The organism is Jongsikchunia kroppenstedtii DSM 45133 (assembly GCF_000380485.1).
GTDB classification, from domain to species: domain Bacteria; phylum Actinomycetota; class Actinomycetes; order Mycobacteriales; family Mycobacteriaceae; genus Jongsikchunia; species Jongsikchunia kroppenstedtii.
The window spans coordinates 113,989-171,659 of sequence record NZ_AQYG01000048.1; the positions used below are offsets into that span (position 1 = coordinate 113,989).

The 57,671-nt window shown below is 68.0% G+C and carries 57 protein-coding genes (2 of these 57 only partly in view); 46 read left to right on the plus strand and 11 right to left on the minus strand.

Translation table 11 applies throughout. From position 1 onward, the window contains the following. The 7 genes from ndk to G341_RS0113140 form a co-directional block, all read left to right on the plus strand. Positions 1–156, plus strand: partial view of a nucleoside-diphosphate kinase gene (ndk, locus tag G341_RS0113110; RefSeq protein ID WP_018179602.1) — the 3' end only. Its footprint begins 261 nt before the window's first position; the window shows 156 of its 417 coding nt (coding positions 262–417); the start codon falls outside the window, past its left edge; the stop codon is at positions 154–156. Positions 157–626: 470 nt separating this feature from the next. Further along, a complete protein-coding gene (locus G341_RS0113115; RefSeq protein WP_018179603.1) occupies positions 627–3,785 on the plus strand; it encodes a translation initiation factor IF-2 N-terminal domain-containing protein in 3,159 nt (1,052 codons plus the stop codon). 194 nt (positions 3,786–3,979) lie between these two features. Further along, complete coding sequence (gene rplU, locus G341_RS0113120; RefSeq protein ID WP_018179604.1) at positions 3,980–4,291, plus strand: 50S ribosomal protein L21; 312 nt, start codon at positions 3,980–3,982, stop codon at positions 4,289–4,291. A gap of 15 nt (positions 4,292–4,306) precedes the next feature. Beyond that, positions 4,307–4,570, plus strand: coding sequence for a 50S ribosomal protein L27 (gene rpmA / locus G341_RS0113125; RefSeq protein WP_018179605.1), 264 nt, complete (start codon positions 4,307–4,309; stop codon positions 4,568–4,570). Between the two features lie 89 nt (positions 4,571–4,659). After that, positions 4,660–6,135, plus strand: a complete 1,476-nt coding sequence (gene obgE, locus G341_RS0113130) for a GTPase ObgE (protein ID WP_026303627.1) — start codon at positions 4,660–4,662, stop codon at positions 6,133–6,135. Beyond that, on the plus strand, positions 6,128–7,306 hold the full coding sequence (gene proB, locus G341_RS0113135; RefSeq protein WP_081622531.1) for a glutamate 5-kinase: 1,179 nt from the start codon (positions 6,128–6,130) through the stop codon (positions 7,304–7,306). The genes obgE and proB overlap by 8 nt, the downstream gene beginning before the upstream one ends. Positions 7,307–7,410: 104 nt before the next feature. After that, positions 7,411–8,385 (plus strand): acyl-ACP desaturase, encoded by a 975-nt coding sequence (locus G341_RS0113140; protein ID WP_018179608.1) that lies wholly within the window; start codon positions 7,411–7,413, stop codon positions 8,383–8,385. Positions 8,386–8,457: 72 nt separating this feature from the next. Here the strand turns inward: G341_RS0113140 and G341_RS0113145 are convergent, their stop codons facing one another. From G341_RS0113145 to rsmD, 4 genes are all read right to left on the minus strand, one after another. After that, the gene (locus tag G341_RS0113145) at positions 8,458–9,381 is read right to left on the minus strand and encodes a D-isomer specific 2-hydroxyacid dehydrogenase family protein (protein WP_018179609.1); all 924 of its coding nucleotides are present in this window, start codon (positions 9,379–9,381) and stop codon (positions 8,458–8,460) included. 8 nt (positions 9,382–9,389) lie between these two features. After that, positions 9,390–10,253 carry a ribokinase gene (locus tag G341_RS0113150; protein WP_018179610.1) on the minus strand — a complete coding sequence of 288 codons (864 nt, stop codon included), beginning with the start codon at positions 10,251–10,253 and terminating at the stop codon, positions 9,390–9,392. A gap of 4 nt (positions 10,254–10,257) precedes the next feature. Beyond that, positions 10,258–10,731 (minus strand): pantetheine-phosphate adenylyltransferase, encoded by a 474-nt coding sequence (gene coaD / locus G341_RS0113155; protein ID WP_018179611.1) that lies wholly within the window; start codon positions 10,729–10,731, stop codon positions 10,258–10,260. 113 nt (positions 10,732–10,844) lie between these two features. Next, complete coding sequence (rsmD, locus tag G341_RS0113160) at positions 10,845–11,399, minus strand: 16S rRNA (guanine(966)-N(2))-methyltransferase RsmD (protein WP_018179612.1); 555 nt, start codon at positions 11,397–11,399, stop codon at positions 10,845–10,847. Positions 11,400–11,551: 152 nt separating this feature from the next. Between rsmD and G341_RS22015 the strand changes: the two genes are divergently transcribed. The 14 genes from G341_RS22015 (at position 11,552) to G341_RS0113235 (ending at position 27,718) form a co-directional block, all read left to right on the plus strand. After that, a complete protein-coding gene (locus tag G341_RS22015; protein ID WP_018179613.1) occupies positions 11,552–12,343 on the plus strand; it encodes a DivIVA domain-containing protein in 792 nt (263 codons plus the stop codon). 168 nt (positions 12,344–12,511) lie between these two features. Beyond that, positions 12,512–13,003 (plus strand): YceD family protein, encoded by a 492-nt coding sequence (locus tag G341_RS0113170; protein WP_155826968.1) that lies wholly within the window; start codon positions 12,512–12,514, stop codon positions 13,001–13,003. Between the two features lie 56 nt (positions 13,004–13,059). Continuing rightward, the gene (rnc, locus tag G341_RS0113175; RefSeq protein ID WP_051092808.1) at positions 13,060–13,737 is read left to right on the plus strand and encodes a ribonuclease III; all 678 of its coding nucleotides are present in this window, start codon (positions 13,060–13,062) and stop codon (positions 13,735–13,737) included. 18 nt (positions 13,738–13,755) lie between these two features. After that, positions 13,756–14,649 (plus strand): bifunctional DNA-formamidopyrimidine glycosylase/DNA-(apurinic or apyrimidinic site) lyase, encoded by an 894-nt coding sequence (gene mutM / locus G341_RS0113180; RefSeq protein ID WP_018179616.1) that lies wholly within the window; start codon positions 13,756–13,758, stop codon positions 14,647–14,649. 226 nt (positions 14,650–14,875) lie between these two features. Continuing rightward, entirely contained in the window at positions 14,876–14,974 is a 99-nt protein-coding gene (locus G341_RS23530) for a potassium-transporting ATPase subunit F (RefSeq protein ID WP_018179618.1), read from the plus strand. 3 nt (positions 14,975–14,977) lie between these two features. Beyond that, positions 14,978–16,711 (plus strand): potassium-transporting ATPase subunit KdpA, encoded by a 1,734-nt coding sequence (gene kdpA / locus G341_RS0113195; protein WP_018179619.1) that lies wholly within the window; start codon positions 14,978–14,980, stop codon positions 16,709–16,711. Then, positions 16,708–18,831 carry a potassium-transporting ATPase subunit KdpB gene (gene kdpB / locus G341_RS0113200; RefSeq protein ID WP_026303629.1) on the plus strand — a complete coding sequence of 708 codons (2,124 nt, stop codon included), beginning with the start codon at positions 16,708–16,710 and terminating at the stop codon, positions 18,829–18,831. The genes kdpA and kdpB overlap by 4 nt, the downstream gene beginning before the upstream one ends. Before the next feature lie 5 nt (positions 18,832–18,836). Next, complete coding sequence (locus G341_RS0113205) at positions 18,837–19,475, plus strand: potassium-transporting ATPase subunit C (protein ID WP_026303630.1); 639 nt, start codon at positions 18,837–18,839, stop codon at positions 19,473–19,475. A gap of 43 nt (positions 19,476–19,518) precedes the next feature. Next, positions 19,519–22,089: a sensor histidine kinase gene (locus G341_RS0113210; RefSeq protein ID WP_051092811.1), complete on the plus strand. Its 2,571-nt coding sequence runs from the start codon at positions 19,519–19,521 to the stop codon at positions 22,087–22,089. After that, complete coding sequence (locus tag G341_RS0113215) at positions 22,082–22,822, plus strand: response regulator (RefSeq protein ID WP_018179623.1); 741 nt, start codon at positions 22,082–22,084, stop codon at positions 22,820–22,822. The genes G341_RS0113210 and G341_RS0113215 overlap by 8 nt, the downstream gene beginning before the upstream one ends. 55 nt (positions 22,823–22,877) lie before the next feature. Continuing rightward, the gene (locus tag G341_RS0113220) at positions 22,878–23,321 is read left to right on the plus strand and encodes an OsmC family protein (protein WP_018179624.1); all 444 of its coding nucleotides are present in this window, start codon (positions 22,878–22,880) and stop codon (positions 23,319–23,321) included. 28 nt (positions 23,322–23,349) lie between these two features. Continuing rightward, positions 23,350–23,637, plus strand: a complete 288-nt coding sequence (locus G341_RS0113225; protein ID WP_018179625.1) for an acylphosphatase — start codon at positions 23,350–23,352, stop codon at positions 23,635–23,637. An 81-nt stretch (positions 23,638–23,718) separates the two neighbouring features. Beyond that, entirely contained in the window at positions 23,719–27,342 is a 3,624-nt protein-coding gene (gene smc / locus G341_RS0113230) for a chromosome segregation protein SMC (RefSeq protein WP_018179626.1), read from the plus strand. Positions 27,343–27,346: 4 nt separating this feature from the next. After that, the gene (locus G341_RS0113235; RefSeq protein WP_018179627.1) at positions 27,347–27,718 is read left to right on the plus strand and encodes a bleomycin resistance protein; all 372 of its coding nucleotides are present in this window, start codon (positions 27,347–27,349) and stop codon (positions 27,716–27,718) included. Positions 27,719–27,799: 81 nt separating this feature from the next. Here the strand turns inward: G341_RS0113235 and G341_RS0113240 are convergent, their stop codons facing one another. Then, positions 27,800–28,705: a hypothetical protein gene (locus G341_RS0113240; RefSeq protein WP_026303634.1), complete on the minus strand. Its 906-nt coding sequence runs from the start codon at positions 28,703–28,705 to the stop codon at positions 27,800–27,802. Between the two features lie 229 nt (positions 28,706–28,934). On the opposite strand from G341_RS0113240, the gene ftsY reads away from it, so the two are divergent. The 6 genes from ftsY (at position 28,935) to G341_RS0113275 (ending at position 37,485) form a co-directional block, all read left to right on the plus strand. Further along, entirely contained in the window at positions 28,935–30,311 is a 1,377-nt protein-coding gene (ftsY, locus tag G341_RS0113250; protein ID WP_026303636.1) for a signal recognition particle-docking protein FtsY, read from the plus strand. A 203-nt stretch (positions 30,312–30,514) separates the two neighbouring features. Then, complete coding sequence (locus G341_RS0113255; protein WP_026303637.1) at positions 30,515–31,909, plus strand: ammonium transporter; 1,395 nt, start codon at positions 30,515–30,517, stop codon at positions 31,907–31,909. Between the two features lie 5 nt (positions 31,910–31,914). Continuing rightward, positions 31,915–32,253 (plus strand): P-II family nitrogen regulator, encoded by a 339-nt coding sequence (locus G341_RS0113260; protein WP_026303638.1) that lies wholly within the window; start codon positions 31,915–31,917, stop codon positions 32,251–32,253. A 9-nt stretch (positions 32,254–32,262) separates the two neighbouring features. Then, the gene (locus G341_RS0113265) at positions 32,263–34,839 is read left to right on the plus strand and encodes a [protein-PII] uridylyltransferase (RefSeq protein WP_018179633.1); all 2,577 of its coding nucleotides are present in this window, start codon (positions 32,263–32,265) and stop codon (positions 34,837–34,839) included. 5 nt (positions 34,840–34,844) lie between these two features. Continuing rightward, a complete protein-coding gene (gene ffh / locus G341_RS0113270) occupies positions 34,845–36,392 on the plus strand; it encodes a signal recognition particle protein (RefSeq protein WP_018179634.1) in 1,548 nt (515 codons plus the stop codon). A gap of 10 nt (positions 36,393–36,402) precedes the next feature. After that, positions 36,403–37,485, plus strand: coding sequence for an amidohydrolase family protein (locus tag G341_RS0113275; protein ID WP_018179635.1), 1,083 nt, complete (start codon positions 36,403–36,405; stop codon positions 37,483–37,485). A 6-nt stretch (positions 37,486–37,491) separates the two neighbouring features. Here the strand turns inward: G341_RS0113275 and G341_RS0113280 are convergent, their stop codons facing one another. Then, positions 37,492–38,079 carry a hypothetical protein gene (locus G341_RS0113280; protein ID WP_018179636.1) on the minus strand — a complete coding sequence of 196 codons (588 nt, stop codon included), beginning with the start codon at positions 38,077–38,079 and terminating at the stop codon, positions 37,492–37,494. A gap of 124 nt (positions 38,080–38,203) precedes the next feature. Continuing rightward, positions 38,204–38,827, minus strand: coding sequence for a hypothetical protein (locus G341_RS0113285; RefSeq protein ID WP_018179637.1), 624 nt, complete (start codon positions 38,825–38,827; stop codon positions 38,204–38,206). Positions 38,828–39,045: 218 nt separating this feature from the next. Here G341_RS0113285 and rpsP point away from each other — a divergent pair, with 218 nt between their 5' ends. The 14 genes from rpsP (at position 39,046) to G341_RS0113355 (ending at position 49,360) form a co-directional block, all read left to right on the plus strand. After that, on the plus strand, positions 39,046–39,573 hold the full coding sequence (gene rpsP, locus G341_RS22020) for a 30S ribosomal protein S16 (protein WP_018179638.1): 528 nt from the start codon (positions 39,046–39,048) through the stop codon (positions 39,571–39,573). After that, a complete protein-coding gene (locus G341_RS0113295) occupies positions 39,570–39,812 on the plus strand; it encodes an RNA-binding protein (protein WP_018179639.1) in 243 nt (80 codons plus the stop codon). The genes rpsP and G341_RS0113295 overlap by 4 nt, the downstream gene beginning before the upstream one ends. Positions 39,813–39,828: 16 nt before the next feature. Next, positions 39,829–40,383: a ribosome maturation factor RimM gene (rimM, locus tag G341_RS0113300; protein WP_018179640.1), complete on the plus strand. Its 555-nt coding sequence runs from the start codon at positions 39,829–39,831 to the stop codon at positions 40,381–40,383. Then, complete coding sequence (gene trmD, locus G341_RS22025) at positions 40,383–41,114, plus strand: tRNA (guanosine(37)-N1)-methyltransferase TrmD (protein ID WP_018179641.1); 732 nt, start codon at positions 40,383–40,385, stop codon at positions 41,112–41,114. Before rimM ends, trmD begins: the two co-directional genes overlap by 1 nt. A gap of 190 nt (positions 41,115–41,304) precedes the next feature. Further along, positions 41,305–41,646 carry a 50S ribosomal protein L19 gene (rplS, locus tag G341_RS0113310; RefSeq protein WP_005204995.1) on the plus strand — a complete coding sequence of 114 codons (342 nt, stop codon included), beginning with the start codon at positions 41,305–41,307 and terminating at the stop codon, positions 41,644–41,646. A gap of 53 nt (positions 41,647–41,699) precedes the next feature. Continuing rightward, complete coding sequence (gene lepB, locus G341_RS0113315) at positions 41,700–42,662, plus strand: signal peptidase I (RefSeq protein WP_018179642.1); 963 nt, start codon at positions 41,700–41,702, stop codon at positions 42,660–42,662. 9 nt (positions 42,663–42,671) lie between these two features. Then, positions 42,672–43,403: a ribonuclease HII gene (locus tag G341_RS22030; protein WP_155826963.1), complete on the plus strand. Its 732-nt coding sequence runs from the start codon at positions 42,672–42,674 to the stop codon at positions 43,401–43,403. Positions 43,404–43,479: 76 nt separating this feature from the next. Continuing rightward, the gene (locus G341_RS0113325) at positions 43,480–43,797 is read left to right on the plus strand and encodes a DUF2469 domain-containing protein (RefSeq protein WP_018179644.1); all 318 of its coding nucleotides are present in this window, start codon (positions 43,480–43,482) and stop codon (positions 43,795–43,797) included. 268 nt (positions 43,798–44,065) lie between these two features. Continuing rightward, positions 44,066–44,437, plus strand: a complete 372-nt coding sequence (locus G341_RS0113330) for a YraN family protein (RefSeq protein ID WP_018179645.1) — start codon at positions 44,066–44,068, stop codon at positions 44,435–44,437. Further along, positions 44,437–45,948, plus strand: coding sequence for a YifB family Mg chelatase-like AAA ATPase (locus G341_RS0113335; protein ID WP_018179646.1), 1,512 nt, complete (start codon positions 44,437–44,439; stop codon positions 45,946–45,948). The genes G341_RS0113330 and G341_RS0113335 overlap by 1 nt, the downstream gene beginning before the upstream one ends. Then, the gene (gene dprA / locus G341_RS0113340; protein ID WP_018179647.1) at positions 45,948–47,063 is read left to right on the plus strand and encodes a DNA-processing protein DprA; all 1,116 of its coding nucleotides are present in this window, start codon (positions 45,948–45,950) and stop codon (positions 47,061–47,063) included. Before G341_RS0113335 ends, dprA begins: the two co-directional genes overlap by 1 nt. A 7-nt stretch (positions 47,064–47,070) precedes the next feature. Further along, the gene (locus G341_RS22035; protein ID WP_018179648.1) at positions 47,071–47,475 is read left to right on the plus strand and encodes a potassium channel family protein; all 405 of its coding nucleotides are present in this window, start codon (positions 47,071–47,073) and stop codon (positions 47,473–47,475) included. A gap of 70 nt (positions 47,476–47,545) precedes the next feature. Further along, positions 47,546–48,346 carry a siderophore-interacting protein gene (locus tag G341_RS0113350; protein ID WP_026303640.1) on the plus strand — a complete coding sequence of 267 codons (801 nt, stop codon included), beginning with the start codon at positions 47,546–47,548 and terminating at the stop codon, positions 48,344–48,346. 72 nt (positions 48,347–48,418) lie between these two features. Next, a complete protein-coding gene (locus G341_RS0113355; protein WP_018179650.1) occupies positions 48,419–49,360 on the plus strand; it encodes a tyrosine recombinase XerC in 942 nt (313 codons plus the stop codon). On the opposite strand, the gene dapA is transcribed toward G341_RS0113355, so the two are convergent. Then, on the minus strand, positions 49,308–50,243 hold the full coding sequence (gene dapA, locus G341_RS22040; RefSeq protein ID WP_018179651.1) for a 4-hydroxy-tetrahydrodipicolinate synthase: 936 nt from the start codon (positions 50,241–50,243) through the stop codon (positions 49,308–49,310). The genes G341_RS0113355 and dapA overlap by 53 nt on opposite strands. Before the next feature lie 70 nt (positions 50,244–50,313). On the opposite strand from dapA, the gene G341_RS0113365 reads away from it, so the two are divergent. Then, on the plus strand, positions 50,314–51,225 hold the full coding sequence (locus G341_RS0113365) for a LysR family transcriptional regulator (RefSeq protein WP_018179652.1): 912 nt from the start codon (positions 50,314–50,316) through the stop codon (positions 51,223–51,225). On the opposite strand, the gene G341_RS0113370 is transcribed toward G341_RS0113365, so the two are convergent. Then, complete coding sequence (locus G341_RS0113370; RefSeq protein ID WP_018179653.1) at positions 51,222–51,776, minus strand: M23 family metallopeptidase; 555 nt, start codon at positions 51,774–51,776, stop codon at positions 51,222–51,224. The genes G341_RS0113365 and G341_RS0113370 overlap by 4 nt on opposite strands. Before the next feature lie 272 nt (positions 51,777–52,048). Between G341_RS0113370 and rpsB the strand changes: the two genes are divergently transcribed. Next, on the plus strand, positions 52,049–52,870 hold the full coding sequence (gene rpsB, locus G341_RS0113375; protein WP_018179654.1) for a 30S ribosomal protein S2: 822 nt from the start codon (positions 52,049–52,051) through the stop codon (positions 52,868–52,870). A 170-nt stretch (positions 52,871–53,040) separates the two neighbouring features. Further along, positions 53,041–53,865: a translation elongation factor Ts gene (gene tsf / locus G341_RS0113380; RefSeq protein ID WP_018179655.1), complete on the plus strand. Its 825-nt coding sequence runs from the start codon at positions 53,041–53,043 to the stop codon at positions 53,863–53,865. 101 nt (positions 53,866–53,966) lie between these two features. On the opposite strand, the gene G341_RS0113385 is transcribed toward tsf, so the two are convergent. Continuing rightward, a complete protein-coding gene (locus tag G341_RS0113385) occupies positions 53,967–54,920 on the minus strand; it encodes an SMP-30/gluconolactonase/LRE family protein (RefSeq protein ID WP_018179656.1) in 954 nt (317 codons plus the stop codon). An 80-nt stretch (positions 54,921–55,000) separates the two neighbouring features. Here G341_RS0113385 and G341_RS22045 point away from each other — a divergent pair, with 80 nt between their 5' ends. Continuing rightward, positions 55,001–55,561, plus strand: a complete 561-nt coding sequence (locus G341_RS22045) for a TetR/AcrR family transcriptional regulator (protein WP_018179657.1) — start codon at positions 55,001–55,003, stop codon at positions 55,559–55,561. A 9-nt stretch (positions 55,562–55,570) separates the two neighbouring features. Here G341_RS22045 and G341_RS0113395 read toward each other — a convergent pair whose 3' ends face one another. Continuing rightward, a complete protein-coding gene (locus G341_RS0113395) occupies positions 55,571–56,884 on the minus strand; it encodes a serine hydrolase domain-containing protein (RefSeq protein ID WP_051092796.1) in 1,314 nt (437 codons plus the stop codon). 216 nt (positions 56,885–57,100) lie between these two features. Here G341_RS0113395 and pyrH point away from each other — a divergent pair, with 216 nt between their 5' ends. Further along, positions 57,101–57,671: the 5' portion of a UMP kinase gene (gene pyrH / locus G341_RS0113400; protein ID WP_425402074.1), read on the plus strand. It continues 116 nt past the right edge of the window; the window shows 571 of its 687 coding nt (coding positions 1–571); the start codon lies at positions 57,101–57,103; its stop codon lies off the right edge, out of view.

Sequence of the window (57,671 nt, forward strand, 5' to 3'; positions counted from 1 at the left end):
ATCGCCGGTGGCACCGACCCGGTCGAGAAGGCCACCCCCGGCACCATCCGCGGCGACTTCGGCCTGGAGACCCAGTCGAACCTCGTCCACGGGTCGGATTCGCCCGAATCGGCGGACCGTGAGATCGCCCTGTGGTTCCCGGCGCTCGCCGGCTGAATCAGTCCACCTCGAAGGCGGCGTCGACCGACGCCGCCTTCGCCATATGAACCCGGCGACACCCCGGATTCGGCAGGACCTACGCACCGGTAGCCGACCGTGTGGGATACTTAGCACTGGCCACCGACACCCCGGTGTCGGCGGCCGATGACCGGTACCTGCGGCGTTGCCGTAACAGGTGTCCGCCACGTGGATGAACCTAATCTCGTCCGCCGGCGAACCCGCAGGTCGCGGTCCCCATCAAGCCGCACGGAGGTGCGGCGATGGCGAGGACCCGACCCGGTATTTGATGTCATCAGCCCAGGCGTCACCTCGGGCGACGGCAACACCGTCGCAGTGGCAGACGCGAAGACGTACAAACGCGGTCGTCGCCCTTGGCGATACCGGGTACATAGAGAGCAGGCCCTCGCGTGGCCGCGTCAGCGATCTGATCGCAGTTAATGGCGCGCCCGGGGGTCAAAGGAGAATACGTGGCAGACCAGACGCTGCCGGATGATCAGTCGAAAGCTGAATCGACCCCGGCACACGAATTTCCACACAAGCTTCGGGTGCATGCTTTGGCCCGAATTCTGGGCCTGAGCAGCCGGGAAGTGCTGGCGCACTTGTCCGAGCTCGGCACCGCGGTGCGGAGCCCGCAGTCCAGCATCGATCGATCCGCGGCGGTGGCCGTGCGCGATCGCATCACCGCGTTGGCCGAGGGTGGCGATACCGCCGCCGAGAGCGATGCGGCTCAGCCCGCGGCAGAGGCGCCGCCCGAGATTCCGGCGGTCGAGACGCAGGCAGCCGACACTCCGGTCGCGAGCTCGGTCGCCGAGGCGCCGACGACACATGCGCAGGCATCGCTGTTCTCGGCGATCGAGAACAACGAACCGACAGCTGCGGCCGCAGCCGCCGACCACAACGCGCCGCTGTTCCTCCCTCCGGCCGAGGCGACCGCGGCGCCGAAGACCGCCAAGCCTCCGAAGGCGACGGACAAGCCGCAGGTGGAGAGCGACGAGGCCGCCGGCGACGCGGTCTCGAAGCCGAACACCGCCGACGAGGCCGCGGCTAGCGAGGACAGCGACAGCGACACGGACGGCGAGGGTGGTCAGGGCGCTAATCGCCGTCGGCGCCGCGGCCGTCGTGGCCGTGGGCGCGGCCGGGGCGATGCGGGCGAGGATTCGACCGACAGCACCGACGAGAATGACGTCGATCAGGGCGACGCCGGCGAATCGTCCGATGACGATGCGAAGACCGCGGACCAGGACGGATCCGACTCCGCCGACGCGGACGCCGACGGCGACTCCGCCGACGACGGTGACACCCCCACCCGACGCCGTCGGCGTCGGCGGCGGCGCAAGGGCGGTGGTGACGGTGACGACGCCGGTTCGCCGGACGATCCGCCGAACACCGTCGTGCACGAGCGCGAGCCCCGTAACAAGCCCCGCGCGCGCGATCAGGTGCAGGGCATCTCGGGGTCGACCCGACTGGAGGCCAAGCGGCAGCGCCGTCGCGACGGCCGCGACACCGGCCGACGACGTCCGCCGATCCTGACCGAGTCGGAGTTCCTGGCTCGTCGTGAGTCGGTGGACCGCGTCATGGTGATCCGCGAGCGCACCGGCGTTCCCGTCGACCTGCCGCAGCACGGCGAGACCGACGAGACCCCGGCGAGCACCAAGACCCGCGACTACACCCAGGTCGCCGTGCTCGAGGACGGCGTGCTGGTGGAGCATTTCGTCACCACGTCCGGCGCGCAGTCGATGGTCGGCAACATCTACCTCGGCAAGGTGCAGAACGTGCTGCCCGGCATGGAGGCGGCATTCGTCGACATCGGCCGCGGGCGCAATGGTGTGCTCTATGCGGGCGAAGTCAACTGGGATGCCGCGGGGCTCGACGGCGGCTCGCGCAAGATCGAGCAGGCGCTCAAGCCCGGCGACCAGGTGGTCGTCCAGGTATCCAAGGATCCGGTGGGGCACAAGGGCGCTCGCCTGACCACGCAGGTGTCGCTGGCCGGTCGCTTCCTGGTCTACGTGCCGGGCGGATCGTCGACGGGCATCAGCCGGAAGCTGCCGGACACCGAGCGTAAGCGTCTCAAGCAGATCCTCTCCGGGATCGTGCCGGACGATGCCGGCGTCATCATCCGTACCGCATCCGAGGGTGTCAGCGCCGAGGAGCTCGCGCGCGACGTCGAGCGACTGCAGCAGCAGTGGGAGCAGATCAGCAAGGTCACCGCGACGGCGGGCAAGGCCGGTGACACCTCGAAATCGCCTGCGCCGCAGACGCTGTACGAGGAGCCCGACCTGCTGGTCAAGGTCGTCCGCGACCTGTTCAACGAGGACTTCGGCAAGCTCATCATCGAGGGCGACGGCGCCTGGGACATGGTGCACGGCTACGTCGAGAGTGTTGCCCCGGATCTTCTGGAGCGGGTCGAGCGGTTCGAGAAGCCGCACGCCGATTCGCCGGATTCCTTTGTGGTGCACCGCATCGACGAGCAGCTGACCAAGGCGCTCGACCGTAAGGTCTGGCTGCCATCGGGTGGCACGCTGATCATCGAGCACACCGAAGCGATGACCGTGATCGACGTGAACACCGGCAAGTTCACGGGTTCGGGCGGCAACCTCGAAGAGACCGTCACCCGCAACAACCTGGAGGCCGCCGAGGAGATCGTGCGGCAGATGCGGCTGCGCGATATCGGCGGCATGATCATCGTCGACTTCATCGACATGGTCCTCGAGTCGAACCGGGATCTGGTGCTGCGCAGGCTCACCGAAGCCCTGGGACGTGACCGCACCCGGCATCAGGTGTCCGAGGTGACATCGCTGGGCCTGGTCCAGATGACCCGTAAGCGTCTGGGAACCGGTCTGCTGGAAGCGTTCTCGACCACCTGCACCTGCTGTCAGGGCCGCGGCATCCTGGTGCACGCGAATCCGGTCGAGGCCGGTTCGGGCGACGATTCCGCGCGCGGCGAGGGCTCCCGGCGCTCGCGGCGGGGTCGTCGCGGCAAAGCCGAGACCGCCGACACCGCGCCGTCGACCGCCAAGCCGTCGCACAATCCGGCCGAGCATCCGATGTTCCGGGCGATGGCCGCCCATCATGACGAGGACGGAGTCGCCGTCGAGGGTGATGGCGCTGCCGTTCCGGTCGACGGGTCCGCGCCGCAGGTCGAATCCGATGCGGCCGATCAGTCCGAGGACAAGCCGAAGAAGAAGTCGGGCAAGGCCAAGAAGGGCCGCGCCAAGTCGAAGGACAAGGCAGGCGACGAGGACCGGGCCGACAAGGCCGCCGATGACAGGGCCGCCGTCGACAAGGCTCGCGACGACAAGACTGCTGGCGACGATAAGCAGGAGAGCGGCGCGAAGACCGAGACGAGCGACAAACGCACCAAGGCCGACGCCTCGATCGACGCGTCGGCGGCCGAGGCTCCCGAAGCGCCGGTGGCCACCAAGCCGCCGCGTCGTCGGGCCGTTCGTCGACCGGCGGCGGCACCCAGCGTGACCGCGCCGGCCGAGCCGATCGTCGATGCCGAGCCGGTGACCACCGGTGGCAGCGCGGCCGCGGTCGCGGCTCAGCCGGCCGCCACCGTGCGGCGCCGGGCGCGTCGCTCGGTCGGTCGGGCAGCGGGACCGCCGGCCGCGGAGGGCGGCGAGTAGCCGTTCTACACGGGTACGCGGTGGCCGCTCTCACGTTGGTTTGACCTGCTAGTGGCCGTTCCCGTACTCTGGGCAAGTCGCCATTTTTGGCGTGCGGATAGTGCTGTGCCTGAAACGGGTTCGCCCGAGAAGGCCGGCCACCAGCCGCGACAAGACAGATATACGAATCTACGAGGACTAAGAGGCAACGTTCGATGGCAACGTACGCGATCGTCAAGACCGGCGGTAAGCAATACAAGGTCGCTGAGGGTGACCTGGTGCGGGTCGAGAAGCTCGAGGTCGAGCCGGGCAGCAGCGTGTCGCTGCCGGTCGCGCTGGTCGTCGATGGGGCGACGCTGACCACCGACGCAGATGCTCTGGCCAAGGTGAAGGTCTCGGCCGAGGTCGTCGAGCACGTCAAGGGCCCGAAGATCCGTATCCACAAGTTCAAGAACAAGACCGGCTACCACAAGCGGCAGGGCCACCGGCAGCCGCTGACCGTGGTCAAGGTCACGGGCATCAAGTAAAGGGAGTCTGCAGACATGGCACATAAGAAGGGCGCATCCAGCTCGCGCAACGGTCGCGACTCCAACGCCAAGCGACTCGGGGTCAAGCGGTTCGGCGGCCAGCAGGTCAATGCCGGCGAGATCCTGGTCCGCCAGCGCGGCACCCACTTCCACCCCGGCGTGAATGTCGGCCGTGGCGGCGACGACACCCTGTTCGCCCTCGAGGCGGGCGCGGTGAAGTTCGGCACCAAGCGCGGCCGCAAGACCGTGAACATTGAGCCAGTGGAAGTTTCGGCCTGACCGACAACTTCCGACACAGGCGGGCCATGGGTGAATCCCAGGCCCGCCTTTGTCTTTCCAGTAGCTTCTATCGCAGGAGGTGACGTTCCTTGTCTCGCTTTGTTGATCGGGTGACCATTCACGCGCATGCCGGCAACGGTGGGCATGGCTGTTCCTCCGTGCATCGAGAGAAGTTCAAGCCGCTTGGCGGTCCGGACGGCGGCAATGGCGGGCATGGCGGCAGCGTGAGGCTCGTCGTCGATCCGCAGGTGCATACGCTGCTCGATTTCCACTTCCGCCCGCACGCCAAGGCCTCCAACGGCAAGCCCGGGATGGGCGCCAATCGCAACGGCGCCAACGGCGAGGACCTGGTCCTGAAGGTGCCTGACGGCACCGTCGTGCTCGACACCGACGGGCGCATGCTGGCCGACCTGGTCGGCGAGGGCACCGAGTTCGTCGCCGCCGAGGGCGGCCGCGGCGGCCTGGGCAACGCGGCGCTGGTGTCGCGGGCGCGCAAGGCCCCCGGTTTCGCACTGCTCGGCGAGGGCGGTGCCGAACGAGACCTGCTGCTGGAGCTCAAATCCGTCGCCGATGTGGGCCTGCTGGGTTTCCCATCCGCCGGCAAATCGTCGCTCGTGTCGGTGCTCTCGGCGGCCAAGCCGAAGATCGCCGACTACCCGTTCACCACGTTGGCCCCGAATCTCGGTGTCGTAAACACCGGTGGCACAGACGTTTTCACCATCGCCGACGTCCCGGGCCTCATTCCCGGCGCGGCCGACGGCAAGGGCCTGGGGCTGGAGTTCCTGCGGCACATCGAGCGATGCGCGGTGCTCGCGCATGTCGTGGACTGCGCGACGCTCGAACCCGGCCGGGATCCTTTGTCGGACATCGATGCTCTCGAGGCGGAACTAGCCGCGTACCAGCCGGCGTTGGCGAATGACGTCGGGCTGGGGGATCTCTCCGAGCGGCCCCGGGTGGTCATCCTCAACAAGATCGACGTCCCCGACGCGCAAGAGCTGGCCGATCTGGTGAAACCGGAGCTGGCACAGCGCGGTTGGCCGGTATTCGAGGTGTCGGCGGTGGCGCACAAGGGGCTGGAGCAGCTCACCTATGCGCTGGCCAAGCAGGTGCGCGAGTACCGGGACGCGCAGCCGAAGGCGGCCCCGCGCCGCCCGGTGATCCGTCCGGTGGCGATCGACGAGTCCGGCTTCGAGGTGATCGCGGATCCCACGAACCCAGGCGGGTTCATCGTGCGGGGTGTGCGCCCCGAGCGTTGGGTCCGGCAGACGCAGTTCGACAACGACGAGGCTGTGGGCTATCTGGCCGACCGGCTCAACCGTCTGGGCGTCGAGGATGAGCTGACCAAGCTGGGCGCCGAGCCTGGTGCGCCCGTGACCATCGGCGATATGACGTTCGAGTGGGAGCCCACCGTCGGGATGGGCGACGACGTGCCGATCACCGGTCGCGGGACCGACATCCGTCTCGAGTCCAACGACCGGATCGGTGCGGCCGAGCGCAAGCTCGCGCGCAAGGCGCGGAGGCAGCCGCACGATCTCGGCGGGCCGCAGGAGCACGGCGATGACTGACCTCTCCGCCGGGAGAGAAGCACGAACGGGTGATGACGCCGAGTTGGGCGTCGTCACGAGTCCGTTCGACAGCCCCACCCGGCTGGCCATCGCCAACGCGAAAAGCATTGTGGTCAAGATCGGTTCGTCGGCCCTGACGGATCTGGCCGAGGGCCTCGACACCGAGCGGCTCGATCGGCTGGCGGCGGCACTGGAACGCCGCATGCGGGCCGGCACCGACGTGATCGTGGTGTCGTCGGGCGCCGTCGGCAGTGGTGTGGCACCGCTCGGGCTGAAGAAGCGGCCGACCGATCTGGCGACCAAGCAGGCGGCGGCCAGCGTGGGGCAGTTGCAGCTCGCGCACGCCTGGTCGACGTCGTTCGGCCGGTTCGACCGCGTGGTCGGGCTGGTGCTGCTGACGGCCCATGACATCGCGCTGCGCGCGCATCACGCGAACGCGCAGCGGACCCTGGACCGGCTGCGGTCGCTCGGCGCGGTGGCGATCGTCAACGAGAACGACACGGTCGCCACCAACGAGCTGCGGTTCGGCGACAACGACCGACTCGCGGCGATGGTCGCGCACCTGGCCGGCGTCGATGCGCTGGTCCTGCTGTCGGACGTGCCGGGACTGTATGACTCGGATCCCCGCAAATCCGATGCGACATTCATCAGGGAGGTCGCGGCGAGCGATCGGCTGGACGGGGTGTCGGCCACCGAGGGCAGTCACATCGGTACCGGAGGCATGGCGTCGAAGCTGTCGGCGGCCAGGCTCGCGGCCGATTCCGGCGTGCCGGTCCTGATGGCCGCCGCCGCAGAGGTCGACGCTGCGCTCGGCGACGCCTCGGTGGGCACGGTGTTCGAACCACGCCCCAAGCGGCTCTCCGCGCGCAAGTTCTGGCTGCGGCACGCCGCCGAGAGCTCGGGACGGATTGCCGTCGACGACGGCGCACGCGCGGCGATCGCGCGGAGTCGCCGGTCGCTGCTGCCCGCGGGCATCCTGTCGGTGGAGGGCGACTTCGCCAGCGGCGACGTCGTGGACGTGGTCGACAGTCATGGCGGCGTCGTGGCCCGGGGAATGGTCGCGTATGACGCCGTCGAGCTGCTGCCACTGCGCGGCAAGTCGACCGACGAGTTGCCGCAGGAGTATCGGCGGCCCGTCATTCATGCCGATGACCTGGTGCCGCTGCACTGACATGGGCCAGATCACGCGGCGGCCGGTGCAAGTCGCCCGCGTCACAGGCTCGTGCCGTAGAATGGCCGCGCATATGTCCTGATAACGGTGCCTTGGAGGTTTCGATGGCGCGCGACCTGAACGAGCTGGAACTGCTGACCGAGCTGGAGCCGGTGGTTGCAGACCTGACCAACCGGCATCTCACGGTGACCAAGAACTGGAGCCCCCACGATTACATCCCGTGGGAAGAGGGCCGCAACTTCGCCAACATGGGCGGTGAGGACTGGGATCCGTCGCAGTCGAAGCTGTCCGAGGTGGCCAAGACGGCGATGATCGTCAACCTGCTGACCGAGGACAACCTGCCCTCGTACCACCGCACCATCCAGGACAACTTCGGCCTGGACGGCGCCTGGGGCACCTGGGTCGGCCGCTGGACCGCCGAGGAGAACCGCCACGGCATCGCGATGCGCGACTACCTGATGGTCACCCGCGCGGTCGACCCCGTGGAGCTCGAGCGGCTGCGGATGATCGTCATGGAGCGCGGCGTCAACGCGCCGGAGGGTTTCCAGGGCGTGCTCGACCAGGTCGTCTACGTGACGATCCAAGAGGTCGCGACCCGCGTCAGCCACCGCCAGACGGGCAAGGTCTGCAATGACCCGATCGCCGACCAGCTGCTCAAGCGGATCGCCGCCGACGAGAACCTGCACGCGGTGTTCTACCGCAACATCACCGAGGCCGGCTTCGAGATCACGCCGGACCAGGCGATGGAGTCGGTGCTGGAGATCATCACCAGCTTCGACATGCCGGGCTCGGGCATGCCGAACTGGCGCCGCCACGGCGTGCTGATGGTCAAGCACGGGATCTACGATCTGCGCCAGCACCTGGACGAGGTGCTGACCCCGGTCCTGACGAAGTGGCGCGTGTTCGAGCGCGACGACTTCGGCCCGCGCGGTGAGAAGGCTCGCGATCAGCTCGCCGAGTACATGGTGAAGCTGGAGAAGGACGTCCTCAAGTTCGAGGAGCGCCGCGCGCACCTGCTCGAGCGCGAGGCGAAGAAGCGGGAGAAGGCCGGGCTGGCGCCCGAGGTCGTCCCGGTCTGACCGAAACCCCATAGCAACCGACGAACCCGCACTGATCGCAGTGCGGGTTCGTCGTGTCAGATGGGGTTTGGTTCAGTAGTCGAGATGCGGATCGCGTTGGGCGAGTAGCGTTTCGCCCGCGACGAAGCGCCGGATGTTCTCGGCGACGAACGGGGCCATGGTGGCCAGCAGGGTACTGGCCGGGTTCGCCACATGCGGCGTGATGAGCACGTTGTCGAACTGCCACAGCGGATGGTCGTCGGGCAGCGGCTCGGGATCGGTGACATCGAGTGCGGCACCGGCGATCTCGCCGGCCTGCAGCGCGTCCACCAGCGCGTCCTGATCGACCAGCGGACCGCGCGCCACATTGACGATCCATGCATGGCGCGGCAGAGCTCGGAACACGGACTCGCCGATCAGATGCCGGGTGCCCGCATTCGACGGCGCCGCGATCACCACGTGGTCGGTGCGCGCCCACACCGAGTCGAGTTCGGTCACCGGCACTGTCTCGGCCGCGCCCGTGACCGGACTGCCGGACCGATTGACGGCGAGAACGCGGGCGCCGCAGGCGGCCAGACGCGGAATCAGCTCGCGCCCAATGCCTCCGGCCCCGACGATCGTCACGGTCGATCCATGCAGCTGCCGCACGGCCGGGTCGATGGCCGCCTTCGCCCACCCGTGCCTGGCGCTCGGGACGAACTGATGCAGCCCGGCGATCAGCATGCCGAGCGCATGCTCGGCGACGTTGGCGGCGTAGAAGCCTGAGGCGTTGGACCACACGCGGCGATCGTCGATGAGGCCGGCGTCGAGGAACGACTCGATGCCGGCCAGCTTGAGCTGCACCCACTCGATGTTGTCGGGCAACGGATTCGGAAATCCGTCCAGCATTCCGGTCCAGACCAGCGCCCGGGCCTGCTCCAGCGGGACGAGTCGAGCGCCGGTCCCGGTGATGGCGTCGGCGAGTACCGGTACTTCGTCGGGGGTGTCGGGTGCCAGGCATACCGCTAGTTCGACCACGTCATCGCCTAACTCTCGTTCCAGAAGCCGGTGCCCCGCATGGTGACCGAGCGGGTCGCCGCGTCGACCGCGGACTGGGTGGGGGTGCGGAGGTCGTCGATTTCATCTACCGAACCCCAGTGGGCGGCAAGGGTTCCGGCGAACACGTCGCCCGCCCCGGTGGTGTCGACCGGATTGACCGCCGACGTGCGTACCCGGAGCGCGCCGTGGCCCACTTCGTGCACGCTGGCGCCATGGCCTCCGCGGGTGACGATCACGAACCTCGGCAGCGGATGATCAGAGGCAGCGGCCGTGCTGAACCCGGGCAGCGCGGCGGCCTCGGACTCATTCACCACGAGCACCGTCGTGCTGGCGGCGAGATCGTCCGGAAGCGGCTGCAGGGGTGACGGATTGAGGACGACCGCGGTGCCATTGGCATCTGCCAGCCGCGCCGACGCGGTCGTGGTCGCGAGGGGGATCTCCAGCTGGAGAAGGAGCACCTGGGCGTCGCCGATCGCGCCGCGCTCGGCATCCGTGAGCTCGGTGAGTGCCGAATTGGCGCCCGGCGCAACGACGATGGTGTTCTCACCGTCGTCGGAGACGGTGATCTGCGCGACGCCGGTGGGTTCGGAGGTGGTTCGAACGCGACCGACGTCGACACCGCGGCGCGTCAGTTCGGCGAGCGCGAAGCGGCCGAACTCGTCGTCGCCGACGGCGCCGATCAGCTGTACCTCGGCTCCCGCGTACCGCGCCGCGACGGCCTGATTGGCGCCCTTGCCGCCCAACCCGATCCGCAGATCCGAGCCGAGCAGCGTCTCGCCGGGCCGCGGCAGCGTCGCCGATCGCACGGAGACGTCGACATTGATGCTGCCTACGACCACGACGCGGGCCATGGTGTCAGGCGAATTTGGCAAGCAGGCGCTTGTGGACCGCGGCCGGGACGAACCGTTCGACGTCGCCGCCGAGCTTGGCCACTTCCTTCATCAGCGAGCTGGAGACATGCGCCAGCGCCGGATCGGTGAGCATGAAAATGGTTTCGCAGCCGGTCATCTCGCGATTCATCTGGGCCATCGGCTGCTCGTACTCGAAGTCGACGCCGTTGCGCAGGCCCTTGACGATGGTGGACATGCCCTGTGCGCGCACGTAGTCGACGATCAGTCCGGTGGTCGAGTCCACGCGGACGTTGGGCAGGTGTGCGGTGACTTCCTGGATCAGCTCGATGCGTTCCTCGGTGCTGAACAACCCCTGCTTGTATGGGTTGACCGTGACCGCGACGACCAGCTCGTCGAAACGCTGGGCGGCGCGCTCGATGACGTACAGGTGCCCTGAGGTGATCGGATCGAATGACCCGGGACAAACAGCTGAGCTCATCCGCGTACTCGCTTCGCTCCGTGCGCGAATGAGGCACATCCGCGCTGTGTCTGATGATTCGCTCGCTGCCGCTCACTCATGCAGATCAATGTAGCCAGGTAACAGTCCGACTGTTACCTGGCCACGGCGAATATCACCACGGTGTCGCCGTACTTCTTGGTCTGCTCGGGCTCCAGACCGTCGGGCCACTGCAGTTCACCGGCCCGGCGGCCGCGCTCGACGACTACGTATGCGTCGTCGGCGAGCCAGCCGTTCCGGACGAGATCTGCGAGCACGCCGGCGAGTTCGTCGCCCGACTTCGCGTAGGGCGGATCGAGCAGCACGATGTCGTAGCGCCGGGTCGCGTGCCGCGACACCAGTTTCTCAACGGGCTGCCGGATCACCTCCGCGCCGGTCAGCGCCGTGGACGCGATGTTGCCGGTGATGGTGCGGGCCGCGGCGGCATCGCTTTCGACCAGCGCCGCGTGCGCCGCGCCGCGGGAGAGCGCCTCCAGCCCCAGCGCTCCGGAGCCGGCATATAGATCGAGGACGGCGGTGTCGTCGAGGTCGATGCGGGCGTTCAACATGTTGAACACGGACTCGCGCACCCGGTCGGAGGTGGGGCGGGTGCCGTCGGCGGGTACCGACAGCCGTCGGCCGCGGGCCGTACCGGCGATGATCCGAGTCACGGCCCAATTTTGGCCTATCGGTGCAGATCCGCCGACCACGGCCAGCCATTTCGCTGATTCAGGCGCGACACACCGGCGGAGCTCCCGAGCCTCAACCGTCACTTTAGGCACAATGGCATCAATAAATAACACCAACCACAAGGTAGGTAGCTGTGTATCGGGTATTCGAAGCACTGGATGAGCTGGGCGCGATCGTCGAAGAGGCGCGCGGCATGCCGATGACCGCCGGCTGTGTGGTCCCACGTGGCGACGTTCTGGAACTGCTCGATGACATCAAGGACGCCATCCCGGGCGACCTGGACGACGCGCAGGATGTGCTCGACCAGAAGGACGAACTCATCGGTTCGGCCCGGGAGCACGCCGAGTCGACGGTAGCGAAGGCGAACTCGGAGGCCGAGTCGACCGTGTCGCATGCCCTGGCCGACGCCGACCGGATCCTGGCCGACGCCAAGGCGCAGGCCGATCGCATGGTCGCCGAGGCCAACGCGCACGCCGGGCAGTTGGTCACCGAGGCGAAGGCCGAAGCCGACCGCACTCTGGCCGCGGCGCAGCGCGAGTACGAGTCCGTGACCGGCCGGGCTCGCGCCGAGTCGGACCGGATGATCGAGGCCGGCAACGCCAACTACGAGAAGTCGGTCGCCGACGGTATCGCCGAGCAGCAGCGACTGGTGTCCGACACCGAGGTCGTCGCCGCGGCACGGGCCGAGTCGGAGCGGGTCATCGATCAGGGCCACGCCGAAGCGGACCGGTTGCGCGGCGAGTGCGACGTGTACGTGGACAACAAGCTGGCCGACTTCGAGGAGATCCTCACCGCCACGATGCGGTCGGTCAGCCGCGGACGTCAGCAGCTGCGGACGGGCGCCGGTGTGCACGATTACGCCGAACATCCGCGGATGGCCGACCGGCGCGAGGCGCATGAGATGGGTGCCGGCGTCGCCGTCTGATCAGATCGTCTTTCTCAGGAAGCTGCGGCCCGTGTGGGTCGCAGCTTCCTGTCGTTGTCGGCGGTAAACTCGGCGCTTGTGTCGCGAGAGCATCGAGAGCATGAGGTAGTAGACCGGTCGGGTCCATTCGTCGTGGACATCCGGTCGCTGGGCCGACGGGCCGGCTCGATGGAGCAGGTGCATCGCACGGTCGAGGCAGGTCACAAGATCGGCGCCGAGATGCTGTCCATCGCGCCCGGCACCCCGATCGACCTGGATCTGAGCCTGCAGTCGGTAAGCGAGGGCGTGCTGGTCACCGGCACCGTCAGCGGCGACACCACCGGCCAGTGCGCGCGCTGCCTGGACCCGATCACCGGCACCGTCAACGTGTATCTCACCGAGCTGTTCGCCTACCCGGGCAGTGAGACCGAGGCGACCACCGACGAAGAGGAGATCTACCGGATCGCCGGTGACCTGATCGACCTCGAACAGGCCATCAACGATGTGGTCGGGCTGGAGCTGCCGCTGGTACCGCTGTGTCGCGAGGACTGCCCGGGGTTGTGCCCGGACTGCGGCATCCGGCTCGCGGTCGCCGAGGCCGGCCACCATCACGACAAGATCGATCCGCGCTGGGCCAAGCTCGCCGACAAGCTCGGCCCCGGCGACGAGGACTCGAAATAACTGTGAGCTCCAAGAAATTCGCGCCCAAGGCGCTCCCGGAACGCGCGCACGCCGAGATGACGAAGGCGCTCGGGATCGATCTGACGCCGGACATGCTGATGCTGGCGATGACGCATCGGTCGTTCGCGTACGAGCAGGGCGGACTCCCGCCCAACGAGCGTCTGGAATTCCTCGGCGATTCGGTGCTCGGCATCGTCATCACCGAGAAGCTCTACCGGGACAATCCCGAGAAGCCCGAGGGCGAACTGGCGAAGATCCGGGCGAGCGTGGTCAACATGCATGCGCTCGCGGAGGTCGCGCAGACGCTCGGCGTCGGCGAGCACGTGCTTCTCGGCAAGGGGGAGCTGCTCACCGGCGGCCGCGAGAAGGTCAGCATCCTGGCCGACTGCGTGGAGGCGCTGCTCGGCGCGATCTATCTGGAGCACGGGCTGGAGCCATCGCGCGAGGTGATCCTGCGGCTGTTCGCGCCGCAGCTGGCCCGATCGGCGAAACTCGGTGCGGCACTGGACTGGAAGACCTCGCTGCAGGAGCTGACCGCGCAGCAGGGGCGGGGAGTGCCGAGCTACCGCATCAGCTCCACCGGCCCCGACCACAGCAAGGAATTCACGGCGACCGTGGTGGTCGGCGGCGCCGATCACGGCGTCGGCGTCGGGCGGACGAAGAAGGAAGCCGAGCAGAAGGCGGCCGCCGCGGCCTGGCGGCAGCTGTCCGAGACCGCGCCCGCCGACGACTGATCAGACGGACACCCAGCGATGCCTGAACTTCCCGAGGTCGAGGTGGTCCGGCGCGGCCTGGCCAAGCATGTGGTCGGTCGCACCCTGTCGGCGGTCGACGTCCTGCATCCGCGGGCGATCCGGCGGCACATTGCGGGCCCGGCCGACTTCCGCGGTCAATTGTCCGGTGCCCGAGTCGATTCGGTGAACCGGCGGGGCAAATACATGTGGCTCCAGGTGCAGGGTCCGGGTTCCGTCGACCCGCTGGCCGTCGTCGTACACCTGGGCATGAGCGGTCAGATGCTGATCAACGACGCCGCCGACGCACGGCAAACGCACGCCCGCGTCGTCGCGGACCTCGATGACGGGCGGCAGCTGCGATTCGTCGATCAACGCACCTTCGGCGGCTGGATGATCGACGAGCTCGTCGATGACGCCTGGCCGGCCGCGGTCACGGGCGAGGCGGTGCGGGTGCCGTCGACCATCGCCCATATCGCGCCGGACCCGTTCGATCCGAACTACGACCTCGCCGATGCCGTCGCGCGAGTTCGCGGCCGCGACACCGAGATCAAACGCGCGCTGCTGGATCAGACGATGGTGTCCGGCATCGGCAACATCTATGCCGACGAGGCCCTGTGGCGGGCGCGGCTGCACGGCCGGCGGGAGACCGCTCGCCTGAGCCGCGCGCAGGTGGGCGAGGTGCTCGGGCATGCGGCCGAGGTGATGACCGACGCGCTGTCGCAGGGCGGCACTTCCTTCGACGAGCTCTACGTGAACGTCAATGGCGAGTCCGGCTACTTCGTGCGGTCGCTGAACGCTTATGGGCGCGAAGGCGAGCCGTGTCGCCGCTGCGGCGCGGTGATGCGCCGCGAGCAGTTCATGAACCGGAGTTCGTTCTACTGCCCGCGCTGCCAGCGCGCGCCGCGATTTTGACGTCGTCGGGATAGCCGGGCCGCCCGTCAAGATTCCGTAAATCCCTCAGGTCAGCGCGTCAGGAGCTCGTTAACGGCGGGTCCCTGGCGCATTTTGCGTCCCATCATCGTCTGCGAGCACAGACGAGAGGAACTCCAATGGCTGACCTGTCCTACACCCTGGCAATGCTGGGCGGCTTCGGCGCGTGCGCGCTGGTGCTGCGGGCCGTAGCGGCCCGGATGTCCCGATGACCACCGACGGTGCGACGAATGTCGTGCTGCTGGTGTTGTCCGTTGTCATCGCCCTCTATCTATTGGTGGCGCTGATCTTCCCCGAGAGGTTCTAGCGAGTGAATCCGGCATTGGCCAGCACCCTCCAACTGGTAGCGGTGCTGTTCGTCCTCGCCGTCGTGTACGTCCCACTGGGCGACTACATGGCGCGCGTCTTCACCGGTCTGCGTGACCTGAGGCCCGAGCGGTGGTTCTACCGCGCGGTCCGGGTCGACCCGAAGCGTCAGCAGACCTGGAGCGGCTACGCAGCCGCAACTCTGTCCTTCGCCTTCGTCAGCGTGGTGGTGCTGTACCTGTTGCAGCGGTTGCAGGGCCACCTGCCGATGTCCGGCGGAAAACCGGGCGTGACGCCGGCGGTGGCGTTCAACACCGCGGTCTCGTTCGTCACGAATACCAACTGGCAGTCGTATTCGCCCGAAGCGGTGATGAGCAATTTCAGCAACATGGCCGGCCTGGCGGTGCAGAACTTCGTGTCGGCGGCCGTCGGTATCGCGGTCGCGGTCGCGCTGATCCGTGGGTTGATCGCCCGCAAGGGGGACGGCCAGATCGGCAACTTCTGGGTCGACCTGACCCGCAGCGTCTTTCGCATCCTGCTGCCGCTCGCGGTGCTGGTCGCCGTGATCCTGCTGACACAAGGAGTGGTGCAGTCGTTCAAGAGCGGCTGGGGATTCACCAATCTCGACGGGTCGTCGGGGCACGCCGTCGTGGGTCCGTTCGCGTCGCAGGAGGCGATCAAGGAGCTCGGCACCAACGGTGGCGGCACCTACGCGGCCAACTCGGCGCATCCGTTCGAGAACCCGACGCCGCTGTCGAATGTCGTGGAAATTCTTGCGCTGCTGATCATTCCGGTCTGCCTGACCCGCACCTACGGCACGATGGTCGGCGACCGCCGCCAGGGCAACACGATCCTGGGCGTGATGGCCTCGCTGTTCGCCGCGATTCTCGCGATCACCTGGTGGTTCGAGGAGCACACGCACGGCGCCGCGGCCAAGGCCGCGGGCGCGATGATGGAGGGCAAGGAGCAGCGCTTCGGCATCCCCGCATCAGCGCTGTTCGCGGTCGCGACCAGCGGAACATCCACCGGCGCAGTCAATGCGCAGCACGACAGCTTCTCGGCTGCCGGCGGTGGTGCGGTGATCTGGAACATGCTGCTCGGCGAGGTTGCGCCCGGCGGTACCGGCACCGGGCTCTACGGCATGTTGATCCTGGCGATCATCGCCGTCTTCGTGGGCGGGCTCCTGGTCGGGCGAACACCGCATTTCCTCGGTAAGAAGATCGGTCAGCACGAGGTCACGATGGCCGCGCTGTCGATCCTGGTGATGCCCGCGCTGGTGCTCACCGGCACCGCGATCACGATGGTGCTGAATTCGACCACCGGATTCATGGCCAACAGCGGCGATCATGGCTCGCCGAGTGCGATGCACGGGTATTCAGAAGTGCTGTACGCCTTTACTTCTGCGTCCAACAACAACGGCAGCGCGTTCGGCGGTCTCACAGTGACCAGTGACTGGTTCCAGACGTCACTCGGGTTCTGCATGCTGCTGGGTCGATATCTGCCCATCGTCTTCACCCTGGCCCTGGCCGGACGATTGGCGATGCAGCACCCGAAGGCGGATGTCGTCGCGGACGCGAAGGTGTCGCGTTCCAGTCGCCGGCACGCTGAGTCGGTGGCGACGCTGCCGACGCACGGAGTGCTCTACGGCGCGCTGCTGTTCGGCACCGTCGTGCTGGTCGCCGGCCTGACCTTCTTCCCGGCGCTTGCGCTGGGCCCGATCGCGGAGGCGCTTTCATGACCATTACGACCCCTGCTCCGGGAGTGGAACCGGTGGCGGACAACGCCATCGAGGCCGAGTCGACGCTGGTGCACAGCGGCGCGTTCGAGCCGATGCAGCTGATCAAGGCCACCCCGGACGCGATCAGGAAGCTCACGCCGCGTGCGCAGGCGCGCAACCCGGTGATGTTCGTCGTCTACATCGGCGCGATCGTCACCACCGTCCTGGCCTGCTGGCACCCGTCGATCTTCGCGTGGGCGGTGACGTTCTGGCTGTGGTTCACCGTGATCTTCGCGAATCTCGCCGAGGCTGTCGCCGAGGGCCGCGGCAAAGCGCAGGCCGCCAGCCTGCGAAAGGTGAAGCGCGACACCATGGCCCGACGGCTCGGCCCGGGTGGTGAGATCACCGAGGTGCCGGGCAGCGAGCTCACCATCGGCGACCGGATCGTCGTCGAGGCGGGGGAGACCATCGCCGGCGACGGGGACGTCGTGGAAGGCATTGCCACCGTGGACGAATCGGCGATCACGGGTGAGTCGGCACCGGTGATCCGCGAATCCGGCGGTGATCGCAGCGCCGTCACGGGCGGCACCACGGTGCTCTCGGACCGGATCGTCGTGCAGATCACCACGCAGCCCGGCGAGTCGTTCGTCGACCGGATGATCGCGCTCGTCGAGGGCGCCGCACGCAAGAAGACGCCGAACGAGATCGCGCTGGATATCCTGCTCGCCAGCCTCACGATCATCTTCCTGCTCGCCGTCGTGGCGATCGGGCCGATGCAGCAGTACACGGGCCAGACCCCTGACGGCGTGAAACTCATTGCGCTGCTGGTATGTCTGATCCCGACGACGATCGGCGCGCTGCTGTCCTCGATCGGTATCGCGGGCATGGACCGGCTGGTGCAGCGCAACGTGCTGGCGATGTCGGGCCGGGCGGTCGAGGCCGCCGGGGACATCGACACGCTGTTGATGGACAAGACCGGCACCATCACCTTCGGCAATCGTCGCGCGACCGCGCTGCATCCGGCCGACGGCGTGACCATCGACGAGTTGGCGCGCGCGGCCTACCAGTCGAGTCTCGCGGACGACACCCCGGAGGGACGGTCGATCCTGGAGCTGTGCACCGCCGAGTTCGGTGTCGACGCAGGCGAGTTCGAGAACGTGTCGACCACGGCGACGATCGTGCCGTTCACGGCGCAGACCCGGATGAGCGGCCTGGATATTCCGGCCGCCGCCGAACGGCCGGCGGTGAGCGTGCGCAAGGGCGCCACCGACTCGCTGATCAACTGGGCGACCGCTACCGGCACCACGGTCGGGCCGGAGGTGACCGAGGCCGTGACCGCCATTTCCACCGGCGGCGGCACGCCGCTCGTGGTCGGCGTGCAGACGGGTACCGGCCCGGCGCGGGTGCTCGGCGTGATCGCGCTGTCGGATGTGGTGAAACCCGGTATGACGCAGCGGTTCGCGCAGATGCGGGAGATGGGCATCCGGACCGTGATGGTGACCGGCGACAACCCGCTCACCGCGACCGCGATCGCCCGCGAGGCAGGAGTCGACGATTTCGTCGCCGAGGCCACGCCGGAGGACAAGCTCGCGCTGATCCGGAGGGAGCAGGAGGGCGGTCGCCTGGTCGCGATGACCGGCGACGGCACGAATGATGCTCCGGCGCTGGCGCAGGCGGATGTCGGCTTGGCGATGAACACGGGAACGTCGGCCGCGAAAGAGGCCGGCAACATGGTCGACCTCGACTCCGATCCAACCAAGCTGATCGAGGTCGTGGCGATCGGCAAGCAGTTGCTGATCACCCGCGGTGCGCTGACGACGTTCTCGCTGGCGAACGATCTGGCCAAGTACTTCGCGATCCTGCCGGCGCTGTTCAGCGGCATCTATCCGAAGCTCGACCGGCTCAACATCATGCACCTGCATTCGGCGCAGTCGGCGATCACATCGGCGGTGATCTTCAATGCGTTGATCATCATCGCGCTGATCCCGTTGTCGCTCAAGGGTGTTCGATACCGGCCATCTTCGGCGTCGCAGCTGCTCGGGCGAAACCTGTTGATCTACGGCATCGGCGGGGTCGTCTCGCCGTTCATCGGCATCTGGTTGATCGATCTGGTCGTGCGCTTCCTACCGGGAATGGGTTGATAGCAATGCGTTTTTCGATGGTTCTGGTTCGTCAGGCCTGGGTCGGGCTGTTGGTCCTGATCGGGATGACGATCGTGCTCGGGTTCATCTACCCGGCGGTGGTATGGGGTGTGTCTCGGATCGGCCCCGGAATGGCGGAGGGATCGAAGGCCCATGACCGGGCCGGCTGTGTGGTCGGCTCGCAGTTGCTCGGTATCGATCCGCAGGCGCCGGCGGGGCAGCCCGACGGGTATCTGCATGCGCGGGTGATCGGCTCGTCGTCGCCGACGGACGACCCGATGGCTCCCGGTTCGGCCGACAGCTCCGGCGGCAGCCAGCAGGGGCCGTCGAGCGAGAAGCTGGCGGGCTGGATCGAGCAGCGACGCGAGATCATCGCCAAGCGGGAGAACGTCTCGCCTGCGGCGGTACCGGTCGATGCGGTCACTGGGTCCGGCTCCGGACTCGATCCGGCGATCAGTCCCGCCTACGCGAGGATTCAGGTGCCGCGGATCGCCGCCGCCACCCACAAAAGCGCCCAGCAGGTGCAATCGATCATCGACGCCAATACCGATGACCGGCAGTGGGGCTTTCTCGGACAGCAGCAGGTGAATGTGCTCAAGGTCAATATCGCCCTGGGGCACATCGCCCCCGGCTGCGCCGGGTAGGGGGCTGGTGGAAATCACGATCGATGAGGGCCAAGATCGTGAGGTGAGCACCTCAAGTGATGGTCCGCAGCGAGTCGCCAAGCGCGGCTCGCTGCGGATCTATCTCGGCTGCGCACCGGGCGTCGGCAAGACGTACGAGATGCTGGCGCAGGCGCATGTACTGCTGGCCGAGGGCCGCGACGTCGTCGCCGCAGTCGTTGAGACGCACGGGCGTTCGGCCACCGCTGACATGCTGGACGGGATCGAGCAGGTGCCGCCGCGCGTCGTGGAATATCGCGGAACGATCCTGCACGACATGGATCTCGGGGCGGTTCTGGCCCGCGCCCCGCAGGTGGTGCTGGTCGACGAGCTGGCACACACCAATCCGCCCGGCAGCCGAAACGCCAAGCGCTGGGAAGACATCGCCGATCTGCTCGACGCCGGAATCGACGTCCTGTCGACGGTCAACATCCAGCATCTGGAGAGCCTCAACGACGTCGTCTATCAGATCACCGGGGTGCCGCAGCGCGAGACCGTTCCCGATGACATCGTGCGCGCCGCCGACGAGATCGAGCTCGTCGACATCGCGCCGGAGGCGCTGCGCCAACGACTTTCGGTCGGCAAGGTGTACCCAGGCGACCGGATCGGTGGAGCACTGTCGAACTATTTCCGGCAGGGCAATCTCACCGCGCTGCGGGAGCTGGCGCTGCTGTGGCTGGCCGATCGCGTCGACGACTCGCTCGCCGATTACCGAGCATCCCATGCGATCACCGAGACATGGGAGGCGCGCGAGCGGGTGGTGGTGGCGATCACCGGCGGCGCGGAGTCGGCGACGTTGTTGCGCCGGGCGACCCGGATCGCGTCCCGGTCGAGTGCGGAACTGGTCGTCGTCCATGTCGTGCGGGGTGATGGCCTGCTCGACCGCGGCGCCGTCGACATGGCCGAACTCGCCGAGCTGGCAAAGGGTTTCGGAGCGAAGATCCATACGGTCGTCGGCGACGACATTCCGGAGACGTTGCTCGAGTTCGCCCGCGGGGTCAATGCCACCCAACTGGTGATCGGCACGTCGCGCCGATCACGCTGGCAGCGGTTCTTCGACGAGGGCGTCGGCTCCTCGGTGGTTCGCCTGTCCGGCAAGATCGATGTGCACATCGTGACGCACGATCAGGTGAAGCAGCGCAACCCCTTGGATATCCGCGACACCCGGTTCCATCGCCCGCTCAGTTGGGTGTTCGCAGTGGTGATTCCGGCGTTGCTGACCGGCGCGATGATGATCGTCGACCGATGGCTCGGCTTCGCCAGTGAATCGGCGCTGTATTTCGTGGGCGTGCTTGCGGTGTCGCTGCTCGGCGGTATCGGTCCGGCGGCGCTGTCGGCCATCGTTTCCAGTCTGCTGCTGAACTACTTCTTCACGTCGCCGCGCTACAGCCTGACCATCGGCAACCTCAACAACGTCATCTCGATCGTGGTGATGCTGGTGATGGCGATAGCCGTTGCGATACTTGTCGACTCGGCCAGCAAACGACGTCGCGAAGCCCTGCACGCGAGCCGGGAGGCGGAGCTGCTGACGATGTTCTCGGGTGCGGTGTTGCGTGGTGCGGATGTCGCCGCGTTGCTCGAACGGGTGCGTGAGACCTACGACCAGCGCGCCGTGTCGCTGGTGCGGGTCGAACCGGGGCGCCGCCACGAGGCGAGCGAGGAAGCCGCGGTGGGGGCCGACCCGGCGTCGAGCGCGAAGGATGCCGACACGGTCTGCGCGTCGGCCGATGGCGGATACGAACTGTGGTTGGTCGGCAACCGACTGGGCGCGGGTGACCGCCGGGTGCTGGCTGCGGTCGCCACCCAGGCCGAGGGGCTGGTGCAGCAGAAACGTCTCGCCGAGGAAGCCGCGACCGGCCGGGCGATCGCCGAGACCGACCGGTTGCGCCGTGCGCTGCTGTCGGCGGTCAGCCATGATCTGCGGACGCCGTTGGCTGCGGTCAAGGCCTCGGTCTCGAGCCTGCGGTCCGAGCAGGTGGAGTTCTCCCCGGAGGACACCGAGGAGCTGCTCGCCACCATCGAGGAATCCACCGACCAGCTCGGCGATCTGGTGGGCAATCTGCTCGATTCGTCACGGCTCGCGGCCGGTGTGGTGCGGCCCGACCTACGGGTGGTGTATCTCACCGAGGTGCTCGGCCGGGCGATGATGACCATCCGTCGACAGGGTGCGCGGGAACGCGTCTCGTTCGACCTGGATACCGCTGTGGCACTTGCGGACCCGGGGCTACTGGAGCGGGTGTTCGCGAATCTGGTGGACAATGCGTTGCATCACGGCAATGGCGAGATCGAGGTCCGCGCGGCGCTCCGGTCCGTAGCGGCGCCGACCGACGAGGTGCAGTGCCGGATCGAGGTGGTCGACCACGGTTTCGGCGTCGCCCCGGAGGATCGGGAGAGGATGTTCTCGGCCTTCCAGCGTCTCGGCGATCGCGATTCGACAACCGGTGTGGGCCTGGGACTCTCGGTCGCGCAGGGATTCGTCGAAGCGATGGGCGGTACGATCAGCGCGGCCGATACGCCCGGTGGCGGACTGACGATGATCGTCGACCTGCCCGCACCCGGCGGACCGATGAGCGCGCAGGAGGCAGACCATGAGTGACTCCCCGGCGGCGGCGCCTCGGGGTGATTCCGCGGAGGCCGACGCGAACCGCGTGCGGGTGCTGGTCGTCGACGACGAGCCGCAGATCCTTCGGGCGTTGCGAATCAATCTGAAGGCGAGGGGATTCGACGTCACCACCGCCTCCAGCGGCGCGGGCGCGCTGCGGGCGGCGGCGGAAACCAACCCGCAGGTCGTGATACTTGATCTGGGGCTTCCCGATATCGACGGATTCGAGGTGTTGGCCGGCCTGCGCGGGTGGACGCGGGTGCCGGTGATCGTGCTGTCGGCGCGCACCGACGCATCCGACAAGGTGGCCGCCCTCGACGCGGGTGCCGACGACTATGTCACCAAACCCTTTGGGATGGATGAATTCCTGGCGCGGCTGCGGGCCGCGGTTCGCCGCGGGGCGACGGTGCCGCTGTCGACGGAGCAGCCCGTCGTCGAGACCGCATCGTTCACCGTCGACCTGTCCGCCAAGCGGGTCACCCGGGACGGTGCGGAGGTGCACCTGACGCCGACGGAGTGGGGCATCGTCGAGATGCTGGTGCGCAACGAGGGAAAACTGGTGGGGCAGAAGGAGTTGCTGCAGGAGGTGTGGGGCCCGTCGTACGGCACCCAGACGCACTATCTGCGGGTGTATCTCGCGGGCCTGCGACGCAAGCTCGAACCCGACCCGGCGCACCCGCGCCACCTGATCACCGAGACCGGGATGGGTTACCGCTTCGTGCGTTGAACCGCCCGGTGGCCGGAGGCGGAATCAATCCGCGAGCGCCGTGTTTAATTCAGGTATGAGTGCTGAAGCGATCCTGGAACCCAGTCAGCCCGAGACCACCCTGTGGGTGCAGCGCACCGGCACCCGTCGATACACGGGCCATAGTTCGCGCGGGGCGCAGGTGCTGATCGGGTCGGAGGACGTCGAGGGCGTCTTCACGCCCGGCGAGCTGCTGAAGATCGCGCTCGCCGCCTGTACGGGAATGTCGTCGGATCGGCCGCTGTCGCGCCGGCTCGGCGACGACTACGACGCGACGGTCCGGGTGAGCGGCCCGGCCGACCGCGAGAACGAGTGGTACCCGCGATTGGACGAGGTCCTCGAAGTGGACCTGTCCGAGCTGGACGCCGAGGCGGCCGAGCGCCTGCTCGTCGTCGTGGAACGCGCGATCGACAAAGTGTGCACCGTCGGTCGCACCGTCAAGCGCGGCGCCGAGGTGCGGCTCGCCATCGAGTCCGACTGACCTGCTCAGACTCGACGGGATCGCACAGATGACTGAGCACGCGGATCCGGTCCGGCTGACCGCCTGGGTGCACGGGTACGTCCAGGGTGTCGGTTTTCGCTGGTGGACGCGGGCGCGCGCGCTGGAACTAGGCCTCGTCGGCTCGGCGACCAATCAGGCCGATGGGCGGGTGCTGGTGGTCGCCGAGGGCTCGCGCGGGGCCACCGACCAATTGCTGGCGCTGCTGCGATCGAGGCAGACCCCGGGCCGGGTCGATCTGGTGGTCGACGACTATTCCGAGGCCCGCGGCGATTTGATCGGCTTCATCGAGCGTTAGCCGCCCTGCTTCGCCGGTTCCGCGGGTGTCACACGGTAAGGTCAGCTGGCATATTTCCAACCGCTGAGCCCTAGGACGTCGATGCATCTGAAGAGCCTGACCCTAAAAGGGTTCAAGTCCTTCGCGTCGTCGACCACGCTGCGGTTCGAACCCGGTATCACCTGCGTCGTCGGGCCGAACGGATCGGGCAAATCCAACGTCGTCGACGCTCTGACCTGGGTGATGGGCGAGCAGGGTGCCAAGGCGCTGCGCGGCGGCAAGATGGAGGACGTCATCTTCGCCGGTACCTCCGGGCGAGCACCGCTCGGGCGCGCCGAGGTGACGCTGACCATCGACAACTCGGACGGCGCGCTGCCGATCGACTACTCCGAGGTGTCGGTGACCCGCCGGATGTTCCGCGACGGCGCGGGCGAATACGAGATCAACGGCAGCTCCTGCCGACTGATGGACGTGCAGGAACTGCTCAGCGACTCCGGTATCGGTCGCGAGATGCATGTGATCGTCGGCCAGGGACGTCTTGCGGCGATCCTCGAGTCGCGGCCCGAGGAGCGCCGCGCGTTCATCGAGGAGGCGGCCGGCGTCCTCAAGCACCGCAAGCGCAAAGAGAAGGCGGTCCGCAAGCTCGACTCGATGCAGGCGAACCTCGCCCGACTGACCGACCTGACCGCCGAATTGCGCCGTCAGCTCAAGCCGCTGGGCCGTCAGGCGGAGGTCGCGCGCCGGGCCGCAACCGTGCAGGCCGATCTGCGTGATGCCCGATTGCGTTTGGCCGCAGACGATCTCGTCTCCCTGCGCGCCGAGTACGCCGACCAGTCCGGCAGCGAGCAGGCGATCCGCGAGCACCAGGATCGCGTCGCGGCCGAGCTGGATCAGTGCACCGAGAAGGTGGCGCGTGCCGAATCGTCGCTCGCGCAGATCACCCCGGCGGCGGGGGCGGCCGGCGAGGCCTGGTTCCGGCTGTCAGCATTGCAGGAACGGGTGGGCGCGACCCGGCGGATCGCCGTCGAGCGCAGCCGCTACCTGGCCGAACCGACGGCCGTCGAGACCGGCCGCGATCCCGACGAACTCGAGGCGCAGGCCGAGGTGGCCGCGCAGACCGAGATGGAGCGCACCGAAGAGGTCGAGATGGCGAGCGTGGCGCTCTCGACCGCGCAGCAGATGCTGGCCGAATGCGAAAGCGCCGCAACGGCTGCCGAGCAGGCGCATATGGCCGCGGTGCGGGCGATCGCCGATCGGCGTGAAGGGCTGGCGCGGCTGGAGGGCCAGGTCGCCAACCTGCGCACCAAGGCCGACTCGGTGGACTCCGAGCTGGAACGACTGCGCGGTGCGATCGAGAACGCCGGCGGTCGCGCGGACGAGGCGCTGTCGGAGCAGGAAGCGGTCCAGGCGCGCGTCGCCGAGCTCGAAGGATCCGAGGTCGGGCTCGACGAGCATCACGAGCGATCCGTCGCTGCGCTCACCGCAGCCGATGAGCGGGTCGCCGAGATCCAGGCGGCGGAACGCGAGACGAGCCAGCAGATCGCCTCGTTGCGTGCGCGGATCGACGCGTTGGCGATCGGCCTGGAGCGCAAGGACGGCGGCGCCTGGCTGCTGGAAAATCATGAGGGGCACGGTCTTTCGGGAAAATTGGCCGCGATGCTGACGGTGCAGGCCGGCTATGAAGGCGCGATCGCGGCGGCGCTGGGCCCGGCCGCGGAGGCGATCGCCGTGGCGGATCACGGATCGGCACGATCCGCGCTGGCGTCGCTGAAGCAGGCCGACGGTGGTCGCGTGGCTCTGGTGGTCGGCGGCGTCGCGGCGCCGGCCGCGCCCCCGTCGATCAGCCTTCCGGCCGGCGTGCGCTGGGCGACCAGCGTCGTCACCGCGGCCGAACCGGTGCGCGGCGCGATCGGGTTGCTACTTGCCGATACCTTGGTCGCCGATTCGCTGGAAGCGGCCGCCGACGCGATCGAACAAGTCGGCAGCGGTGTCGCGGTGCGCGCGGTCACCGTCGACGGCGATCTGGTCGGGCGTGGCTGGATGGTCGGCGGATCCGAGCAGAAGCAGTCGACGATCGAGGTGCAGTCATCGATCGATCGGGCCAAGTCTGATCTCGTTGTCGCCGAACGGCGTTCGGAGGAACTGCAGGCGGCGCTCGCCGGCGCGGTCGCCGAGCAGCAGTCGCGCCGCGAGATCGCCAGCGAAGCGCTTGCGGCACTGCATGAATCGGATGCCCAGCTCGGCGCCGTCTACGAGCAGCTGGGTCGCCTCGGCCAAGCAGTGCGCACCGCGCGCGAGGAACAGGCCCGGCTCGTTGCACAGCGGGCGAAGATCGAAGCGGGTCGAGATGAGACGCTGACGGCGCTTGCGGCACTGCAGGATCGGCTGCGGATCGCACAGGACGAGTCGTCCGGGGTCGACTCGAATGAGGCGGTGCCCACCACCGATCGTGACATGGCGGCTCAGGCGCTGACCGAGGCGCGCGCCGCGGAGGTCGAGGCGCGGCTGGCCCAGCGCACCGCCGAGGAGCAGCTCGCCGCGGTGCGCGGCCGTGCGGAGTCGTTGCTGCGGGCCGCACGGGCCGAGCGGGACGCCCGCGTCCGGGCCGAGCGTCGCGACGCCGCCCGCCGGCATGCCGCGGCCGTTGCCGAAGTCGTCGCCGGGTGCAGCGACGAGGTGCTGAGGCGCCTGGAGGTCGCCGTGCAGCGTGCCCAGCGTCAGCGTGATGATCTCGAACAGCAGCGCGCCGAACGCAACGAGGAGCTGACCGAGGCGAAAAAGGCTGCGGCTGAACTGACTTCGACGCTCGATTCACTGCGCGAGGCGGCACACCGGGACGAGATGGCCCGGGCGCAGGCACAGCTGCGGATCGAGCAGGCCGAGGAGAATGTCGTCGCGACTTTCGCGGTGGCGCCCGACGATCTGATCGCCGAGTACGGCCCCGACGTGCCGTTGCCGCCGAGCGAGCTGGAGCAAGCCGAGTACGAGCAGGCCAAGGAGCGCGGCGAGATCGTCATGGCGCCGCAGCCGATGCCGTACGACCGGGCCACGCAGGAGGCGCGGGCCAAGAAGGCGCAGAAGGATCTCAACACCCTCGGCAAGGTGAATCCGCTGGCGCTGGAGGAGTTCGCGGCGCTGGAGGAGCGCTACAACTTCCTGTCGACACAACTGGAGGACGTCAAGAGCGCCCGCAAGGATCTGCTCGACGTGGTCGAGGAGGTCGATGCGCGGATCCTGCAGGTCTTCACCGAGGCGTATGCCGATGTCGAGCGCGAGTTCGTCGAGGTGTTCAAGACGCTGTTCCCCGGCGGCGAGGGTCGGCTGGTGCTCACCGATCCGTCGGACATGCTGACCACCGGTATCGAGGTGGAGGCACGGCCGCCGGGCAAGAAGGTCAAGCGGTTGTCGCTGCTGTCCGGCGGTGAGAAGTCGCTGACCGCGGTCGCGATGCTGGTCGCGATCTTCCGGGCGCGGCCGTCGCCGTTCTACGTCATGGACGAGGTCGAGGCCGCGCTGGACGACACCAACCTGCGACGCCTGATCTCCCTGTTCGAGCAGCTGCGCGAGAAGTCGCAGCTGATCGTGATCACGCACCAGAAGCCGACCATGGAGGTCGCCGACGCGCTCTACGGCGTCAGCATGCGCGGTGACGGCATCACCACCGTGATCAGCCAGCGGATGCGGGGCCAGGAACTCGGCGCGCAGCCGGTCACGGTCGAGGATTGATCTGGTGACCGAGCGAGCCGAATTCCACAGCGTCGCACCGGTGATCCCGGTACTCGATCTGAAGGCCGCGCTGGACCGGTATCGGCTGTTGGGTTTCGCGGTGAACGAGTACGCCGGGGATGATGATTATGGGTTCGCCGAGAGGGACGGCGTCAGTCTGCATCTGACCGATTGGGCGGAGCACGACCCGAAACGCACAGCGTCGGTCGTCTACCTCTACGTGTCCGACGCCGATGCCGTCTACGACGAGTGGGCCGCCGCGGGTGTGCCCGGGCGACTCGTCAGGCCCGTCGACGCGGAGTACGGACTGCGGGAGTTCGCCTATATCGACCCCGACGGCACTCTGCATCGCGTGGGTTCGTTCTTGCGCGACTGAGGATTTCGGGCCGTGCAGTGATTCGGTGATCGTGCAGGTGATCGATCATCTGCACGATGGCCGATCTGCTGCATGACGCGATCACGCCGCGCGTGGCCGGAGCATCCGACGCGTCCGGTCGAGCACGCGATCGGGAAAGTCCAGGTCGTGCCATCCCCAGCGCACCACTCGCCAGCCGGCCTCATGGAGCCGATCGGTGCGGGCTTTCTCCCGCAGCAGTGCGCGGCGTGGATCGTCGCCGTACTTGCCGACACCATCGCATTCGCCGATCACGCGCTCGTCCTCCCAGCCGAAATCGCCACGCGCCAGGAACGTTCCGTCGGCGTCGGTGACGGTCAGCTGCAGCGTCGGTTCGGGGATGTCGGGCGTATCGACGAACAGCATGCGGCTGCGGGTTTCCAGCACGCTCTCGCTGAGGCCGGTCATCTGAGTGATCGCGCGGCGAGCCGCGTGATAGCCCGGAAAGCCTGCCGCCGTGTGCAATTCAGTATGGAGATCGTCGAGGGTGCACATTCCGAGGTGCAGGGCGGCGTCGCCGGTCACGATGGCGGGTATGCGTGGTTCCGTACGGGCCAGATCCACGACGGTCCGTGCGACCGTGACCACCTCGGTGCCGTCGATTTCGGTGACCGCGGGCGGTCGGCGATCGCAGTGCGTCATGACGATCCCGGTCGACAGACTGCCCGCGCTGCTCTTGGCTTTCGACAGATGCACTCGGCTCAACGGGATTCCCCATACCGGGAGCCCGTGCACCGCGGCTGCGCTGACGAACGACAGCGCACCAACACGTTCGCGAGCGGTGGCGACGGCCCGCGCCCGATGTCGAATCTCGGGTGGGGCGTCGCGCATCGTCGGCGGAGCGAAGATCCCCGGAGCGAGCCGGCAGATGATGCGGGCCCGCTCGGCTCGCTGGAGATCGTTCGACGTGTAGCCGGCGGCGTAGAGCTCGCGGCGGGTGACCGCGGCTGTCAGGTTGTTCAGGTCCACGAACCGAGAGTGCATCCGCACGCCGCGTTCGGCGACCGTCGACCGCGATCTGTGGATAACCCGGACGGTTCGGCGTCGATACGGCCTCCGTCAGCGCTTCTGACACGCGAAATCTACCGATGCAGTGATCCGGTGATCGTGCATGTGATCGATCAGCTGCACGATGACCGAGGCGTTGCATCGTGCCCGGCGAAGGCGTGCCGGGTCGTGGTTCGCGGCTCCTGACACAATGGGGCCCGTGAATACCGGAGTGATCATCGGGATCGTTGTCGCCGTCGTCGTCATCGTGGGGCTGGTGGCCCTGGGCTGGGGGTTGTCCCGTCGGCGGCGTATCTCGCTGACGGACAAGCCCGCCGTCGAGGACAAGCGGACTCAGGAGGAGCGCTCCGGCAATTACCAAGCGAGCGGCGGGTTTTCGTTCAGTCAGGGATCAGCGACCGACACCCTCGAGAGGCCGGCGACCCCGGAGCCGGAGCCCGAGCCGGAGCCCGCGCCCGAGCCGGAACCTGCGCCCGAGCCGGAATCTGCGCCCGAGCCTCAGCCGGAGGCCCAGCCCGAGCCCGAGATTGAAGCAGAACCCGAGGTTGAAGCGGAACCGGAGCCCGTGGTCGCGGCTGCCCCTGAACCGGAACCCGAGCCCCAGCCAGAACTGGAGCCGGAGCCCGCACCGGCCATCGAGGAGATCGATCCGACCGCCGGCCGTCTCGAACGTCTGCGCGGCCGGCTGTCGCGGTCGCAGGGGGCGATCGGCAAGAGCATGCTCGGGCTACTCGGTGCCGGCGATCTGGACGAGGACAGCTGGGAAGAGATCGAGGACACCCTGCTGCTCGCCGATCTCGGCACCGCGACGACTACCAAGATCGTCGATCGGCTGCGCGAGGAGCTGGCCAAGGGCGCGGTCCGCAACTCCGACGATGCGCGGGCGGTGCTGCGACGGGTGCTGATCGACGAGTTGCAGCCGCAGCTGGATCGTTCGGTGCGGGCGCTGCCGCATGACGATCACCCGTCGGTGATCCTGGTGGTCGGCGTCAATGGCACCGGCAAGACCACGACGACCGGCAAGCTCGCGCGGGTGCTGGTGGCCGATGGTCGTCGGGTGCTGTTGGGTGCGGCCGATACCTTCCGCGCTGCCGCTGCCGACCAGCTGCAGGCCTGGGCTAACCGGGTCGGCGCGGAGGTCGTGCGCGGCAAGGAAGCCGGCGATCCCGCCGCGGTCGCATTCGACGCCGTCAACAAGGGCATCGAGAACGGTGTGGACGTCGTCATGATCGACACCGCCGGCCGCCTGCACACCAAGACTGGCCTGATGGACGAGCTGGGCAAGGTGAAGCGCGTTGTCGAGAAGCGGGCCGCGGTGGACGAGGTGTTGCTCGTCCTCGACGCCACGATCGGCCAGAACGGCCTCGCGCAGGCGCGGGTGTTCGCCGAGGTCGTCGACATCACCGGCGTCGTACTCACCAAGCTCGACGGCACCGCCAAGGGCGGCATCGTCTTCCATGTCCAGCATGAACTGGGCGTACCGGTGAAACTGGTCGGTCTGGGCGAGGGTGCCGACGATCTGGCGCCGTTCGAGCCGGGCGCGTTCGTCGACGCCCTGCTCGGGTAGTCGGACGCCCTGCGCGAGTAATACCGGTCGCGCGTCTCCTGGGGCGATACCTGGCCGAAACATGAGCGGACGGTCAGTTCACCGTCGCGAAACATTGCCAGGCAGCCGACGAAACATCGGCCGAGCAACCTTCTGAGGCAGATCGAACGGCGCCCGCCGTTCATCGGATGGACTGCAGGAGGATAACGGTGGCATTCCCCACGATGGGTGCTCCGGGTTCAGGATTGGACTCCGGAGACACCGCTTGGATGCTCGCGAGCGCGGCGCTCGTGCTGCTGATGACGCCAGGTCTGGCGTTTTTCTACGGCGGCATGGTGCGTGCGAAGAACGTGCTGAACATGATCATGATGAGCGTCGTCTCGATGGGAGTCGTGACGGTTCTCTGGTGTCTCTACGGATTCTCGATGTCATTCGGCAACGACGTCTGGGGCACGAAGAACGGCGGCCTGCTCGGTGATCCGGGCCAGTATTTCGGCCTCAAAGGGCTCATCAGCGGTAACGGTGTCGCCGCGTCGGGATCGACGCCGGCGACCGACATTCCGTTGATCGGCACCATTCCCGCGCTGGTATTCGTCGCGTTCCAGCTGATGTTCGCGATCATCACCGTCGCGCTGGTGTCGGGTGCGGTGGCCGATCGTATGAAGTTCAGCGCATGGGTGGTGTTCACCGCGCTCTGGTCGACCATCGTCTACTTCCCGGTGGCGCACTGGGTTTTCGCCGCGAGCGGCGTCACGGGTGACAAGGGTGGCTGGTTGATCAACAACGTCAAGGCGATCGACTTCGCCGGCGGTACCGCGGTCCACATCAACGCCGGTGTCGCCGGTCTGGTGCTGGCGCTGTTCCTCGGCAAGCGCAAGGGCTGGCCGAAGACGCCGTTCCGGCCGCACAACGTGCCGTTCGTGATGCTCGGCGCCGGACTGCTGTGGTTTGGCTGGTATGGCTTCAACGCGGGCTCGGCGGGTTCGGCGAACGGTGCTGCCGCATCGACCTTCCTCACCACCACCGTCGCGACGGCCGCCGCCATGCTGGCCTGGCTGCTGGTGGAGCGGATCCGGGACGGGCATCCGACAACCCTCGGTGCCGCGTCGGGCATCGTGGCCGGTCTGGTTGCCATCACGCCCTCGTGTTCCTCGGTCAACGTGCTGGGGGCGCTCGCCATCGGCGCGATCGCCGGGGCGCTGTGTGCGCTGGCCGTCGGCCTGAAGTTCAAGCTCGGCTTCGACGATTCGCTCGACGTCGTGGGTGTCCACCTGGTGGGCGGTGTCATCGGCACCCTGCTGGTCGGCTTCTTCGCCACCAAGCAGGCGCCGGCGGGTGTCGCCGGACTATTCGAAGGCGGCGGCTGGGATCAGCTGTGGCGGCAGGCCGTCGGCGCGGGTTCGGTGCTGCTGTACTCGGGTGTCGCGACAGCGATCATCGCCCTCGTTCTCAAGTACACCATCGGCCTGCGTATCGACGCCGAGGGTGAGGCCAAGGGCGCCGACGAATCCCAGCACGCGGAGACCGCGTACGATTTCGTCGCGTTGGGTGGATCCGGATCTCTTATCAGCGGACACGGTGCGGCACCGATCGGTGCGGCCCCTGGCAAGGAGGTATGACCGAAGTGAAGCTCGTGACTGCAATCGTCAAGCCATTCACGCTCGAAGACGTGAAGGCAGGACTCGAACAGGCCGGCGTGGTCGGTATGACCGTCAGCGAGGTCCAGGGCTACGGCCGACAGAAGGGTCACACCGAGGTCTACCGCGGTGCGGAGTATTCGGTCGATTTCGTGCCGAAGGTCCGCGTCGAGGTCGTCATCGATGATTCCGTGGTGGACAGCGTGGTCGACGTGATCGTCAACGCGGCCCGCACTGGCAAGATCGGAGACGGCAAGGTGTGGGTGTCGCCGGTGGACTCGGTGGTGCGGGTACGCACCGGCGAGCGCGGCACCGAAGCCATCTAGGCACGATTCGTGCCGTTCATTCCTGCGAGCGACCCCGCAGCCGAATCCGGTTCAGGCAATTCCGGTTCGGGTGCGGGGTCGCCGCATATCTCCACCGCCGCGGCGGACCTGGTAGAGGCCCGGGACCGGCTGCTGGCCACCGGCAACCGCGGCGGACATCGGCTGGACGCGCCCGCGCTGCGGCATGCGCTGGTCGATCTGTTCGACTTCTGGCTCACCGCCAAAGGGGCCGAGGTGGGCGTCAAACCGGGGTCGGGCTTTTCGATCGTCGCGGTCGGCGGTCTCGGCCGCCGAGAGATGCTGCCGTACTCGGACCTGGATCTGATTCTGCTGCATGACAATCTGCCCGACGCGCAGGTCTCCGAGGTGGCCGACGCGATCTGGTATCCGCTGTGGGACGCCCACATCAAGCTGGACCACAGCGTGCGCACGGTCCCGCAGGCACTGCGGGTGGCCGGCGATGACATGACGGCGGCGCTCGGGCTGCTGGAGGCGCGCCACATCGCGGGCGACGAGGATCTGTCGGGACTGCTGATCGGGGGAGTGCGCCGGCAGTGGCGCGCCGACATCCGGTCGCGCTTCGGCGATCTGGTGGCCCAGACCCACGCCCGGTGGCGGCGCAGTGGCGACATCGCCCACCGCGCCGAACCGGATCTCAAGCACGGTCGCGGCGGCCTGCGCGACGTACAGCTGTTGGGCGCGCTGGCGATCGGACAGCTCACCGACCAGGTGCCGGGACTGCGACCCGACTCGCCGGGCGCCGGGCTCTCGACCGCCTACACCCGAATCCTGGACATCCGTACCGAATTGCATCGCATCTCCGGACGCGCGCGCGAGCAGCTGCAGGCGCAGGATGCCGACGAGATCGGTGCCGCCCTGCGTATCGGCGACCGGTTCGAGCTGGCGCGGTCGGTCAGCGACTGCGCCCGCACCATCACCTATTCGGTCGACGTCGGCCTGCGCACCGCGGGAAATACGCTGCCTCGCAGGGGCCTGTCGCGACTGCGTCGCAATCCGGTGCGGCGGCCGCTGGACGAGGGTGTGGTCGAACATCTCGGCGAGGTGGTGCTCGCCCGCGGCGCCGTCCCGGCCAAGGACCCCGGCCTCGTGCTGCGGGTGGCGTCGGCCTCGGCCCGGACCGGCATGCCGATCAGCGCGGCGACGCTGGCCCGATTGGCCGACACGGCACCGGAATTGCGCGAACCGTGGCCGCCCGAGGCGCTGAACGACCTGCTGGTACTGCTGGAGACCGGTCATCACATGCTGGCGCCGATCGAGGCGCTCGACCGCACCGGACTGTGGGGCCGGCTGATGCCGGAGTGGGGCGCGGTGCGCGACCTGCCGCCGCGAGATGCGATGCATACCTGGACCGTCGACCGGCATCTTGTCGAAACCGCCGCCTACGCAAGCGCATTGACGACCGAGGTCTCGCGACCGGACCTGCTGGTGCTGGGCGCCCTGATCCACGACATCGGCAAGGGGCGCGGCGGCGACCACAGCATTGTCGGCGCCGAGCTGGCCGTGCAGATCGGCCGGCGACTCGGGCTGCCGGCCGACGACGTGGAGGTGCTCTCGCAGCTGGTGCGTCATCATCTGCTGCTGCCGATCGCCGCCACCCGGCGCGATCCCGACGACCCGCGGACCGTGCAGTCGATCGTCGATGCCACCGATGGCAACCCGGAGCTGCTCGAGTTGCTGGGCGCGCTGTCCGAGGCGGACTCGAAGGCGACCGGGCCGGGGGTGTGGAGCGATTGGAAGGCCTCGCTGATCGCGAATCTGGTGCGGCGTGGCTGCGCGCAGATGGAAGGCCGGCTCCCGGCGCCGCCCGAGCCGCTGTCCGAGACGCAGTTGGCGGCGGCCCGCGCGGGTCAGATCGCGGTGGAGATCGCGCCGGCCATCGAGCCTGTCCGCGGCGGCACCGATCGCCACACCTTCCGCGTCACGATGATCGCCCCTGACGGGCCGGGAGTGCTGTCGAAGATGGCGGGTGTCCTGGCACTGGCCGGGCTGCGGAGCCTGTCGGCCACCGTGCAGGGCGACTCGGGCAGTGCGGTGAACAGCTTCATCGTCGTCCCGCTGTTCGGCGATCCGCCGGCGGTGGGGCTGCTGCGGCAGCAGCTGATCTCGGTGTTGTCCGGTAGCCCGGCCGATCTCCGGTCCAAGCTGGACGCCAAGGAGCGGCAGACGGCGGTCCCGGTGGCGAGCCGTGGCGACGGCGAACGGCCGGGGGTGCCAGCCCTGTTCGCGCAGGCGTCGCCCAAGGTCACCTGGACCGAGGGGCCGGACGGTGCGGCGATCGTGGGTGTGCGCGCCGACGACCGGGTCGGCTTGTTGAGCCGGGTGGCCGCGGCCATCGAGCGGGCGGGCGGCGACATCGTCTGGGCGCGGGCCCAGACCCGCGGTGCCGCCGTGATCGACGCGTTCTGCCTGGCGGGGCCGTATCCGGGCGAGGAGATGCGGAGCCGGATGGCTCACGAGATCCTCGCCGCGGTGCCCGGATTGCCGCCGAAGCCGGTCGCTGCGACGGACGCCGACGATCCTGACCAGGACTGGAACCGGGGCGAAGCTGCAGTGCCGATAGGCTAGAGCACATGTTTGAATCGCTCTCCGATCGATTGACCGGGACGCTCAAGGATCTGCGCGGCAAGGGCAAGCTGACGCCCGGCGACATCGATCGCACCTGCCGTGAGATCCGGCTCGCGTTGCTCGAGGCCGACGTCTCGCTCGAGGTCGTCCGTCCGTTCATCGCTCGGATCAAGGAGCGCGCCAAAGGCGCGGAGGTCTCGGCGGCCCTCAACCCGGCCCAGCAGATCGTCAAGATCGTCAACGAGGAGCTCGTCGGCATCCTCGGCGGCGAGACGCGTCGCATCGAGTACGCGAAGACGCCGCCGACCGTGATCATGCTCGCCGGCCTACAGGGTGCCGGTAAGACGACGCTCGCCGGCAAGCTGGCCGTGTGGCTGCGCAAGCAGGGGCACACCCCGATGCTGGTGGCCTGCGACCTGCAGCGGCCGGGCGCCGTCAACCAGCTGCAGATCGTCGGTGAGCGGGCCGAGGTGCCGGTGTACGCGCCGGATCCGGGTACGTCCGCCGGCGAGGAGCCGAGCCATGGCGACCCGATCGAGGTCGCCCGCGGCGGCATCGCCGAGGCCAAGGCCAAGCAGCACGATGTGGTCATCGTAGACACCGCCGGCCGCTTGGGCATCGACGAGGAGCTGATGGGGCAGGCGCGCGGCATCCGCGATGCCGTCGACCCCGACGAGGTGCTGTTCGTCCTCGACGCGATGATCGGTCAGGACGCGGTGAGCACTGCGCAGGCCTTCGCCGAGGGCGTCGACTTCACCGGTGTCGTGCTCACCAAGCTCGACGGCGACGCCCGCGGTGGTGCCGCGCTGTCGGTGCGGGAGATCACCGGCCGGCCGATCATGTTCGCCTCCTCGGGCGAGAAGCTGGAGGACTTCGACGTCTTCCACCCGGACCGCATGGCGAGCCGGATCCTCGGCATGGGCGATGTGCTCAGCCTCATCGAGCAGGCCGAGGAGCATTGGGACGCACAGCAGGCCGAGGAGGCCGCGGCCAAGATCACCCAGGGCGAGCTGACGCTGGAGGATTTCCTCGAGCAGATGCTGATGATCCGCAAGATGGGCCCGATTGGAAACCTGCTGGGGATGCTGCCCGGTGCGGGGCAGATGAAGGACGTGCTCGAGCAGGTCGATGACAAGCAGCTCGACAAGGTGCAGGCGATCATCCGCGGCATGACCCCGGCCGAGCGGGAGAATCCCAAGATTATCAACGGTTCTCGGCGCCTGCGCATTGCGAACGGCTCCGGTGTGACGGTGTCGGACGTCAATCAGCTGGTCGACCGCTTCTTCGAGGCCCGCAAGATGATGTCGCAGATGGCCGGCCGCATGGGCATGCCGGGCGGACGCAGCAGCAAGCGCAAGAAGGGCAAGAAGGGGAAGAAGGGCGGTCGCGGACCGACGCCGCCGAAGATGAAGGGCGGGTTCCCCGGAATGATGCCGGGCGGCATGCCCGGTGGCTTCCCGGACCTGTCGAGCATGCCGGCCGGGCTGGACGAGCTGCCGCCGGCGTTGCAGGGTATCGACGTATCGCAGTTCCAGCAGCCCAAAAAGAAGTAGAGGCCCGATCATGGTGGCGCCGTTGCATTTCCGTGGGCGATCCGTGGTCGACGGCGAGCCGATCGAGCTGTGGTCGGTCGACGGCGTGCTCACCGACCAGCGCCCGGCGGGCGAGGTCGAGACGGTGGTCGACGGCGGCTGGCTGCTGCCGGGCCTGGTCGACGCGCACAATCACGTCGGCATCGCACCCGGGCTGGGCGTCACCATCGAGCAGGCGCGCGGGTTCGCCGCGGCCGATGCACAGGCCGGGGCGCTGCTGATCCGCGAGGTCGGCTCGCCGCTCGACACCCATCCGCTGGATGGGGATCTGTTGGGCCCCAAGTTCATCCGGTCAGGTAAGCACATCGCGCGGCCGAAGCGATATCTGCGGGACTACGGCGTCGACCTGGAGAACCCCGACGATCTCGCGGACGAGGTGCGGCGGCAGGCCCGCGACGGCGATGGCTGGGTCAAGCTGGTGGGGGACTGGATCGACCGCGAGGCCGGCGATCTGGCGCCGCTCTGGACGAAGACGCAGCTGGCCGATGCCGTCGAGGTCGCGCACGCGGAGGGCGTCAAGATCACCGCGCATGTGTTCGGGACGGACGCGCTGCCCGACCTGCTGGACGTCGGCGTCGACTGCATCGAACACGGCACCGGCCTCACGCCGGATCTGATCGACGTGATGACGGACAAGCAGATCGCCTTGGTGCCCACGATGATTCAGGTGGACAACTTCCCGTCGATTGCCGAGGGCGCCGACCGGTTCCCGACGTATCAGGCGAATATGCGAAAGCTTCATCAGACCGCCGGCGCGGTCTTCGCGGCCGCCCGCGAGGCCGGGGTGCAGATCTTCGCCGGTACCGACGCCGGCGGCTTCGTCGAGCACGGGCGGATCGTCGACGAGGTCGACGCGCTGGCCGCGGTCGGCCTCGGTAACACGGGTGCGATCGCCGCGGCCTGCTGGTCGGCCCGGGAGTGGCTCGGCGCGGGCACGCTCCGCGTCGGTGATCCGGCCGATCTGCTTGTGCTGCAATCCGACCCGCGAGAGGACCTGGCCGAGTTGCGGCGTCCGGCCGCCGTGGTGGTCAACGGCGAGATCATCGCCGACTGATCGGTCCTAGCTGGGCGTCTCGACGTTCTGGACCTTCCAGTTCGTCGTGTCGACGGTGATGCGGGAGACCTGCGCCTGCGAGGTGACGGTGGCGGCGAGTGCGCTGCCGCCGGTGACTTGCGCGACGACCAGCACCACGCGGGTGGTCGGCGTTCGGGACACCACCCCGGATGACCAGATCGTTGCGACGGACTTCAGTTGCAGCTGTTTATACGGGGTGAGGTTGTCCGGTCGGCAGACCGTCGTGTGGAACTGGCCCTCGGTCATGTCGCAGAGCTTCGTCTGCCATGCGTTCCAGTTCCCGTCGGACGGCGCACTGGAGATCGATTGCGCCACCGTGTTGGCGACGGAGACCGCCCGGTCGTCGGTCGCCCGCTCCGACGCGCTCGACGTCGAATCGGACCCCGAATCCTTCTGCGCGTACAACACGCCCAGCACGATCGCCGCCACCACGGCGATCGCCGCGATCACGGACAGGGTGATGATCAGCGGTCGCTGGCCACCGGAGCGCGGCGGCGGGCCCGGCGTCCACGCCGGCGCGTAGGTGGGCGGCGTGAAGGGTGGCTGCTGACCATCACCGGTGGGTTCGGACATTGCAGTGACGGTAGTCGACCGAGGCCGATCTATCCGACGCGATCAGCCGGTCGATCGACAGTGGTCGACCATTGTCGGGCCGACCGCATGCGAGCCGACCGCATGCGAGCCGGCCGGCCGATCGTCACGAGATCTTGGTGATCCGATTCGTCGCCTCGTCGACCGTCAGCAGCAGGATGCGGCCGGCCGGGGCCGACTGCGGTGCGGTCGCATCGGTCGTCGCGGCCACCACGAGGACATCGCAGGATCCGGGCCGGGCGGCGGTCACACCGGCATGGCTCACCGTCGTCGTGGTGTGCAGGCCCAGCGACCGCACCTTCGCGACCTTGGCGTCCGTGTAGCGATCCTGCATCCCGGGGCCGACCAGCGACCGCATCTCCGACTGCCACTTGGTCCAGTTGCCGTCGACCGGAGTCGTCGTCTGCGTGGTGGCGAACTCCGTGGCCGCGGCGATGGCTTTGGCGTAAGAGTCCTGGCGGGTCTGCAGGGCCGCGGCGGTGCGAGCGTTCTTGTCGGCCTTCGAGCTCTGCTGGCCGTAGAGCACGCCGAACACGATCGCGAGCACGGTCGCGATGACCGCGACGGCGCTGACGCCGATCAGCAGGGCGCGCTGGCGGCGCTGGTCATCGGGTCCGGCTGCGGGCTTCTTCGTGGCCGGCTCGGGTGCGGTCGTGGTGTCCGGCTCGTCGGGCGACTCGGCCGTCTGGTCGGTCTGGTCGGTGGCCGGGGCGTCATCAGGTTCTGGCACAACGGGCAACCTACCGCTTGTCTGTTGCCTGCGCGTTACGCGACCGTCCACCGCGCGATTGTGAGGTCGGGCCGCTGATCTGGCAGAATGGTCCGCTGGTTCGCCGGACCCGGTTACGTACCGACCGGCGGTCACAACCAGCTAATGCGCAAAACCGGACACGCCGACCCGGCGTCGTCGCTGAATTGCGAAGTGACCAGAAGAGGAAGTACCGACGCATGGCCGTCAAAATCAAGCTGACCCGTCTCGGCAAGATCCGCAACCCGCAATACCGGATCGTCGTCGCCGACGCGCGTACCCGCCGTAACGGCCGGGCCATCGAGACCATCGGCAAGTATCACCCGAAGGAAGAGCCGAGCCTGATCGAGGTCGATTCCGATCGCGCTCAGTACTGGCTGGGTGTCGGCGCGCAGCCGACCGAGCCGGTCTTGAACATCCTGAAGATCACCGGCGACTGGCAGAAGTTCAAGGGCCTGCCGGGCGCCGAGGGCACCCTGAAGGTCAAGGAGCCGAAGCCGAGCAAGCTGGACCTGTTCAACGCCGCGCTCGCCGCCGCCGACAGCGAGCCGGCCGCCGAGGCCACCACGCCGAAGAAGAAGGCCGCCAAGAAGGACGAGGCCAAGAAGGACGAGGCCAAGAAGGACGAGACCGTCCTGGAGAAGGTCGAGAACGCCGTCGAAGGCGCCGTGGAAGCCGTCGTGGAGAAGGTCGAAGAGGTCGTCGACGACATCAAGGGTAAGGCGTGAGTGCAGTTGTCGCCGATGCCGTCGAACATCTCGTTCGCGGCATCGTTGCCAACCCCGATGATGTCCGGGTCGAGCTGATCACCGGCCGCCGTGGACGTTTCGTCGAGGTCAGCGTCAACCCCGAGGACCTCGGCAAGGTGATCGGCCGCAACGGCCGCACCGCGACGGCGCTGCGCACCCTGGTCACCGGGATCGGTGGCCGCGGGATTCGCGTCGACATCGTCGACACCGACCGCTGAAAATCCTTCGGCACTGATGGATCTGCCGGTCGAGCGCGGCGAGGGAAGCATGGTCCTCGTCGGCAGGGTCGTCAAGCCGCACGGTGTGCGGGGTGAGCTCGTCGTGGACGTGCGCACCGATGAACCCGAGGACCGCTTCGCTGTAGGCCGCGTCCTGCGCGGCCGGATGCCGAAAGCGCCCAAGGGATCTCCGGATCAGAACTACACAGTGACAGCCGCCCGGCAGCATGCCGGGCGGCTGTTGCTGTCCCTTGCCGAGGTCGTCGGCCGTGAGGGCGCCGATGCCGTGCGCGGCCTGCTGCTACTCGTCGACACGGCCGACCTGACACCCAGCGACGATCCCGATGAGTTCTACGACCATGAGCTCGAGGGTGTTCCGGTCCGGCTCGTCGGCGGCGACGATGTCGGTGTCGTCACCGAGGTACTGCATCTGCCGGGCGGCGATGTGCTGTCGATCAAGACCGCCGACGGACGAGATGTCCTGGTGCCCTTCGTGACCGAGATGGTCCCGACCGTATCCACCGAGCTGATCGAGATCGATCCGCCCGACGGTCTGCTGGATGACGCCTGATGCATATCGACGTCGTGACGATCTTCCCGGACTATTTGAGTCCGATGCGGGAGGCGTTGCTGGGCAAGGCGATCGACCGTGGGCTGATCGAGCTGGCCATACATGATCTGCGCGACTGGACCCACGATGTGCATCGCGCCGTGGATGATTCGCCGTACGGCGGCGGCCCTGGCATGGTGATGAAGCCGACCGTGTGGGGACCGTGTCTCGACGACGTCTGCCCGGACGACGCGCTGCTGATCGTGCCGACACCGGCCGGGATCCCGTTCTCGCAGGTGTTGGCCGAGCAGTGGAGCACCGAGTCGCATCTCGTCTTCGCCTGCGGCCGCTACGAGGGCATCGACCAGCGGGTCATCGACGACGCGGCACGCCGCGTACGGGTGGTCGAGGTGTCGATCGGCGACTACGTGCTGATCGGCGGCGAGGTCGCCACGATGGTGATGGTGGAGGCGGTCACCCGGCTGATCGATGGGGTGATCGGCAACGCGCAGTCGCATCAGCAGGACTCGTTCTCGACCGGAAACCGCCTGTTGGAGGGTCCCAGCTATACCCGTCCCGAGACCTGGCGCGAGTTGTCGGTGCCGCCGGTGCTGCTGTCGGGAAATCATGCGGCGATCGATGCCTGGCGTCACGAGCAGTCGCTGGAACGCACCCGGGAACGCCGACCTGACCTGCTGGATCGCCCTGACCTGGGGAATTCGGCCCTGGGGAACTCGGGCGGCGGCGACTAGCGCCGATTTCGTCCAGGCGGGCACCATCTGGCATTATTGAGGGGTTGCCGACGCAGGTTCGGGCGTTTCGCTCGGCCCGCGTCTGCGCTGTTCCGGGCATGAACCAGTCGAGCCCCGATCCGGGTAGCCACTCGGGTCGACGGCCGCTCGGTTCCTCTGCGCCACAGACACCATTGATTGGACCACCGATATGAACACGCTCGACTTCCTCGACAAGCAGTCCCTGCGCGACGACATCCCCGCCTTCGGCCCCGGCGACACGCTCGACGTGCACGTCAAGGTCATCGAGGGCTCCAAGGAGCGCGTCCAGGTGTTCAAGGGCGTCGTGATCCGTCGCCAGGGCGGCGGCGTGCGCGAGACGTTCACGGTCCGCAAGGTCAGCTTCGGTGTCGGCGTGGAGCGCACCTTCCCGGTGCACAGCCCGAACATCGCCAAGATCGATGTGCTGACCCGTGGCGACGTCCGCCGCGCGAAGCTGTACTACCTGCGCGATCTGCGTGGCAAGGCCGCGAAGATCAAGGAAAAGCGCTGACACCACGCGCTTGCGGGGCGGGCACGGTCAGCGGCGTCTACTAGGCTTGCTCCGTGTCCGACACCCCGCCCGCCGATGATTCGGCCAATGATCGCAACCCGTTGAATCCGGACCCGCATGGTTCGCACGAGCCCCGCATCCCGGAGGCAGACGACGCGCCCACGCAGATGTTCGACGCGGATGAGGTGCGCGCCCAGGGTGACCGCTCGATCGGTGGCCAGGCCTACTCCGAGCCCGGCGCGCCCGGCGCCGCTGCCGAGCGTGCGGTGCCCGCGGCGGTAGCCGGCGACGAGGAGGGCGGCGACAAGCCGTGGCGACTCAAGCGCGACAAGCCGTCGAAGAACCGGTCGCTCCTCCGCGAGGTCGTGATCATCGTCGTCGTCGTGCTGGCCCTGCTGTGGGTCGGGATGAACTTCGTCGCCCGCCAGTACGTCATCCCGTCGCAGTCGATGGAGAACACCCTGATGGGCGGCGACGGCACCAATGATCGCATCGTCATCGACAAGATCGTCTACCGCCTGCACGACCCGCGGCCCGGCGATGTCGTCGTCTTCAAGGCGCCGACGTCCAGCTGGGACGAGGGCTGGCATTCGCCGCGGTCGTCGAACACGGTGGTGCGCGGCGTCCAGAATGTGTTGTCCTGGTTCGGATTGCAGCCGCCCAACGAGAACGATCTGGTGAAACGGGTGATCGCGGTCGGCGGGCAGACGGTGCAGTGCACCGCTGCCGACGGGTTGACCGTCAACGGCAAGAAATTGAGCGAGCCGTACCTGAAGATTCAGCCGTCGCCGCAGGATCCGTGCCTGGGGACGCCGCCGTTCGGCCCGATCACGGTCGCGAAGAACCGGCTGTGGGTGATGGGCGACAACCGCACCGATTCCGCCGACTCGCGGTTCCACATGACCGACGAGCTGCAGGGTCAGGTGCCGGTCGATGACGTGCGCGGCAAGGTGCGCTTCATCATGTATCCGTTCTCCCGGATCGGCGGCGTGTCCGATCACAACCCGCAGAAATAGCGCGAGGCTCTGCCCGTGAGCTGGCCGCCACGCACCACCATTCGCCGCGCCGCGAGCCTGCGGACGTACGAGTTCGCACTGCACCGGTCGGGTCTGGGGCCGGTCGCCGGCGTCGACGAGGCCGGCCGCGGGCCGTGTGCCGGGCCGCTGGTGGTGGCCGCCTGCGTGCTCAAGCCGAATCAGCTGGTATCGCTGGCCGACTTGGACGATTCGAAGAAACTCTCCGAGGCGACCCGCGAGCAGTTGTACCGCGCGGTCACCAAATACGCGGAGAGCTGGAGCGCGGTGGTCATCGAGGCGGACGAGATCGACCGGATCGGCATCCACGTCGCCAATATCGAGGGCATGCGACGAGCCGTCGCGGGCCTGTCGGTGCGACCGGGATATGTGCTGTCCGACGGGTTTTCGGTGCCGGGCCTGACGGCGCCGTCGTTGCCGATGATCGGCGGGGACGGCGCCGCGGCCTGCATCGCCGCGGCCAGCATCATCGCGAAGGTCACGCGCGACCGGATCATGGTGGAGATGGATACTCGACTGCCCGGGTACGGGTTCGCCGGGCACAAGGGCTACAACACGGCCGAGCACCTGGCCGCGCTCGACGAGCTCGGCCCGTCGGCCGAGCATCGGATGTCCTGGCGCCCGGTCCGGGAACGGGCGGGTCGGGCGCGGCTCCGGGATGTCGGGGTGCACACTGGAGCGACGGACCGGATCGGATCGACGAAGGAGAGGGCGTCAGCGTGAGCGAGCGCGAGCGGGCGAACCGTTTAGCACAGGGCGCGTGTGCCGCATGCGCGCACGGAGCGAAGCGAGTATGTGCATGAGCGCCGAAGATCTCGAGAAGTACGAGACCGAGATGGAGCTGTCGCTCTACCGCGAGTACAAAGACGTCGTCGGCCAGTTCACCTACGTGGTCGAGACGGAACGACGCTTCTATCTGGCCAACTCGGTCGACCTGGTGCCGCGCAACACCGATGGCGAGATCTACTTCGAGCTGCGGATGTCGGACGCCTGGGTGTGGGACATGTATCGCCCGGCCCGCTTCGTCAAGCAGGTGCGCGTGCTGACGTTCAAGGACGTCAATATCGAAGAGCTCGAGAAGCAGGATCTGAAGCTACCCGAAAACGGCCCCTTCTAACGCTGGCTGGCGCCAGCTGAACGACCGGCTGCGTTATGACGGAGGCCCGCAAGGGAAAGCGCCTTCGCGGACCTCCGCCAACCTTGCCGCTCGTCCAGCTGATCACCAGCCAGCCCTGTCGCCGGCGGCGGCGTCGAACACGGTGTTTGTGGCTGAATAGCGTGTCGTAGTACCGATTTCGCGACTGTGGGTTGGCGCGCTGTCGGCAGTTGTCCACAGCGCCGGGATCAAGCGGGCACGGCCGCGTCGGCCGCGGCACGCTTGCGGCATGAGAGATGCACCGCTGACCCGCCAGCAGGTCGGGAAGGCCGGCGAAGATGTCGCAGCGACGTTGCTGGAGTCGCTGGGATACGTGCTGCTGCAGCGCAACTGGCGCAGCAGGTACGGTGAGCTCGACATCATCGCTGCCGACGGCGACGAGCTGGTCATCGTCGAGGTCAAGACCCGGACCGGGCTGATGACGGGCAATCCCGCCGAGGCCGTCACGCCGATCAAGTACGCCCGCATGCGTCAGCTCGCCGGCCAGTGGTTGCTGGAGCAGGAGCGGCGCTGGCCGATCATCCGGTTCGATGTGGTGGCGGTACATCTTTCGGGGCAACACCGGGAGCCGGAGATCCGGCACTATCGCGGGATCTTCTGATGAAGCTGGGGCAGACGAAGACCGCGGTGCTGTCCGGCGCGGCGTCCGAGATCATCGAGGTGCAGGCGGACATCGGGCAGGGGCTTCCCGGTGTGCACATGACCGGCCGGGTCGACGCGGTGATGAAGGAAGCCCGCGATCGGATCAGGGCGGCGATCACCAACTCGAAACGTCCGTGGCCGCAGGGACGCATCATCCTCGGGCTGGCTCCAGCAGACATGCCGAAGACCGGCTCGGGGTGCGATCTCGCTTTGGCCGTGGCGGTCATGGCGGCCGAGGGAAAGGTGTCGGCGCGGCACCTCGGACACACGCTGTTCCTCGGCGAGCTGTCGCTGGACGGCCGGCTGCGCCCGGTGCGCGGCGTGCTGCCGGCCGTCGTCGCGGCGAAGAACCGGGGCCTCACACATGTCGTCGTCCCAGTCGAGAACGTCCGGGAGGCGGCCCTGGTGCCCGGGATGGATGTCGGCGGTGCCGCCGATCTGGTGTCGGTGCTCGATTGGCTTGACGGGCACCGGATTCTGGACAACGTCGGGCCGGCGACGAACAGCACGGATATGCCGGCAATGACCGACCTCGCGGATGTGGTGGGGCAGGACGAGGCGCGGTATGCGCTCGAGATCGCGGCCGCGGGAGCCCATCATCTGTTGCTGACCGGCCCGCCGGGTGTGGGCAAGACGATGTTGGCCAAGCGATTGCCGGGAATCCTGCCGCCGCTGAGCGAGTCGGAGGCGTTGGAGGTCACCACGATTCATTCGATCGCCGGGACCCTGAGCGAACACGATCCGCTGATCGACCGGGCGCCGTTCATCGCGCCGCATCACAGCACCAGCGTCGCTGCGCTCACGGGCGGTGGCTCGCCGATGCCGCGACCGGGCGCCGCCAGCCGGGCGCACCGTGGCGTGCTGTTCCTCGACGAATGCGCCGAGCTGGGTCCGAAAGTGCTTGAGTCACTGCGCACCCCGCTGGAGGATGGCAGCATCCGCGTGCTCCGGGTCGGCGGCTTCGTGGCGTTCCCCGCCCGCTTTCAGCTGGTACTCGCGGCGAATCCGTGTCCCTGCGCCCCGGCCAACGACGCGGACTGCGTGTGCAGCCCGACCGTGCGGCGCAGATATCTGGGCAAGCTGTCGGGGCCGTTGATGGATCGGGTCGATATCCGGGTCCGCATGGATCCGCCCGGAGTGGCCGCGCTGTCGTCGGAGGAGCCCGAACCCAGCGCGGCCGTGCGGAAACGGGTGCTCGACGCGCGGTCGGCGGCCCGCGAGCGGTGGGCCGAATACGGCTGGCAGACGAATTCGGAGGTGCCGGGTCCGGCGTTGCGGCGGCGGTTCAAGCTGCCGCCCACGGTGGTCCGGCCGGTGGAGCTGTTTCTGCGCGATGGGCGGATCACCACGCGCGGGGCCGATCGGGCATTGAGATTGGCGTGGACGCTCAGCGATCTCCGCGGCGCGGACACTCCGTCGGAAACCGATGTGGCGCAGGCGTTGATGTTCCGTGATCGGGGGTACGGGTAGTGGACGAGCGAGAGCTGCGAGCGTGGGCGTACCTGTCGCGGGTCGCGGAGCCGCCGAATCGGGCGCTGGCGGAACTGGTCGCCGAACTGGGTGCGGTGGAAGCCGCGGAGGCGGTCCGAAAGCGACTGGTGCCTGAACGATTTCGAGCGGTTCTGCGCGCCACCGAGGCCCGTGCCGACAACGACCGCGCAGCCATCGACCTGGAGGAGGCCGCGCGGGTCGGCGCCCGGCTGATGACCCCGGACGATCCGGAGTGGCCGGCCTGGCGCATGCTGCCGCTGGATTCGCTCGATGAGCCGGCGGCCCCGCTTGTGCTGTGGGTGCGGGGCGCCGGTGGTCTGGACACGTTGGCGGACAAGGCGATCTCGGTTGTCGGTTCGCGTGCCGCATCGGGATACGGCGAGCACATCACGGGCCGACTGGCCGCGGATCTGGTCGGCGGCGGATGGACGGTGGTCTCGGGTGGCGCGTATGGGGTGGACGGTGCGGCCCATCGAGCCGCGCTGGCCGCCGACGGCTCGACGGTCGCGGTACTCGCGTGCGGCATCGACCGGCACTACCCGGCCGGGCACGACCGGCTGCTCACGGAGATCGCGCGGACCGGCCTGCTGGTGTCGGAATATCCGCCGGGCGTGTCACCCGCCAAGCACCGATTCCTCACGCGGAACCGGCTGGTGGCCGCGCTGGGGCGGGCGGTGATCGTGACCGAGGCCGGCGCGCGGAGCGGAGCGGCGAATACGGCGATGTGGGCCCGGCGAATCGGGGTGCCCGTCGGTGCCTATCCGGGGCCGGTCAATTCGGCGATGTCCGTCGGATGTCACCGAATGATCCGCGCCGACGATGCGCACCTGGTCACCGACGCGGCCACAGTGGTCGAGCTGGCGGGTCCGATCGGCGAGCTCGCGTTGATCGACCCGAGTCCGCGTCGACCAACCGATCAGCTCACGATCGAGCAGCTGAAGGTGTACGACGCACTGCCGACTGTGGGCGACCGGGCGGTCGCTGAGATCGCGGTGGATAGCGGACTGCCGATCGGAGACGTGCGTGCTGCGCTCGCCGCGATGGATGTCGCGGGTCTGGTGCGCTCCGACGGAGCGCTGTGGCGGTTGGTCTGACGGTTCAGTGTGCCGTCGCGACGATCAGGATTGGTGGGTCGTCGTCGTAGCGGTCGTCGGTCTGCTGCTTCTCCTGGGGCTGCTCGTGCGCATGGTCGTGCGGGGCGCGAACTTGTTTCGCCTCCTGAATCTCCTGATGACGGTGGTCGTCGCCTTCGCGTTGGGCTTCTATGCGGTGGCGGTCAACACGTCGGGACAATTCGTGGGAATCCGTACACGCGTCGACAGCTTCTACTTCGTTCTCACGACGATGACCACCACCGGGTACGGCGATATACACGCGACCGGCCAGCTCGCCCGGATACTGGTATCGCTGGCGTTCATCTTCGATGTGATCTTTCTAGGATTGCTGGGTGCCGAGCTGACCAACCGGGTTCGACGCCAGAGCGAGCGAACCAAGGCGCCGTCGTGAACGGCGCGGCAACGGCTGCGTGGACACGACGCCCAAGTAAGGGTCACCTTATTTTCGGTATGGTGGAGCGATGGCGAGAAAGCTGAACACAATGACGGTGCAGCGCAGCAAGCGGCTCACCGATCACATGGTCCGGGTGTTTCTGGGTGGTGCGGGTTTCGATGAACTCGAACTGACCGAGGACACCGATATGTACGTCAAGCTGGTCTTCGGAGATCCGGAGCCGGCCGACGGTCGACCCACACTGCGGACGTATACGATCCGGGCCGTCGACCGCGAAAAGAAGGAAATAGCACTGGATTTCGTGGTCCACGGCGATGCCGGGCTGGCCGGGCCCTGGGCGCGGTCGGTGCAACCCGGCGAGGAGGTGCGGTTCTTGGGGCCGGGCAGCGGTTATCGCCCCAACCCGGAGGTCGACTGGCATCTGCTGGCCTGCGACGAGGCAGGCCTACCCGCGGTCGCCGCGGCGCTGGCCGGTATGCCCGCGGACGCCAAGGGGACGGCCTTCATCGAGGTCGCGGGTCCGGCCGACGAACTGCCCCTCGACGCGCCCGCCGGCATCGACGTCACCTGGATCCACCGCGGAGTCGCATCGGACGAGCTGACCGACGACAACGCCGGCGACAACGCGCCGCTGGTCACGGCCGTTCGGGCCGCGGAGTGGCCCGCAGGCCGCCCGCAGGTCTTCATTCATGGCGAGGCCGCCGCGGTGATGCACAATCTGCGTCGCTATGTCCGCAAGGATCGGGGCGTCCCCGCCGCGGACGCGTCGATCTCCGGCTACTGGCGGCGCGGTCGCACCGAGGAGGGTTTCCGGGAGTGGAAGGCCGACCTCCGCGAGGCCGAAGCGGCTGCCGGAAGCGCCCTCTGACGTCGGCGATTCCGAAGACAACGATCGCGACTCGATCCGGTGTGGCGGCTTGGTCGTCCGCGGCCGGCGTGGATGACTGAGAGCATGCCGTCGTCCGCCGAATCGGAGTCGGTGCCGGTCATCGACCGGTACGCCGATTATCTGCGCCTGGAGCAGGGCCGCAGCCCGCACACCGTGCGGGCCTACACCGGCGACATCCGCAGCTTGATCACGTACGCGGGGGCCCGGGGGATCGCGGTGGCGGCGCTCGATCTGGCGACGCTGCGCGGTTGGCTGGCCGCACAATCGGCGCGCGGCGCCGCGCGGACCTCGATAGCGCGGCAGGTGTCGTCGGCGAAGTCATTCACCGGGTGGGCGACGCGCGAAGGAATCCTTGCGGTCGACGTCGGGGTCCGGCTGCAGGCGCCGAAGGCGCATCGCACGCTGCCTACCGTCCTCGACCAATCACAGGCCGCGAAGGCGTTGAGCCCCCGCAACCCGGCCCAGACGGATCGCGATCCGGACGACCCGGTCGCGATCCGTGATCGGCTGATCGTGGAACTGCTGTACGCCACGGGAATTCGTGTGGGGGAGTTGTGCGGCCTCGACATCGGCGATGTCGACTCCGGCCGAAACGTGGTGCGCGTCATCGGCAAGGGCGACAAGGAGCGCGTCGTGCCGTTCGGTGCGCCGGCCGCGGAGGCGATCACGCGGTGGCTGCGCGAGGGCCGTCCGGCACTGGCCACCGCGGCCAGCGGTCGGGCGTTGCTGCTCGGGGCGCGCGGCGGACGTCTCGACCAGCGGATGGCGCGCACCGTCGTGCACCGCACCCTGCAGGCCGACCCGAACCTGCCGGATCTGGCGCCGCACGGGTTACGCCACAGCGCCGCAACGCATCTGCTGGAAGGCGGGGCGGATCTTCGGGTGGTGCAGGAGCTGCTCGGTCACGCGTCGCTCGCCACCACCCAGCTGTACACCCACGTCAGCGTGGAGCGCCTACGGAAAGTGCATGAGCAGGCGCATCCGCGCGCGTGATCGCCGGATACCGCTCGATGACCGCGACGGCCGCGGCCACCGCACCGGCCGGCGGCGGTGTCAGCGGTAGTCGGACGGCCGGCGTGGCCAGCAATCCCTGTGCATGAACCACAGCCTTGATCATCGTCGGATTAGGCTGGCCCAGAAGCGCTTCCGCGACGTCGACCAGCGGCCCGCTCAGACGGCGGGCGGTGGCGAAGTCGTCGCGCCCGCAGGCCTGAGCCAGCTCGGTGTACGCCCGCGGGATCACGTTGGCGCATGCGGTGATTCCGCCACTCGCGCCCAGCGCAAGCATCGGCGTCAGCTGGGCATCCTCGCCGCCGAGGACGGCGAAATCGTCGGGGACAGTCGACAATAGCCGCACGGTGTCGTCGTCCACACTGCCGACCGATTGTTTGACGCCGACGATGCGCGGGTGACCGGCCAGCTCCAGCAGCGCCGGCGCATGCAGGCGAACGCCGGTGCGGTGCGGGACGTTGTAGACGAGCACGGGGATGGGCGACCGGTCGGCGACATGCAGGAAGTGCGCGACCACGCCCGACTCGGTCGGGCGGCTGTAGTACGGAACCACGACCAGCGCGGCGTCGGCTCCGAGGTCGCGCACATGGTCGACGGACCGCACCGTCGCGACAGTGTCGTTCGACCCGGCGCCGACGATCAACGGGGTGCCGGTGGCGCGGCAGACCGACACGCAGGCGGTGGCGACGGCGTCGCGTTCGTCCGGCGTGAGCGTGCTGGACTCGCCGGTCGTGCCGAGGGCGACGAGGCCGGCGGCGCCCGCATCGATCGCGCGGTGGGCGAGTGCCTCCAGGGCCCGCAGATCGATGCGCTCGTCGTCGGCGAAGGGCGTGATCAGCGGGACGAAGATGCCGTTGAGGTCCATTCGTCCAGCGTGACGGCCCGCTATCAACAGGTCCAGCGACGAAAAATTCATATGACCGTAAGATCTACTTATGCTCGATCCACGTCGACTGCTGCTCCTGCGCGATCTCGCGCGCTTGGGAACCATCGCCGCGGTCGCCGAGGTGCACGCCTACACGGCGTCGGCGGTGTCTCAGCAGCTCGCGACCCTGGAACGGGAGGCCGGCTGCGCGCTGCTGCAGCGGACCGGTCGGCGCGTCGAACTGACCGATGCGGGGCGGGCGCTCGTCGGTGAGTCCGACACCGTGCTGGCGGCTTTGGAATCGGCGGCGGCCGCGGCGGTGGCCGCGGACGGGACGGTGGGCGGCCGGGTGGCTATCGGCGCGTTTCCGTCGGCCGTACGGCCGGTCGTGCTGCCCGCGATGCTGGCGATCGACGCTGCGGCGGCGCATGTCGACCTGGAGGTCGCGGAGGTCGACCCGGCCGACGCCCCGGAAGCGTTGCTGCGCAACCGATTGGACCTCGCGCTGGTCCACGACTACGACAACGTGCCGATCGAGTACGACCGCGGCATCGAGACGGCACGGTTGCTTGACGAAGAGGTGTACATCGCATCGAAAGGAGCCGTCCCGCAGACGGATTCGGGGGAGTGCGACATCGCAGCACTCGCTGAGCAGCGCTGGATCGCCGGCAGCGCCGGGACGCTCTGTCACACGATGCTGGTGCGGATGTGTCGGCACCACGGCTTCGAGCCGCGCATCGCTCATCGGATCGACGACTTCGCCGCGGTGTTGCGGCTTGTTGCCGCCGGCGCTGGGGTAGCGGTCGTACCCCAACTCGGGGCGGTGGATCGACCCGATTCGCTGACACTGACGCCGACCGGGATCCATCGGCGCACCCGACTGGCCTATGCCGCGGGCCGCGCCCGTCGGCCCGCGCTGGCGATGGTGATCGACGCGGTGCAGCAGGCGGCGGCCGGCATCGCCCGCCCGGTGCCCGGTTAGGGCGCGTCGCCGGGCTGCAGCGGCTTCAATCGCAACCGCAGCGCGCCGACCAGCGACAGGGGATTCACATAGGCCGCGGTCCGACCGGCACCGCGCCGTGCGCCCCAGTGCAGGCAGACGGCGGCACAGCCCGGGTGGCCGGGCTCGACCGTGCCGATCGGCGCCCCGCGGCTCACAGCCTGTCCGGCGCGAACACTCGCGCGTACCGGTTCATAAGTGGTCAGCAGACCGCTGGCATGCCGGATGGACACCGTCGGCTTGCCGGCCACCACCCCGGCGAACTGCACGACACCCGATCCGGCCGCCAGGACCGGCTGTCCCGCGGTCGCCGCGAGGTCCAGGCCGCGATGGCCGGGCTGCCAACGCTGCTTCGGCGGGCTGAAACCCTTGGTGACCTGCGGCTTGGGCCACAGCGGCCAGCCGTACCGGCCGCGTGTCGGCTCGTCGGCGCCGGTGGTCGGGGATGGTGCGGCTGGGGCCGCCGACGCCGGTCCGGTCGCGACGACAGCGATCACCAGGGTGGCGACGAGAAGCCGGGATGCCAGGTGCATACGGATTGGACGCACGAACGCGGCGCTCGGCTCCGTCGGCGGCCGGTCTATGGATTTCGTCTGCCGGCAACCTGGCCGTATACTCGTCTGCGCACGTCACCGGGATCTGATTTCGGGGCGTGACTTCGCGTGTCTGCGCCCGGCCGGTGTTTCACCGCACCGCCGGACCACTCGAGATGGGCGGTCCCGTTCGCGGGTTCCATCTCCAGGCAGTCACCAGGGCCGGCGTCACCCGACGACCGGCGTCAACTGCACACAAAGGAATGGCTGACATGGCAGTAGTGACCATGAAGCAGCTGCTGGACGCTGGAGCCCACTTCGGGCACCAGACCCGGCGCTGGAACCCGAAGATGAAGCGATTCATCTTCACCGACCGCAACGGCATCTACATCATCGATCTGCAGCAGACGCTGACCTACATCGATCGTGCCTACGAGTTCGTCAAGGAGACCGTCGCCCACGGCGGCACCATCCTCTTCGTCGGCACCAAGAAGCAGGCGCAGGAGTCGATCGCAGCCGAGGCCACCCGCGTCGGAATGCCGTATGTCAACCAGCGCTGGCTGGGTGGCATGCTCACCAACTTCCAGACCGTTCACAAGCGCCTGCAGCGTCTCAAGGAACTCGAGACGATGGAGCAGACCGGTGGTTTCGAGGGCCGCACCAAGAAGGAAATCTTGATGCTGACCCGCGAGATGAACAAGCTGGACCGCACCCTCGGCGGTATCCGCGATATGGCCAAGGTGCCGTCGGCCGTGTGGGTCGTCGACACCAACAAGGAGCACATCGCGGTCGGTGAGGCGCGCAAGCTGAACATCCCGGTCATCGCGATCCTGGACACCAACTGCGATCCGGACCTCGTCGACTACCCGATCCCGGGCAACGACGACGCCATCCGCAGCGCCGCCCTGCTGACCCGCGTGGTCGCCTCGGCCGTCGCCGAGGGCGTGCAGGCACGGGCCGGCCAGTCGGCCGACCCGGAGGCCAAGCCGGAGATCGGCGCAGACGAGCCGCTCGCCGAGTGGGAGCAGGAGCAGCTCGCCGGCGCGATCGTCTCCGCCGACGGCGAGAAGACCGAGGCCCCGGCAGCCGAGTAAGACCGGCGTCGAGCTTTCGATTACATGCAGCTGCGGCCGGAGTGCGAGCGATGAACATCGCTTGAACTCCGGCCGTAGCTCGCGTGAAAGCACGTTGAAAATCGTTGTACTGCAAGCGGTTCGCCTGCGAGGCTGACTGCTGGATAACACAGAATGAGGAGGTTCGCGCAATGGCGAACTACACCGCCGCCGACGTCAAGCGGCTTCGTGAGCTCACCGGCTCCGGAATGATGGACTGCAAGAAGGCGCTCGAGGAGTCGGCCGGCGACTTCGACAAGGCCGTCGAGATCCTGCGCATCAAGGGCGCCAAGGACGTGGGCAAGCGCGCCGAGCGTTCGACCGCCGAGGGCCTGGTCGCCGCCCGTGACGGCGTGATGATCGAGATCAACTCGGAGACCGACTTCGTCGCCAAGAACGCCGAGTTCCAGGCGCTGGCCGACCAGATCGTCGACGCCGCCGTGGCCGCCAAGACCTCGGATGTCGAGGAGCTCAAGGCCGCGAAGCTGGGCGACGGCACCGTTGCCGAGGCCGTCGCCGCGCTATCGGCGAAGATCGGCGAGAAGCTGGAGCTGCGTCGCGTCGTGTCCTACGACGGCAACGTCGCGGTCTACCTGCACAAGAAGGCGTCGGACCTGCCGCCGTCGGTGGGTGTGCTGGTGCAGTTCAACGGCGACGGCGACACCGCCGCCGAGGCTGCCCGCGGCGCCGCGATGCAGGTCGCCGCACTCAAGGCGAAGTACGTCTCGCGCGAGGATGTCCCGGCCGACGTCGTCGAGTCCGAGCGCAACATCGCCGAGCAGACCGCGAAGGAAGAGGGCAAGCCCGAGGCCGCGCTGCCGAAGATCGTCGAGGGTCGCGTCAACGGCTTCTACAAGGATGTCGTGCTGATCGACCAGCCGTCGGTGCAGGACAACAAGAAGTCCGTCGGCGCACTGCTGAAGGACGCGGGCGCCGAGGTGACCGCGTTCAGCCGCTTCGAGGTCGGCCAGGCCTAGCAGGCACCCAACACGAAATCCGCGCCACTTGTGGAGATCCGCGCCGGCTGTAACCGGCGCGAATCCACGAAAGTGGCGCGGATTTCGCGTTTCCGGGCCGATTAGCGCAGTGTCAGCTTCAGGACGTCGCCGGTCTCGCTGTCGGCGATCAGTACGTCCGGGTCGCGAGGGGACACCGCGACCGATGTCAGCGGTACGCCGACGCTCGTCGAACACCGCTGCGTCCCATCGAGATTGACCGTGATCAGTTGGCCGAGAGTGGAGGCGATGGCCACTCGTGACGGACTCAGGGCAGCGATGTCATCGATGACGCCGGGCAACGGAGCGGCAGCGTCCGCCGCGACGGTGGTGGCTGCGGGGTCGGTGATCGGGACGCGCAGCAGACGGCCGCTGAGGCTCTCGGTCATCGTCACGTAGACGGCGCCGCCGATGATCGCGATCCCGTTCATTCCGGTGCCGTTGATCGTTGCGGACGGCGCGAGGTTCTTGGGGGCATGTGCTGACCAGGCTTGGTCGATCAGCCCATGGCGATCGACGCGCACCACCCCAAGATTGCTGTCGGCCACATACGCGTTGCCTGCAGAATCCAGGGCCAGGCCGTTCGGCATGCCCAATCCGGTGGCGAAAATCTGCGGATGCGGTTGCCGCGCAGCAGGATCGAATCGCAGGATGCGCCCCGTGCGGGGCAGTCCGGGGATAATGTTGAGTGTGGTATCGCCGGAATTGACATACATCTGATGGTTCGGCCCCATTCGAATCGCACCCGGGGATTCGACGGCCACCGTGCCGGTTGGTCGTCCGGAGGGGTCGTATCGGTCGACTCGGTTCTGCAGGGAGCGCGTGACCCATAGATCGCCGCGGTCGTCATAACCCACGTTCTCGGCCCAGGAGACTCCGGGAATCGGTGCGGCGACGAATCGGCTGACGCTTGCCGCCGGGCAGTGGCCCGAGGATTCTGGCTGCGCGATGGCCGACGGCGCTGCCGCGATGACCGCAGTGGCCGCCGCGGCGACCGTTGCAATGATCGAGACCAGGCGGATGGATTGGCCGGACAAAGTACCTCCCAGGTATATTTAAGCGACATGACGTAGCGTAATTGATCGGCGGGCTGATGGGAACAACGAAACGACGGTCGGTGGGTCGCCCCGTCGATCCGGGCCTGAGCGCTCGCATCGACGAGGTCACCCTGCGGATGCTCGACGAGTCGGGCTATCACGGGCTGACGATCAGCGGTGTCGCGGCGGCGGCGGGTGTGCCGCGGTCGACCTTGTACCGCCGGGGGAAGACCAAGGCGGCACTGGTGGTGTCGGCGATTTCCGAGCTGGTGCCGCCCCTCCGTGACCCCGTCTCCGATGATCCACTACGGGACTTGTCGGATCTGGTGGTCGACTTCGTCGAGGCGTTCGTCGGCAGCGGGCACGCGGCAGTGGTGATGGAATTGCATGCCCGCGCGTATGGGGATCCGGAGCTCGCTGAGCTGGTGCGACGCTACTTGGTGCCGCGCGGCGAGACAGTCGACGCGGTGCTCGCCCGCGCGGCCGCCGCCGGCCTCCTGGATCGGCGCGTCACCCCGGATATGGTGCGCGACTTGCTCCTCGGGCCGCTGCTCTACCGCTGGCTGGTACCCAAGGAAATCTTCGACCGCGGCACTGCGATGGCGATGACGGAAGCGGTCTTGCGCGGTATTAGAGCCTGAACAGCGTGATCACCGCAGGGGGACCACCGCGGCGATGCGATTCATCAGGACGTTGTAGCCGTTCGCGTTCGCATGCGGTCCGGGTTTGCCGCTGGTGATCAGGCCGCCGGCGAGTCCGCGCCGCGGATCGGCCCAGCCGGCGACGTCGATCAGGCCCATGTGCCCGAACGATCCTGCGGTGTCCCGGCCGAACGGGCCGGATCGCTTGCCGCCCAGCATGAATCCCGAGCCCCAGCGCATGGGACGCAGGCCGACCGAGATGTCCGGGCGGGTCAGCGTGGTGGGTATCAGTGCGCGTTCCAGCGTCTGCGGCTGCAGGACCTGCACGCCGTCCATCTCGCCGCCACGCCGGAGTATCTCGTAGAACTTCGAGAGCTCCTGTGCAGTCGACACGCCGCTGCTGGACGGCACCACCGCGGTCAGGAAGCGCGGGTCGTTCGTCATCGCGATCACCTTGCCGAGCCCGCCGCCGATCGCCTTGCGGAACATCGTCAGGAACGGCTCGGGGACCTCGCGGGCGGTGTGATGGCTGAGGGCCACCAGCGGCACTTCGTCCGGCAGCACGCCGAAGTTGTTCCAGCGGAACCCCAGCGGGGTGAGCACCTCGTCGGCCAGGATGTCGCGGATGCTGCGGCCGGTCGCGGCCTGCACGATCTCGCGCACCAGGAAGCCGAACGTCAGCGCGTGATAGACCGAGATGAGCCCGGGGCGATACTGCGGCTTCTGTGCGCATAGTTGCGCTACCGCGAAGTCGGAGTCGCTGACATGGTCCAGATCCGTTGCGCTGCCGGTGTATCGACCATCCGCGTCGGTGCCGCCCATCATCAGCGGCACGCCGGCCCGGTGACCCAGCACGTGCGCGATCGTGGTGCGGTCCTTGCCGTGGCTGGTGTAACCCGGCAGGTAGTCGCAGACGTGGGCGTCGAGGGCGAGGTCACCGCGTTCGATCAGCCGGTGCATGACGACGCTGGCGAACCCCTTGGCCGCCGAGTAGACGCAGTACGGGGTGTCCGGGGTGACGACGACCTTCTCGACGTCAGGATCGCCGCCGATCGCGTCCTGGAAGGGAGCGGGCTTCGGCGCATTGCCGATGCTGTGGCCGATGGAGCGATTGAGGATGATCTCGCCGTCGACGCGCAGGCACAGCTGCATCGCCGGATTCACGCCGACCCGGTACCAGTCGCGGACCGCCTGCCAGATCCATTCGACGTTGATGTCGCTGGGCGCCTCGTCGCCGATCGTCGTGACTGCGTCGAGGTCTGCGGGCACCGCTATCCGCAGATCGACGGGCTGGGCGGGCGCGCTGGATGTTGTGGCCGACACAGTTGCGAACAGTACCGGCCGCGCTGCGTGCCGAATGTTGGGCCGGTACCGGGGCCGCCACATAGGATGAACCCGATAATTTCTTACTTGCATAAAAGATGCCAGAAAGCGCCAAGCCCCGAACAGTGAGGATGCAAGCCCAGGATGACGAACGCCGTACGCCCCAACGAACCGAACCGCGTCGAGGCCGTCGCGCGCGGCGCGTATTCGCGGGTGATGCTCAAGCTGGGCGGTGAGATGTTCGGCGGAGGCAAGGTCGGGCTCGATCCGGACGTGCTGTCCACGGTCGCCGATCAGATCGCCGAGGTCGCGCGGTCGGGGGTGCAGGTGGCGGTGGTCATCGGCGGCGGCAATTTCTTCCGCGGCGCCGAACTGCAGCAGCGCGGCCTGGAGCGGGCCCGCTCGGATTACATGGGCATGCTCGGCACGGTGATGAATTGCCTTGCTCTGCAGGACTTTCTGGAGAAGCGGGAGATTCCGACCCGCGTGCAGACCGCGATTACGATGGGTCAGGTCGCCGAGCCGTATCTGCCGCTGCGGGCCCAGCGGCATCTGGAGAAGGGGCGCGTGGTCATCTTCGGCGCCGGCATGGGTATGCCGTATTTCTCCACCGACACGACCGCCGCGCAGCGGGCGCTGGAGATCAAGGCCGAGGTCGTGCTGATGGCGAAGGCGGTCGACGGGGTCTACAGCGACGATCCGCGCACCAACCCGGAGGCCGAGCTGTTCACCTCGATCACCCACCAAGAGGTGCTCGAGCGGGGCCTGAAGGTCGCCGATGCCACCG

Excerpts from the sequence above, each read along its gene's own strand:
- rpsB (WP_018179654.1), top strand. The coding sequence starts at position 52,049 with ATGGCAGTAGTGACCATGAAGCAGCTGCTGGACGCTGGAGCCCACTTC.
- G341_RS0113150 (WP_018179610.1), bottom strand. The coding sequence starts at position 10,253 with ATGGCCCGCGTCGTGGTCGTAGGCAGCATCAATGTCGACGTCTCCGTG.
- G341_RS0113370 (WP_018179653.1), bottom strand. The coding sequence starts at position 51,776 with ATGCACCTGGCATCCCGGCTTCTCGTCGCCACCCTGGTGATCGCTGTC.
- kdpB (WP_026303629.1), top strand. The coding sequence starts at position 16,708 with ATGACCATTACGACCCCTGCTCCGGGAGTGGAACCGGTGGCGGACAAC.
- rpmA (WP_018179605.1), top strand. The coding sequence starts at position 4,307 with ATGGCACATAAGAAGGGCGCATCCAGCTCGCGCAACGGTCGCGACTCC.
- ftsY (WP_026303636.1), top strand. The coding sequence starts at position 28,935 with ATGGGGCCCGTGAATACCGGAGTGATCATCGGGATCGTTGTCGCCGTC.
- proB (WP_081622531.1), top strand. The coding sequence starts at position 6,128 with ATGACTGACCTCTCCGCCGGGAGAGAAGCACGAACGGGTGATGACGCC.
- G341_RS0113225 (WP_018179625.1), top strand. The coding sequence starts at position 23,350 with ATGACTGAGCACGCGGATCCGGTCCGGCTGACCGCCTGGGTGCACGGG.
- smc (WP_018179626.1), top strand. The coding sequence starts at position 23,719 with ATGCATCTGAAGAGCCTGACCCTAAAAGGGTTCAAGTCCTTCGCGTCG.
- G341_RS0113170 (WP_155826968.1), top strand. The coding sequence starts at position 12,512 with ATGGAGCAGGTGCATCGCACGGTCGAGGCAGGTCACAAGATCGGCGCC.
- G341_RS0113215 (WP_018179623.1), top strand. The coding sequence starts at position 22,082 with ATGAGTGACTCCCCGGCGGCGGCGCCTCGGGGTGATTCCGCGGAGGCC.
- rplS (WP_005204995.1), top strand. The coding sequence starts at position 41,305 with ATGAACACGCTCGACTTCCTCGACAAGCAGTCCCTGCGCGACGACATC.
- G341_RS0113350 (WP_026303640.1), top strand. The coding sequence starts at position 47,546 with ATGGCGAGAAAGCTGAACACAATGACGGTGCAGCGCAGCAAGCGGCTC.
- G341_RS0113365 (WP_018179652.1), top strand. The coding sequence starts at position 50,314 with ATGCTCGATCCACGTCGACTGCTGCTCCTGCGCGATCTCGCGCGCTTG.
- ffh (WP_018179634.1), top strand. The coding sequence starts at position 34,845 with ATGTTTGAATCGCTCTCCGATCGATTGACCGGGACGCTCAAGGATCTG.
- G341_RS0113355 (WP_018179650.1), top strand. The coding sequence starts at position 48,419 with ATGACTGAGAGCATGCCGTCGTCCGCCGAATCGGAGTCGGTGCCGGTC.
- dapA (WP_018179651.1), bottom strand. The coding sequence starts at position 50,243 with ATGGACCTCAACGGCATCTTCGTCCCGCTGATCACGCCCTTCGCCGAC.
- G341_RS0113255 (WP_026303637.1), top strand. The coding sequence starts at position 30,515 with ATGGGTGCTCCGGGTTCAGGATTGGACTCCGGAGACACCGCTTGGATG.
- G341_RS23530 (WP_018179618.1), top strand. The coding sequence starts at position 14,876 with ATGACCACCGACGGTGCGACGAATGTCGTGCTGCTGGTGTTGTCCGTT.
- G341_RS0113330 (WP_018179645.1), top strand. The coding sequence starts at position 44,066 with ATGAGAGATGCACCGCTGACCCGCCAGCAGGTCGGGAAGGCCGGCGAA.
- G341_RS0113220 (WP_018179624.1), top strand. The coding sequence starts at position 22,878 with ATGAGTGCTGAAGCGATCCTGGAACCCAGTCAGCCCGAGACCACCCTG.
- G341_RS0113325 (WP_018179644.1), top strand. The coding sequence starts at position 43,480 with ATGAGCGCCGAAGATCTCGAGAAGTACGAGACCGAGATGGAGCTGTCG.
- G341_RS0113280 (WP_018179636.1), bottom strand. The coding sequence starts at position 38,079 with ATGTCCGAACCCACCGGTGATGGTCAGCAGCCACCCTTCACGCCGCCC.
- G341_RS0113205 (WP_026303630.1), top strand. The coding sequence starts at position 18,837 with ATGCGTTTTTCGATGGTTCTGGTTCGTCAGGCCTGGGTCGGGCTGTTG.
- coaD (WP_018179611.1), bottom strand. The coding sequence starts at position 10,731 with ATGAGCTCAGCTGTTTGTCCCGGGTCATTCGATCCGATCACCTCAGGG.
- G341_RS0113275 (WP_018179635.1), top strand. The coding sequence starts at position 36,403 with ATGGTGGCGCCGTTGCATTTCCGTGGGCGATCCGTGGTCGACGGCGAG.
- rimM (WP_018179640.1), top strand. The coding sequence starts at position 39,829 with ATGGATCTGCCGGTCGAGCGCGGCGAGGGAAGCATGGTCCTCGTCGGC.
- tsf (WP_018179655.1), top strand. The coding sequence starts at position 53,041 with ATGGCGAACTACACCGCCGCCGACGTCAAGCGGCTTCGTGAGCTCACC.
- mutM (WP_018179616.1), top strand. The coding sequence starts at position 13,756 with ATGCCTGAACTTCCCGAGGTCGAGGTGGTCCGGCGCGGCCTGGCCAAG.
- G341_RS0113335 (WP_018179646.1), top strand. The coding sequence starts at position 44,437 with ATGAAGCTGGGGCAGACGAAGACCGCGGTGCTGTCCGGCGCGGCGTCC.
- rplU (WP_018179604.1), top strand. The coding sequence starts at position 3,980 with ATGGCAACGTACGCGATCGTCAAGACCGGCGGTAAGCAATACAAGGTC.
- rnc (WP_051092808.1), top strand. The coding sequence starts at position 13,060 with ATGACGAAGGCGCTCGGGATCGATCTGACGCCGGACATGCTGATGCTG.
- G341_RS0113140 (WP_018179608.1), top strand. The coding sequence starts at position 7,411 with ATGGCGCGCGACCTGAACGAGCTGGAACTGCTGACCGAGCTGGAGCCG.
- trmD (WP_018179641.1), top strand. The coding sequence starts at position 40,383 with ATGCATATCGACGTCGTGACGATCTTCCCGGACTATTTGAGTCCGATG.
- rpsP (WP_018179638.1), top strand. The coding sequence starts at position 39,046 with ATGGCCGTCAAAATCAAGCTGACCCGTCTCGGCAAGATCCGCAACCCG.